52 protein-coding genes, 2 tRNA genes, 1 pseudogene and 1 CRISPR repeat array are annotated in these 57,671 nt (G+C 41.8%); of the genes and pseudogenes, 22 read left to right on the top strand and 33 right to left on the bottom strand.

The features are described from left to right. Positions 1-101: 101 nt before the first annotated feature. Positions 102-272, bottom strand: a complete 171-nt coding sequence (locus CV014_RS06340; RefSeq protein WP_236141282.1) for a hypothetical protein — start codon at positions 270-272, stop codon at positions 102-104. Positions 273-324: 52 nt separating this feature from the next. Here CV014_RS06340 and CV014_RS06335 point away from each other — a divergent pair, with 52 nt between their 5' ends. Both CV014_RS06335 and CV014_RS06330 read left to right on the top strand, forming a co-directional pair. Further along, positions 325-3,240, top strand: a complete 2,916-nt coding sequence (locus CV014_RS06335; protein WP_236141254.1) for a helicase-related protein — start codon at positions 325-327, stop codon at positions 3,238-3,240. Next, positions 3,230-3,523 (top strand): restriction endonuclease subunit S, encoded by a 294-nt coding sequence (locus tag CV014_RS06330; protein ID WP_236141253.1) that lies wholly within the window; start codon positions 3,230-3,232, stop codon positions 3,521-3,523. The genes CV014_RS06335 and CV014_RS06330 overlap by 11 nt, the downstream gene beginning before the upstream one ends. Here CV014_RS06330 and CV014_RS06325 read toward each other — a convergent pair. After that, positions 3,520-3,732: a hypothetical protein gene (locus CV014_RS06325; RefSeq protein WP_236141252.1), complete on the bottom strand. Its 213-nt coding sequence runs from the start codon at positions 3,730-3,732 to the stop codon at positions 3,520-3,522. The genes CV014_RS06330 and CV014_RS06325 overlap by 4 nt on opposite strands. A gap of 359 nt (positions 3,733-4,091) precedes the next feature. Between CV014_RS06325 and CV014_RS06320 the strand changes: the two genes are divergently transcribed. Together CV014_RS06320 and CV014_RS29875 are read left to right on the top strand one after the other, a co-directional pair. After that, positions 4,092-5,090 carry an SUMF1/EgtB/PvdO family nonheme iron enzyme gene (locus CV014_RS06320; protein ID WP_268964519.1) on the top strand — a complete coding sequence of 333 codons (999 nt, stop codon included), beginning with the start codon at positions 4,092-4,094 and terminating at the stop codon, positions 5,088-5,090. 19 nt (positions 5,091-5,109) lie between these two features. Beyond that, a complete protein-coding gene (locus CV014_RS29875) occupies positions 5,110-5,346 on the top strand; it encodes a formylglycine-generating enzyme family protein (RefSeq protein WP_268964518.1) in 237 nt (78 codons plus the stop codon). Here the strand turns inward: CV014_RS29875 and CV014_RS06315 are convergent. Then, positions 5,343-5,813 (bottom strand): phospholipase D-like domain-containing protein, encoded by a 471-nt coding sequence (locus CV014_RS06315; RefSeq protein WP_329608350.1) that lies wholly within the window; start codon positions 5,811-5,813, stop codon positions 5,343-5,345. The two genes, CV014_RS29875 and CV014_RS06315, sit on opposite strands and share 4 nt — an antisense overlap. Before the next feature lie 471 nt (positions 5,814-6,284). On the opposite strand from CV014_RS06315, the pseudogene CV014_RS06310 reads away from it, so the two are divergent. Then, a pseudogene (locus CV014_RS06310) lies at positions 6,285-6,707 on the top strand (IS630 family transposase); the annotation flags it as partial. A 509-nt stretch (positions 6,708-7,216) separates the two neighbouring features. Here the strand turns inward: CV014_RS06310 and CV014_RS06305 are convergent. The 3 genes from CV014_RS06305 to CV014_RS06295 all read right to left on the bottom strand — a co-directional run bounded on the left by CV014_RS06305 (position 7,217) and on the right by CV014_RS06295 (position 12,168). Further along, a tRNA-Gly gene (locus tag CV014_RS06305) sits at positions 7,217-7,287 on the bottom strand. Positions 7,288-7,338: 51 nt separating this feature from the next. Continuing rightward, the gene (locus CV014_RS06300) at positions 7,339-8,583 is read right to left on the bottom strand and encodes a hypothetical protein (protein WP_236141251.1); all 1,245 of its coding nucleotides are present in this window, start codon (positions 8,581-8,583) and stop codon (positions 7,339-7,341) included. Between the two features lie 63 nt (positions 8,584-8,646). Next, the gene (locus CV014_RS06295; protein WP_236141250.1) at positions 8,647-12,168 is read right to left on the bottom strand and encodes a response regulator; all 3,522 of its coding nucleotides are present in this window, start codon (positions 12,166-12,168) and stop codon (positions 8,647-8,649) included. Between the two features lie 1,135 nt (positions 12,169-13,303). Between CV014_RS06295 and CV014_RS06290 the strand changes: the two genes are divergently transcribed. The 3 genes from CV014_RS06290 to CV014_RS06280 all read left to right on the top strand — a co-directional run bounded on the left by CV014_RS06290 (position 13,304) and on the right by CV014_RS06280 (position 15,461). Further along, positions 13,304-13,948 (top strand): GNAT family N-acetyltransferase, encoded by a 645-nt coding sequence (locus CV014_RS06290; protein WP_236141249.1) that lies wholly within the window; start codon positions 13,304-13,306, stop codon positions 13,946-13,948. An 811-nt stretch (positions 13,949-14,759) separates the two neighbouring features. Then, positions 14,760-15,296 (top strand): hypothetical protein, encoded by a 537-nt coding sequence (locus CV014_RS06285; RefSeq protein ID WP_236141248.1) that lies wholly within the window; start codon positions 14,760-14,762, stop codon positions 15,294-15,296. A 3-nt stretch (positions 15,297-15,299) separates the two neighbouring features. After that, positions 15,300-15,461 (top strand): hypothetical protein, encoded by a 162-nt coding sequence (locus tag CV014_RS06280; protein ID WP_236141247.1) that lies wholly within the window; start codon positions 15,300-15,302, stop codon positions 15,459-15,461. A gap of 80 nt (positions 15,462-15,541) precedes the next feature. Here the strand turns inward: CV014_RS06280 and CV014_RS06275 are convergent, their stop codons facing one another. From CV014_RS06275 to CV014_RS06260, 4 genes are all read right to left on the bottom strand, one after another. Then, positions 15,542-16,681 carry a histidinol-phosphate transaminase gene (locus tag CV014_RS06275; RefSeq protein ID WP_236141246.1) on the bottom strand — a complete coding sequence of 380 codons (1,140 nt, stop codon included), beginning with the start codon at positions 16,679-16,681 and terminating at the stop codon, positions 15,542-15,544. 149 nt (positions 16,682-16,830) lie between these two features. Continuing rightward, positions 16,831-17,472 (bottom strand): YqiA/YcfP family alpha/beta fold hydrolase, encoded by a 642-nt coding sequence (locus CV014_RS06270; RefSeq protein WP_236141245.1) that lies wholly within the window; start codon positions 17,470-17,472, stop codon positions 16,831-16,833. Next, positions 17,472-17,651 carry a hypothetical protein gene (locus tag CV014_RS06265; RefSeq protein ID WP_236141244.1) on the bottom strand — a complete coding sequence of 60 codons (180 nt, stop codon included), beginning with the start codon at positions 17,649-17,651 and terminating at the stop codon, positions 17,472-17,474. The genes CV014_RS06270 and CV014_RS06265 overlap by 1 nt, the downstream gene beginning before the upstream one ends. After that, positions 17,645-19,960 carry a hybrid sensor histidine kinase/response regulator gene (locus CV014_RS06260; RefSeq protein ID WP_236141243.1) on the bottom strand — a complete coding sequence of 772 codons (2,316 nt, stop codon included), beginning with the start codon at positions 19,958-19,960 and terminating at the stop codon, positions 17,645-17,647. The genes CV014_RS06265 and CV014_RS06260 overlap by 7 nt, the downstream gene beginning before the upstream one ends. A 560-nt stretch (positions 19,961-20,520) precedes the next feature. On the opposite strand from CV014_RS06260, the gene CV014_RS06255 reads away from it, so the two are divergent. Both CV014_RS06255 and CV014_RS06250 read left to right on the top strand, forming a co-directional pair. Then, positions 20,521-22,074, top strand: coding sequence for a DEAD/DEAH box helicase family protein (locus tag CV014_RS06255; protein ID WP_236141242.1), 1,554 nt, complete (start codon positions 20,521-20,523; stop codon positions 22,072-22,074). Further along, entirely contained in the window at positions 22,004-23,218 is a 1,215-nt protein-coding gene (locus CV014_RS06250) for a DUF790 family protein (protein WP_236141241.1), read from the top strand. Before CV014_RS06255 ends, CV014_RS06250 begins: the two co-directional genes overlap by 71 nt. 165 nt (positions 23,219-23,383) lie before the next feature. On the opposite strand, the gene CV014_RS06245 is transcribed toward CV014_RS06250, so the two are convergent. The 11 genes from CV014_RS06245 to cas3 all read right to left on the bottom strand — a co-directional run bounded on the left by CV014_RS06245 (position 23,384) and on the right by cas3 (position 36,247). Further along, entirely contained in the window at positions 23,384-23,908 is a 525-nt protein-coding gene (locus CV014_RS06245) for a GNAT family N-acetyltransferase (RefSeq protein ID WP_236141240.1), read from the bottom strand. Between the two features lie 5 nt (positions 23,909-23,913). Further along, positions 23,914-24,225 (bottom strand): TMEM165/GDT1 family protein, encoded by a 312-nt coding sequence (locus CV014_RS06240; RefSeq protein WP_236141239.1) that lies wholly within the window; start codon positions 24,223-24,225, stop codon positions 23,914-23,916. A gap of 42 nt (positions 24,226-24,267) precedes the next feature. Further along, positions 24,268-24,687, bottom strand: coding sequence for a TMEM165/GDT1 family protein (locus tag CV014_RS06235; RefSeq protein ID WP_236141238.1), 420 nt, complete (start codon positions 24,685-24,687; stop codon positions 24,268-24,270). A 123-nt stretch (positions 24,688-24,810) separates the two neighbouring features. Beyond that, positions 24,811-26,113: a CRISPR direct-repeat array (repeat unit 37 nt; unit sequence GTTTCAGTCCCCTTGCGGGGAAAAGGTTGATGGAAAC). A gap of 220 nt (positions 26,114-26,333) precedes the next feature. Continuing rightward, positions 26,334-26,627: a CRISPR-associated endonuclease Cas2 gene (gene cas2 / locus CV014_RS06230; RefSeq protein WP_236141237.1), complete on the bottom strand. Its 294-nt coding sequence runs from the start codon at positions 26,625-26,627 to the stop codon at positions 26,334-26,336. Between the two features lie 160 nt (positions 26,628-26,787). Further along, positions 26,788-27,765: a type I-D CRISPR-associated endonuclease Cas1d gene (cas1d, locus tag CV014_RS06225; protein ID WP_236141236.1), complete on the bottom strand. Its 978-nt coding sequence runs from the start codon at positions 27,763-27,765 to the stop codon at positions 26,788-26,790. Positions 27,766-27,796: 31 nt separating this feature from the next. Beyond that, positions 27,797-28,399 carry a CRISPR-associated protein Cas4 gene (gene cas4 / locus CV014_RS06220; protein ID WP_236141235.1) on the bottom strand — a complete coding sequence of 201 codons (603 nt, stop codon included), beginning with the start codon at positions 28,397-28,399 and terminating at the stop codon, positions 27,797-27,799. Positions 28,400-28,429: 30 nt separating this feature from the next. Then, on the bottom strand, positions 28,430-29,257 hold the full coding sequence (gene cas6 / locus CV014_RS06215; RefSeq protein WP_236141234.1) for a CRISPR system precrRNA processing endoribonuclease RAMP protein Cas6: 828 nt from the start codon (positions 29,255-29,257) through the stop codon (positions 28,430-28,432). Then, a complete protein-coding gene (gene cas5d, locus CV014_RS06210) occupies positions 29,226-30,023 on the bottom strand; it encodes a type I-D CRISPR-associated protein Cas5/Csc1 (protein ID WP_236141233.1) in 798 nt (265 codons plus the stop codon). The genes cas6 and cas5d overlap by 32 nt, the downstream gene beginning before the upstream one ends. A 107-nt stretch (positions 30,024-30,130) precedes the next feature. Then, positions 30,131-31,150: a type I-D CRISPR-associated protein Cas7/Csc2 gene (gene cas7d / locus CV014_RS06205; RefSeq protein WP_236141232.1), complete on the bottom strand. Its 1,020-nt coding sequence runs from the start codon at positions 31,148-31,150 to the stop codon at positions 30,131-30,133. Then, complete coding sequence (gene cas10d / locus CV014_RS06200; protein ID WP_236141231.1) at positions 31,151-34,108, bottom strand: type I-D CRISPR-associated protein Cas10d/Csc3; 2,958 nt, start codon at positions 34,106-34,108, stop codon at positions 31,151-31,153. It abuts the gene before it with no gap. A gap of 21 nt (positions 34,109-34,129) precedes the next feature. Further along, complete coding sequence (gene cas3 / locus CV014_RS06195; protein WP_236141230.1) at positions 34,130-36,247, bottom strand: type I-D CRISPR-associated helicase Cas3'; 2,118 nt, start codon at positions 36,245-36,247, stop codon at positions 34,130-34,132. Positions 36,248-36,298: 51 nt separating this feature from the next. On the opposite strand from cas3, the gene CV014_RS06190 reads away from it, so the two are divergent. After that, entirely contained in the window at positions 36,299-37,258 is a 960-nt protein-coding gene (locus tag CV014_RS06190) for a helix-turn-helix transcriptional regulator (RefSeq protein WP_236141229.1), read from the top strand. 51 nt (positions 37,259-37,309) lie between these two features. Here CV014_RS06190 and CV014_RS06185 read toward each other — a convergent pair whose 3' ends face one another. The 6 genes from CV014_RS06185 to CV014_RS06160 form a co-directional block, all read right to left on the bottom strand. Beyond that, positions 37,310-37,888: a Uma2 family endonuclease gene (locus CV014_RS06185; RefSeq protein ID WP_236141228.1), complete on the bottom strand. Its 579-nt coding sequence runs from the start codon at positions 37,886-37,888 to the stop codon at positions 37,310-37,312. Between the two features lie 173 nt (positions 37,889-38,061). Further along, a tRNA-Lys gene (locus CV014_RS06180) sits at positions 38,062-38,133 on the bottom strand. A gap of 61 nt (positions 38,134-38,194) precedes the next feature. Beyond that, complete coding sequence (locus CV014_RS06175; RefSeq protein ID WP_236141227.1) at positions 38,195-40,438, bottom strand: sensor histidine kinase; 2,244 nt, start codon at positions 40,436-40,438, stop codon at positions 38,195-38,197. Between the two features lie 437 nt (positions 40,439-40,875). Continuing rightward, entirely contained in the window at positions 40,876-43,368 is a 2,493-nt protein-coding gene (locus tag CV014_RS06170; RefSeq protein ID WP_236141226.1) for a two-partner secretion domain-containing protein, read from the bottom strand. 72 nt (positions 43,369-43,440) lie between these two features. Then, on the bottom strand, positions 43,441-43,764 hold the full coding sequence (locus CV014_RS06165; RefSeq protein ID WP_236141225.1) for a hypothetical protein: 324 nt from the start codon (positions 43,762-43,764) through the stop codon (positions 43,441-43,443). A gap of 244 nt (positions 43,765-44,008) precedes the next feature. Beyond that, positions 44,009-44,836 (bottom strand): carbohydrate ABC transporter permease, encoded by an 828-nt coding sequence (locus tag CV014_RS06160; protein ID WP_236141224.1) that lies wholly within the window; start codon positions 44,834-44,836, stop codon positions 44,009-44,011. A gap of 312 nt (positions 44,837-45,148) precedes the next feature. Between CV014_RS06160 and CV014_RS06155 the strand changes: the two genes are divergently transcribed. Continuing rightward, entirely contained in the window at positions 45,149-45,844 is a 696-nt protein-coding gene (locus CV014_RS06155) for an aldehyde oxygenase (deformylating) (protein ID WP_236141223.1), read from the top strand. Here the strand turns inward: CV014_RS06155 and CV014_RS29870 are convergent. After that, the gene (locus CV014_RS29870) at positions 45,830-45,952 is read right to left on the bottom strand and encodes a hypothetical protein (protein ID WP_268964517.1); all 123 of its coding nucleotides are present in this window, start codon (positions 45,950-45,952) and stop codon (positions 45,830-45,832) included. The two genes, CV014_RS06155 and CV014_RS29870, sit on opposite strands and share 15 nt — an antisense overlap. A 268-nt stretch (positions 45,953-46,220) precedes the next feature. Between CV014_RS29870 and CV014_RS06150 the strand changes: the two genes are divergently transcribed. The 4 genes from CV014_RS06150 to folE all read left to right on the top strand — a co-directional run bounded on the left by CV014_RS06150 (position 46,221) and on the right by folE (position 50,314). Further along, positions 46,221-47,240 carry a long-chain acyl-[acyl-carrier-protein] reductase gene (locus tag CV014_RS06150; RefSeq protein ID WP_103136882.1) on the top strand — a complete coding sequence of 340 codons (1,020 nt, stop codon included), beginning with the start codon at positions 46,221-46,223 and terminating at the stop codon, positions 47,238-47,240. Between the two features lie 200 nt (positions 47,241-47,440). Continuing rightward, positions 47,441-48,421 carry an acetyl-CoA carboxylase carboxyltransferase subunit alpha gene (locus CV014_RS06145; protein ID WP_103136883.1) on the top strand — a complete coding sequence of 327 codons (981 nt, stop codon included), beginning with the start codon at positions 47,441-47,443 and terminating at the stop codon, positions 48,419-48,421. Positions 48,422-48,779: 358 nt separating this feature from the next. After that, positions 48,780-49,505, top strand: coding sequence for an SDR family oxidoreductase (locus CV014_RS06140; RefSeq protein WP_236141222.1), 726 nt, complete (start codon positions 48,780-48,782; stop codon positions 49,503-49,505). 101 nt (positions 49,506-49,606) lie between these two features. Beyond that, the gene (gene folE / locus CV014_RS06135) at positions 49,607-50,314 is read left to right on the top strand and encodes a GTP cyclohydrolase I FolE (protein WP_236141221.1); all 708 of its coding nucleotides are present in this window, start codon (positions 49,607-49,609) and stop codon (positions 50,312-50,314) included. Positions 50,315-50,405: 91 nt separating this feature from the next. Here the strand turns inward: folE and CV014_RS06130 are convergent, their stop codons facing one another. Beyond that, positions 50,406-51,059: a phosphoribosylanthranilate isomerase gene (locus tag CV014_RS06130; RefSeq protein WP_236141220.1), complete on the bottom strand. Its 654-nt coding sequence runs from the start codon at positions 51,057-51,059 to the stop codon at positions 50,406-50,408. A 112-nt stretch (positions 51,060-51,171) separates the two neighbouring features. On the opposite strand from CV014_RS06130, the gene psaK (CV014_RS06125) reads away from it, so the two are divergent. Further along, on the top strand, positions 51,172-51,426 hold the full coding sequence (gene psaK / locus CV014_RS06125; protein ID WP_236141219.1) for a photosystem I reaction center subunit PsaK: 255 nt from the start codon (positions 51,172-51,174) through the stop codon (positions 51,424-51,426). 251 nt (positions 51,427-51,677) lie between these two features. Further along, complete coding sequence (gene psaK, locus CV014_RS06120) at positions 51,678-51,956, top strand: photosystem I reaction center subunit PsaK (protein ID WP_236141218.1); 279 nt, start codon at positions 51,678-51,680, stop codon at positions 51,954-51,956. A gap of 121 nt (positions 51,957-52,077) precedes the next feature. Here psaK (CV014_RS06120) and CV014_RS06115 read toward each other — a convergent pair whose 3' ends face one another. Next, on the bottom strand, positions 52,078-52,227 hold the full coding sequence (locus tag CV014_RS06115) for a hypothetical protein (RefSeq protein ID WP_236141217.1): 150 nt from the start codon (positions 52,225-52,227) through the stop codon (positions 52,078-52,080). Positions 52,228-52,318: 91 nt separating this feature from the next. Between CV014_RS06115 and CV014_RS06110 the strand changes: the two genes are divergently transcribed. Both CV014_RS06110 and CV014_RS06105 read left to right on the top strand, forming a co-directional pair. After that, a complete protein-coding gene (locus tag CV014_RS06110) occupies positions 52,319-53,512 on the top strand; it encodes a site-2 protease family protein (protein WP_236141216.1) in 1,194 nt (397 codons plus the stop codon). A gap of 271 nt (positions 53,513-53,783) precedes the next feature. Continuing rightward, positions 53,784-54,383, top strand: coding sequence for an HD domain-containing protein (locus CV014_RS06105; protein ID WP_236141215.1), 600 nt, complete (start codon positions 53,784-53,786; stop codon positions 54,381-54,383). A 73-nt stretch (positions 54,384-54,456) separates the two neighbouring features. Here CV014_RS06105 and CV014_RS06100 read toward each other — a convergent pair whose 3' ends face one another. From CV014_RS06100 to CV014_RS29865, 3 genes are all read right to left on the bottom strand, one after another. Further along, positions 54,457-55,191, bottom strand: a complete 735-nt coding sequence (locus tag CV014_RS06100; protein WP_236141214.1) for a lipoate--protein ligase family protein — start codon at positions 55,189-55,191, stop codon at positions 54,457-54,459. Between the two features lie 17 nt (positions 55,192-55,208). Beyond that, positions 55,209-55,685, bottom strand: a complete 477-nt coding sequence (locus CV014_RS06095) for a YbjN domain-containing protein (protein ID WP_236141213.1) — start codon at positions 55,683-55,685, stop codon at positions 55,209-55,211. 67 nt (positions 55,686-55,752) lie between these two features. Next, entirely contained in the window at positions 55,753-55,887 is a 135-nt protein-coding gene (locus tag CV014_RS29865; protein ID WP_268964516.1) for a hypothetical protein, read from the bottom strand. A gap of 184 nt (positions 55,888-56,071) precedes the next feature. Here CV014_RS29865 and CV014_RS06090 point away from each other — a divergent pair, with 184 nt between their 5' ends. Both CV014_RS06090 and CV014_RS06085 read left to right on the top strand, forming a co-directional pair. After that, positions 56,072-57,133 (top strand): aromatic ring-hydroxylating dioxygenase subunit alpha, encoded by a 1,062-nt coding sequence (locus tag CV014_RS06090; protein ID WP_236141212.1) that lies wholly within the window; start codon positions 56,072-56,074, stop codon positions 57,131-57,133. Positions 57,134-57,176: 43 nt separating this feature from the next. After that, a complete protein-coding gene (locus CV014_RS06085; protein ID WP_236141211.1) occupies positions 57,177-57,488 on the top strand; it encodes a helix-turn-helix domain-containing protein in 312 nt (103 codons plus the stop codon). Positions 57,489-57,671: the final 183 nt, after the last annotated feature.

Below are 57,671 nucleotides of genomic sequence, written 5' to 3'. Positions count from 1 at the left end.
ACTTTTCAAACACCCTCTAACAACACGAGGATTGCTTCCACCTTCTCTGCGAGATGCTAATCGAACAGGCGCTGGGATCAGCTCATCCAAAATTTCGCGCTTCAGCCAGGTGAAAAAAAGGGAAATTCTTCAATTTGGAGCCGTTGGAATTTAGGCAAAGCACGACGAACAATATTCAGCGTGCCAGTAAAACTTAAATTTGGTTGAGGTTGTCCAAGTAAAGGGTCATTATCAAGTAATTGGCACAGAGCGATCGCTAAATTATAGTACATAAGTACCAATAAGACAGATAATAGGTATTACTGAAATTAGTAACACCCCCTTATGCCTCGTAAGCCTAAGCCGAAGTTAGCATTAGTTTTACAGTATAGTCTTGATGGTCAGCCTATTGCAGGTGTCGGACCTGGTGTTGGATTAGAGTTTATCAAAGCCTATTTTCCCAAAGCTGAAAATACAATTCGTATTGCTAGTGCTTACTTTACCCTAGTTGGATACAAGTTGGGTCGTAAGTATGTGGCATCAGACGTACAATTTCAAATCTTAGTTGGTCGGGAAGAAGGAAAGCATGTCCGAGCCACTGTCATTGATGAGATTATGGCAGATTTGGGGCAGTGTGATACAGATTTGTGGAAAACAGTTTTTGAATTAGTTGAACGCATGAAATCCGGACGCTTCATTATTCGAGATGCCCGCGAAATGCAAGTGCATTTTCACTGTAAATTTTACATCTGTGATTCAAAGCTAATCTGGCATGGTTCATCAAACTACAGTGGTAGGGGACTTTGCCAATCAGCAGAGCAAGTGAGCGTTAGCCACGATTCTGAGCGGATCTGTTTGTTTACAAATTGGTATGATGATGTTGCTCAAAATGCCCAAGATTTACTGGCTGAACTGATCAAAAAATTAGAGGATTGGCTTAATCTCGCCACCCCATTCGAGGTATATCTTAAAACACTTTTTCTGCTCAATAACTTAGCTGAATATCCTTTGTGTTCAGGTGCGTATTCTCCTGTGTATTATCAGAAGGGTGTAATTGCACGCGCTCTTCGTCAAGCTAATGAGTATGGTGGCGCACTTATCATAGCTGCGACTGGTCTGGGTAAGACTGTTATAGGTGCTGAAATTGCTTTGCGTTTGCAACCGATAGGCAGAACCAGTCTAGTTATTTTAATTGCTCCTGGTGGAGTACGCGAAAATTGGGAACAGCAGCTTGAAAATCGCAATATTTACTTTAAGTTTTTTAACATTGATCTGCTGTTTCGCAAAGCTTCTGAGGAATCTCGCCATCTAACAACCCAGCTAGAGAAGCTGCTTCAACGAGCTAATGATAATACTGTGATTATTATTGATGAGGCTCACTTCTACCGAAATGAACTTCTACGGAAAAAGTCCAAGCGTGGTAAAAGTTTGGTTTATGAACGTATAGTACCAGCAGTTAAAGCAGGTGCAAAAATCTTTCTGCTCACGGCTACAGCATACGGCACAGATTACTTAAATCTTAATAGTTTGCTATATCTTCTACCTCATCGGTTTTATAAACCTAATCTATTGGAAGAGCAAATTCCTTGGGAAATTAGTGATGCCGAAGAGTTTTCCCGCTTACCAATCGTGACCATTTTAGGATTACCTCACGTTTTACAAATGGCTCGAAACAGAGGTGATATTGATACAAACGGACGAACTTTTATTCAGTTTGGTGATGAACGACGTTATCTACCAAAAAGCCTCAAACTATATTCATTACGCTACCAGTTGTTCTTACAGCCTGAACTACAAGCTGCTTTTGATCGCCGTTGTTTTGATCAAGCTTTTAAGTCTCCACATGAATGGTTTGATGATGAGAAAATGGCTCTATGCGAGAGTGCGATCGATACAGTGTATAATTCCTCACTTACAAACTGGCTTAGTTCACCTGTTGCAATGGCAGACAGTATTGAACGCAATCTTGCGACATTAAGCTCTTGTGAGCAAACAGAAGACTCATCTCAACTCACTCTAAACCTATGGGAAGAGTCTGCTACTGATATTCATAATCAAGAACATCGTTCTTTTAACGTGGTTGATACACAAAACCGGCCTCATAAAACACCGATGTATCTAAGCTTGGAAGAGCGTATAGATACTCTGATACCACCGTTGGCACGGCTTAGGCAGAGTAACTACACAGATGACAAGTTTCGGAAATTGCAGAACATTATTGAGGAGCATTGCCTAGATACGAGGGGTAAAGTCATCATATTTGTCAAGAGATATCTGACTGCCCAGTATTTACTAAGTATGTTGGAGAGAACATTTAATGAGGCACTTAGGATTGGTTGTACGGTTGAAACAGATGAAGGTAATCCACGATTGAAGGCTGGACTACAGCGTTCTGAAGTCCTAAAACAGTTTTCACCACGTTCTCATAATTACAATGCAAGCCGAGAGTATGATGTACTAATTTGTACTGATGCAGATGGTGTAGGTGTTAATTTACAAGATGCCGATACTGTGGTAAACTACGACCCACCCGAAGGAGCGGATGAGCTATTTCAAAGGGCAGGTAGAGTGTTGAGGATGACCGCAAATTCTGAACGAGTGGTTCAGTTCTATACACTTGTACCGTCAATCATAGATCAAACACACAGCCTCTCCCGCGTACACAACGATATCTGTAAGAGATTTACTCGCATTGTTCATCGCCACGATAAATCGAAACGCATTTTGGGATCTGGTGTCATATCAGAAGGAGAACACTCTGAAATAACGCTTGATAGTGATTTGGATGTGGAACAACTGACACGAGACAGTAAGTTTTTGAAAGACATTGGTGGACTTGGTGCTGAGTCCATAATGTCTCATGTAGCAGTGCTTGAACAATACCGGAGGCGTGCTGAAGAACTGCCAGAATATTTACTGAGTGCAAGGAACTATTCCAAGCCTCAACCCCGTATCTTTGTACTGCTTAAATATGAAAGTAAGTATTGTCCCATACTTTTCAACTTGTCAAGCAAAAAGCTTGAAAAGCAAGATGAACTTGCTATTCTTGACTTAATTACTTGTATAGAATCAGAACCTTGTGCCGCAATTCAAGCTGCTGAGATTGAAAAGATAGCTAACCAAGCTGCCCGTGCTTGGTGTGATTTTGAGAATATTTCAGTAGATAGAGTCAGCAAAATTTGTGGTCTTTATCTCGTACCTTTTGACAAGACAGTAGAAATAAATTGGTTGCTAGATGACACTTCTAACTATGAAAAATAAAACGTGGAAATACAGGTTTACACTCCTTTTTCTCAATTCTCCTAGTGGTATGGCAGAAATGAGGAATTTAGCTATAACTACAAGTGGTTTGTTTAGCTTAAGTGTTGGCAAGATTCGAGAAATTTTAGTTCCCCTTCCCCCACTTGCAGAACAAAAACGGATTGTAGAGAAGTGCGATCGCCTGATGTCTCTCTGCGATACCCTAGAAGCCAAATTGAAACAAGGGCGAGACAGCAGCGACAAACCGATGGAAATCGCAGCAAAACAAGTGTTAACAGCCTAATAGCCATTTTCCTTAGGGGCAGATTGACAAGTATGCTCCCCAGTTATCTGCCCAATGTTACTGTTGAATTTGCCATTTTGGGATACTAACTGTATCACACCTTCAACTATTTTGAGCGATCGCCGCAATTGCTCAATATCCGCCTCATTAGTATTTTTACCTTCAACAATGCGGTCAAAGATAGCCAGTAGTTGATCGGGGGAGGGCATAACTTAAAATTACCAGATAGCCATTCTGTATTTACCGTAGCATCATTATCTATCCCGATATGTGGTAATTCTGCACAAATATAGTGAATCTTTTTCATACACTTTTTAATAAATTCATACACCTTAAAATCATCAATCCATAAAAAAGTGTAATTCAATACAGATTTTATTGCTCAGTTATGGTTTTAAGAAGTGGCGATCGCATTTTAATTTTCTTGTTTAAAGCAATGTTTCAATCAACATAGATATACATCTGCAAAATCTAACTTAATCTTTTTGTTAAAAATAAATATCCTGCTTTTAAATTGATAAAAATATCTTACTTACTATATACGTTCAACAAATCTATGGAGTTCAAATTGTCTAATTTCAGTGAATTAATTACAATCTTTGAACGTATTGCTAAAGGTGAAGCCGCACAAACTGACATATCAACTGTCATTAGTACACTAACGAATCTTGGAGTAGAAGCAGATGACATACAAAAATTCACATCAATATTAAATGCAGATAGGCAGCAAGTATATCAAATTGTCTTCCAATTAGGAAAATATAATTACAACATGGGACAAGCCAAAGGTAATCAATTTGGCGATATCTACAACGGCATAAACCCAGAAATAATCAAGGAAGCTTTAAGAGAAGTATTACAAGAAGTTTTTAGTAACACCAGGATTGACACATTAGCTAAATATTTGCCACCAGTTGATTATGAGATAAGTAAAAAACTAGAACTCACAAATTCAGAAATATTTCAATATTTACCTAGAGCAGAACTGCCAGCTATTTCAACCTTTGATTTTGAAACGGTAACAGTAGGTAAGCAGGGAAACATTACTAGACGTTCTATTAAACAAGCAGAATACTTTGTAGAAGACTTGAACAAGGGTGTTGAACTAAAAATGGTTTCTATACCTGGGGGTTCATTTACAATGGGAGCATCTAAAGACGAATCTGGAACAGTGGAGGATGAACGACCTCAACATTTAGTTACTCTTAAACCATTCTTTCTGGGTAAATATCCTATTACTCAAGCACAGTGGCGAGAGGTTGCAAATTTTCCAAAAATCAAATACGAACTTGAATCTGAGCCATCATATGTTAGAGGAGATAAATTACCTGTAGAGTGTATTTCTTGGTATGAAGCACAAGAATTTTGTGCTAGACTCTCACAGAAAACAGGACGAGTCTATCGTTTACCTAGTGAAGCAGAATGGGAATATGCTTGTCGTGCTAACACAACCTCTTCATTTTATTGTGGTGCAATAATTACGAGAGATTTAGCGGATTATTGTGAGGAACGACAAACACATTTTCGTGTGAGTCAAACCAGCGAAGTCGGAATTTTTCCTTGCTAATAGCTTTGGATTATATGATATGTACGGAAATGTTTGGGAATGGTGCGCTGACTATCAACATGAAGACTATCAAGATGCACCATCAGATGGTAGTGTATGGATAATAGATGGAAATCCAGAATATAGAATGCTTCGGGGTGGTTCTTGGGATTATGATTTTAGTTATTGTCGTTCTGCATCTCGCTATTATGAAAATCCCAGTACACGCAATGAGTCATTCGGGTTTCGAGTAGTGTGTTGTCTTGAAAATTCCTAAACCTTTAAATATTGTTTTACTTGGTTTTTGATTTCGGAGATTAAAGTTGATTCTAAAATTTTTATGCTAGTTTCTTGACGAATCTGAGCTTTTGTATTGCCACGATTCTTAATGCAGTAATCTCTGTAGAGGTGAGAAAGCCAATTCCAACTACCAACGACAGCAAATTTAGAGTCACAAATTAAAATTCTCTGATTTGTACCTTTACTTCGTTTATATTGTTCTTTTCCTAAAGAATGTAGTGTTAAACCTGGATATTGAGGAACTAATTTTCTCAAATGGTTTTCCGCTTTAATGTCATTATCATCAATGCCATCAGCACCCATATAACCATAAATTACTTCTATCTTTACCCCTCTTTGTAAAGCTGATAATATCTCTCTAGCAAACCGCTCTGGTTCTGAGTTTTTATGTAAACCACGAATCCAAGGTGTAACAATCGTGATTTCTTCTTCAGCTTCATCAATAGCTGTTTTTAAAATATCTAAATGATCACAATCAAGAACAAGGGTAGCTTCTGGCCTCTGTTCAGGAAAGTCATCTTTGGATTTGTACTCAAAAATTTCACCATGTTCTCGAATATGTTCTACAAGTTTACGGGTATAACCTTGAGCTTTTTCTAATCTATAAAGATTACCAACTAAAATAAACAGTTCTTCTGCTCTAGATACGGCAACATTAAGTAAATTAGGTTTAGAGTTTAGCCAATCACAGCTACTGTCTGATGCTGTGGTATCATTCCCGCTTCATCTACAATAATTCTATCAACGCAGTTCGTAACGCACGGCAGCATATTTTTTACTGAAATAGGCGATCGCATTTACCAAGGCGCAGATGCAGAATTAATTCGAGAAATAATTCGGTCTCTCCTTGAGGAACTAAAAGCCACTGGTCAATTTGTCCCATTTAAAGAGCAGAACCAGCAGTCTGTTGATGAACTGGTGCAACAAGTGCATTGTGAGATTGGGCAGCGTTTTCATAGTCTTAAATCCGGAAGGCGTACTCAACGAGTCAGTTGGATTGCCGCCCTCAAAGAAGGCAAAGTTTTTGCGCCCATGACTTTTGAGGGTTCTTGTAACCGCGATTTATTTGAGATGTGGTTAGAGCAGTGTCTACTGCCACAGTTGCAACCAGGTGATGTAATTGTCATTGACAATGCAACTTTTCATCGTTCTCAACTCATCAATGAAATTGTGGCAGAAGCTCAATGTGAAATCTGGTATCTGCCCACCTATTCCCCCGATTTTAACAAAATTGAACGTTGGTGGTTTGTACTCAAAAACTGGATGAGGCAACGGTGGGATGAATTTGAAGCATTTCGTGATTGTGTAGATGCTGCATTTAAGCAATGTCCTAACGTATGTTCGTATTGCTATAACCCGCTTTTGTCACTTTCCGGGAGGGCAATCGCTAGAAACCTTATGAGGGCATCAATACAAGCTATACTATTAGAAAAAAGTTGGTCTTGTATTTATTGTCAGAAAATAATCGCGCAAACGCCTGTTATACAAAAGCTATAGAATTCAGAAATGGCAAAAGTTTTCGGAGAGTGACAGAACAGGGATAACCCGCTTTTGTCATTTTCCGGGAGGGAAATCGCTAGAAGCCCTATGAGGGCATCAATACAAGCTATACTATTAGAAAAAAGTTGGTCTTGTATTTATTATCAGAAAACAATCGCGCAAACGCCTGTTATATAAAAGCTATAGAATTCAGAAATGGCAAAAGTTTTCGGAGAGTGACAGAACAGGGATAACCTAAACCACCCCAAATTTTTATCAATTTTTGGTGCGTATGTACTATTAAGATAACTATTCTATAAATACAAAAAAACCTTGTGATGTAAGACTCACAAGGTTTTTGAGGTTTAAGCGGGCGGCGGGAATCGAACCCGCATTAATAGCTTGGAAGGCTATAGTTTTACCACTAAACTACGCCCGCAAAATTTGCAACTATATTAGTTTAACACGACTGTATTAATAATTCAAGTATTTAATTAGCGGTTTGAGGCTTGATATCAACCCATATATAACAATTGCTTAGGTCTAGTGGTGTACCGTCTTGATTTTTAGCTGGGATACAACTGTCGTTTTTGAATATGTCGTTGACGATTTGCTCGTATACACCCTTTTCACTTTGCAATTCACCAGGAAGTTCTAAAACTTGCGCTTGTTGGAAGCTACCATTTTGATCAATGATTAAACTTACTAATAATTTTGCCGGTTGTAGTGTAGAGTTGCTTGGGAGATAGCTGGAGCTATTTTCTAGAGATTTTGTTGTGTTTCCTTGGTATACAGCAAAAACACTGGGAATATCTCGGTTTCTAATCAGGCCTTGCTGTATAAGTTGGCGCGCTTCATTATCATCTATGGAAAGTACGCCTGCGATCAATCCACCACTGTTAGCAGGGGGTGAATTTTCCGTAGTGGGGTTATTAGTGGTTTCTGGGTTAGAAGATGAGTTATTTTCACTAGAATTACTAGCGGTTTCTCCATTGGGAGTAGGTGGAGTATCTACGTTATTAGAATCACTGGTAGATTCTCCATTAGCAGGGAAATTTTGCTCACCAACATTACCGTTCGTTGCTTCATTGGGAGAGGATGGAGATTCCTGAGAGGAGTTGTTGACTGGTTCTTCCTCTTGAGTGCGTGGTGTTGTACCTTCTACTGCTTCTGATTTAGCAATCTGTTCTGGCGTAACAGGAGGAGTATCTGATGGTAATGGTGTGCCTTTACCTAATTCTATGTCTTCGCGACGTTCCCAAGGGCGATCGCCTGATGGAACTATAGGGGGAGTTGGTAGTGGGGTTGGCTGTGTCGCTTCTGGTGTTGGGGTTGGAGTTGGAGTTGGGGTTGGGGTTGGTGTCGATTCTATTGGAGGAGACTTTTCTTGAGCCAATATTTGTGTCTCAGATGGAGACTCATTTTGAGTGTTATTTTGCTGAACACTGCTATCTAAATTGACAGTCTGCTCATCTTTAGTTGTAGTTTTTGGTGCTACTGTTGTTTGGCTTGTTGATGGCTGAGGTGCAACTTCTATCAACTCCACAGGAACAATGTCTTGGCTTTGTTGAGGAAACCAAGGACGAAATCCATTCGGCGATCGCATTAGCCAAAAAACCAGCAAATGCAAAGACAATGAACCTATAGCTACAGCTATCCACAAACCAGGCGGATCTTCATGTCGCCGCCCAAATTTGGCTGCTATGGGGGTTTTATCTGCAACTTTTCCAGTCATGTTGCATCGGGAACTAAATGAAATTCCATGCTTTGGCTCACAGTCAAGTCAAATTCTTATATTTTAACGATTGACAGTTACTTCTGGTGTCACAACAAAGGTCAAAACTGTTTCATCAACTCCTTTGAGCTTCAATGGACTACCTTTAGTAATTTCTTCGTCCTGTAAATAATCAGCAACCGCCGCCGAAACCAAAATCGTACCTGGAACCGCAGCAGCTTGCAATCTAGCCGCAATATTGACACTCGGCCCAATTGCGGTGTAGTCTGCCCTTTCCGCACTCCCAAACATTCCTACAACGGCTGTACCCTGGTGAATTCCACAGCGAAACTGTACGCCACTGCCATGTTCAGCATCAAATATGCCTTGACTTTGCCATTTTTGGTTTAATTTTATCAATGACTTTTGCATAGCTCTAGCTGTATTCACGGCTCGACGCACCTGTTCATTAGGAGTGAGTTCTTCTGGCGCACCATACAAAGCTAAAATTGCATCTCCCATAAATTTATCTACTGTGCCACCGTTATCAAATACCCCTTTGGTCATGGCTTCTAAATATTCATTCAGCAATTCAGCCACGCGTCGGGATCTGAGGGTGTTGGCTAACTGGGTAAACCCAACAATGTCACTAAATAACACTGTAATTAACCGTGGTTCTGGACGTAAATCTAAGCTTAAAGCACCCGCCGCTGCTTTGGAAACCAAAGTAGGCGGTAAAAATCGTTTGAGTACAGATTCTGTCAAATAAGTGTTTAACTCCAAAACCCGTCTCTCGTTTTCTTTCAAGGCTAGAAGATTGCGAACCTCCGCTAGAAGTTCCCGATCATTGAATGGTTTTGCTAAATAAGCATCAGCTCCATATTCTGTCCCTTCGATGCGGGTTTCTTCGTCAACTTTGGCTGTCAGTAAGATAATAGGTGTGCCTTTCAGTTTTTCCTCACTGCGAATCATCCGAATCATTTCTAATCCCGTCACCATTGGCATCATTAAGTCGGTGACAATTAAGTTAGGATGAATTGCTTGAGCTTTACCAAAGCCTTCATAACCGTTGCGCGCTGTTTGAACTTGATAGCCACTACGCCGCAGGATATCAGACACGTAGGTTCGCAGATCCGCGTTGTCGTCTACTACAAGAATAGAGTATTGGGAGCGATCGCTTGCTGTTCCTGGTGTGTGTTCTCTTGGAGTAGGTTGCGCTTCTACAGGTATAGATAAATCTAAGTCTAACGTTGTATCTGTGTTGAGTTCTACCAGTTCTAAATCGGCTAACTCTACACTAGCTCGACTGGTATTCACTTCTACACGGGTTTCTGATACTTGCTGTTGGGGTAAATGAGCGTTACCAGCTACCAACAAGAGGCTAAAGGTGGTACCTTGACCATACACTGACTCAACTGTAACTGCACCACCGTGTAATTCTACTAATTCTTTAACTAAGGCTAAACCCAGTCCACTACCTTCATAAGAGCGATTTTCTGAACCTTCAGCTTGACGGAATCGCTCAAATAAGTGGGGAATCTGCTCTTGCGCGATGCCAATGCCTGTATCCTGTACCTGTAATAAGCAACGATTGCCAACATTTTTGAGGGTAACTTTGATTGTCCCGCCTTCAGGAGTAAATTTCATGGCATTTGACAGTAGGTTGTAAACTACCTTGTCAAATTTTTCCATGTCTAAATAAACGGTGGGACATTCACTAAAGTCAGTCGCTAGCTGTAGGGATTTTTTCTCACAGTAGGGACGAAATGACTCCACAATTTGACTGACAAACTCCACTAAGTCGCTAGGACGAAAACTCGGCTGCATCCTCCCAGCGTCTAAGCGTTGTAAGTCTAGTAACTGGTTAACTAATCTGAGTAACCGTCGAGAGTTTCGTAAAGCGATCGCACTTTGGTCATAGGATAACCCCTCCCCGGTGCTGACTGCTGACTCTAACGGCCCTTGAATTAAGGTAATGGGTGTACGGAATTCGTGGGAAATATTCTGGAAAAACTCGGTTTTTTGTTTATCTAGCTGTAATAGACGTTCTGCTTGCTCACGGGTTTTTTGATAGAGGCGTGACTGCTGTACTGCGATCGCCGCTTGATCAGCTACAGTTTTGGCTAACTCAATATCCGATGATAACCAGCGTCTCGCTTTGCTCCCTTCTCTTAAGGTAATACTACCGATACATTTATCATCAGCTACTAAAGGTACTACCATCAGCGATCGGGCTGGCTGTTTTCCTGGTAAATCAAAGCCTTGAATTTTTGAGCCATAATTATTCAAGTCATCAATTACCACAGGCTCATGTGTCTTGATGATTTCTTGCAAAATCGGATTGTCCCGAATTGGTACTTGCGATTCCGCCAAGCCAGGTATATTTAATTGATAATTGCCACTATATTCTTTATCAGAGACAGCCAGGGAATGATTCTCTAGAGGACGGGAGCTATCATACAACCCCACATACTGCACATACTCATCTTCTTCTGCCCACAAAGATAAAACACAGCCGTCTACTTGCAAAGCCTGTCCTAATTGCTGCGTAATCGCAGCAAAAATATCTTGGGGGTTGAGACTAGAGCGAATCGCTGTAGTAACTGTATTAATTAAAGCTTCTCGTTTGGCTAAGGCGCGTACTTGCTCATAAGCATAAGCTTGTGATAAAGCTAAAGCAGCTTGATCCGCCACCATCAACACCAATTGCACCTCATCTGCTTCCCAAATTCGCCCTTGGTGACACTGGTGTAATGCTAACACCGCCATCAATTGCTGTTGCCACAAAAGGGGTACAACTAAGCTAGAGGAGATATGTGCCTCCTCAAAGGCTTCTGCTCTATTTTGTAGTTCAGATGTACCCCCGTAAACTCTCTCATCTCCCTCGACATCATTAATTACTTGTACTTCGCGGGTTTCCCAAACCGTCTGGGCTAGTACGGAAGCGGGGGTGGGATGATTGATGGGTGCTGTGCTGTCTTCTTGATTAACCTCTGCTGAAGCCGCTTTTTGATAAATAAATCCTTCATCGACTAATTGTTCATCTTGGAAGGGACGCAATAGACAAACATCCACCTCCAACATCTGCCCAACTGTATCAACAATCGCTTGTAAAATTTGCCGATAGTCTAAAGCACTGCGAATTGTATTTGTAATAGTATTCAGCAGCGATTCTTGGCGTAGGGTGCGGGTTAGTTCACGAGTCCGCGCCTTGAGAACATTGTGAGTATCTAAAGCTTGACGAACTACACCCTTGAGTTCTTCTGCTTCCCAGGGTTTTGTAACATATTTAAATACTTTACCAGCATTAATCGCTTCCACTAAGTCTTCGACATCAGTGTAGCCAGTTAGAATAATCCGAATAATATCTGGATATTGCGTTGCCGTGAGGCTTAAAAATTCCGTCCCACTCATAATCGGCATACGCTGATCAGAGATGATGACTGCAACCTCTCCCTCTTGTGCCAGCAGATCCAGTGCCGCAGGGCCAGATGTTGCCCTTAGCACCTTGTACTCGCGATAGAAGGTGCGGTAGAGCAAGTCAAGGTTGTCTGGTTCATCATCAACAACCAAAATTTTAGGCTTACTGTTTACTTGGGATTTCATGCACCGCTTTCCTGCTGTAACGGCAGTGGGATAAAGGACAATCTAATTCAGATAAGAATGTTTATGAGTCAGTCGTAGACAGAACATTGTAACCAAATACGGTGATGTGGCTACAAGACTGCGTAGTATGGAACTATTCATAATTCATCAATCTCAATGGCTGGTAATAACTGCCATCGACATTGGAGCAGTGCAGTTAGTTTCATTATTAGTGATTTTTTTACAGATTCTATATTGACTGGTCAAATATTGCCTCACCTCCAGTATTTACCATCTAAATCCTCTATGCAGTAATCTCGCTCAGGTTAAGAAACTCGATTAAACTACACTCTCAGTTTTCCCGTTGTGACAGTTGCACTAACACTTTCAAGTAAATTTTATTTATACCAATTATTTGGCAATCAGTAAAATTACTAGCTTAGTTGAAACAAAAAGTATATCGTTAGACTAATATATCGCGTCTATATGGCTTTGAGGAAATTTAGTCTGAAAGTGGTCTTAGTGGCAACATATACGGGGAAAGTGACTTATTCATCAAGAACCCCAGTCTCTAGTTCATTGGTATGGTGTTGATCATGTTGGCAACCATAATTAATGTGCTAAATTATTATATTCTTACTGAGTTAATTTTTTATCTTTGCAATTTTTCATAGTTTGCCAAGTCTGTAAGGGCTATAAATCAAACTATGTTCATGAATGTTGAAATTGTGTTCTGGTAAGGGTTATTCATCTGATTTTTTGGCGTAGCGGCTACGCTTAGGGTTATAGACTACTATATTCTGGCGTTAGCCCACTCTACAAGTCCCATTGACTATCCTGGGGTGTAAGGGTGTAAGGGTGTAAGAGATGATGAGCCTCCGAAAAAAAGGATACAAGCCTCTATTTTTCAACATAGAGTACGCTGAAAGATGTATTTCAACATACGGTGTCCTTTTACCCAGCCTCTCAATTTTATTGATGGGGTTTCCCTTATACCCCTATACCCCTATACCCCTATACCCCCACACCCCTTGATTGACTCTCACGGATAAGTCAGCTTCTACTGCTGGCTTGTTTGTCAAGCGTACACCAAATAACCTGAAATAATTTCAGCTGACTTGCTGACGGTGTTTTAGGATATTTGAAAAGATTGCCATTGAAAAACATTAGCAGTGAACTTACCTTGACATACTGGTTTTTTGATCCATATCACCAACAACAAGTCACTTCACCAACACCAAGCAGTTCTCAGCACTTGCAAATTCGTGCGGCTAACTCTGCTGATTTAAAGGCTGTGGCTCAAATTATTGCAGAAAGCTTTCACTCCCAAAATGGTTTTTGGGGATTGGTATTTCCTTTGCTGCGTTTAGGTATTTATGAGGATCTTAAGCATCGTCTACTTTTATCTTCTCCACATCATATCTGTTTAGTTGCTGTCAATACCAGTGTTGATGGAATTCAACAATTAGTGGGTACTGTAGAGATGGGTGTGCGTGTCAGTGATATTTGGACAAGGGATAATAGGAGGTTCCTTTATGTATCTAACTTAGCTGTTCACCCAGAATACCGCAGGCACGGTGTCGCCTCCAAGTTGCTCATTAGCTGTGAACAAGTGTCACAGGAATGGGGGTTTGAGGATTTATATCTCCACGTTTTAGAAAATAACTATCAAGCCAGGCAGCTTTATTTCAAGCTGGGATATAAGGTACACAAAGTAGAATCCGATATGAATATATTCTTATTTCGACAGTCACGGCACATTTTACTACATAAACATTTGCCCTTAGACGCTTCAACCTAATATTTTGTAATGGTATGTAAATTATTTAGGGAAAATTCTTGCTTTAGTCAGTTTGTGAGAACTACTTAGTTAAAGGTTAGGTTATGTTTATTCAAAATTCGCAACATCTGGCAAAAAATAATTTATATTCTCACTAGTTTAGTTTAAATACGCAATTTTTCCATATGAGTGAGCAGTCTTACCTTATGGTTTTGGATAAAAAACATGGGTGAAAAATAACCAGATATCAACTACTGTAGTTCTTGATATCGATAGTATATTGCCGTTTGTTAGCCCCGAATCTCAAGCCATATAGACTGAGACTGTAATTACCAATTAGGACTAGAGGTGGGCTAATTTTGCTGTGTATTTTCGATGATGTACGACTTCGGCAAGACTTTTGATAAGCAGATTATGATCTAGCTTTAAGAAAGGTTTATATAAAAAATATGTCGATTTGATCTTGATATGTTAAAGGGAAGTTAGCTCAACTTCAGCTTTAAATACATCAGAAGATAACATTTAAACTATAATTGTGATGTCAGTAAAATTACGTTTAAATTCGCTTATTTTCCTTACAATAACTTAGCAATAAAGATATTAACTTCATGGAAACTTTAAATATTTTGAGTTTAATTGGCAGACAAATGTAGTTAGATCACATAAAATGTGATTACTTAATCATGTCAGCCCCTCTATTTCTTGAAATCTTAGTTAAAAGTAAACTCAAAATTCTTTTACTAAAGAAATATCAATAGCAAAAGAGTGAATATCAACAAAAAATCCCATAGCAAATTTCCAAATTTACACCATACAAAAGTTTGAGCAAGCAATGGATAGCGAAAAAAACCGCCGCTATCAGGTTACTATGGTATCAACTTACTACTCTGACAAAAATTGCCTTGACAGTTTTGTCATGCCAGATGGAACCGAGCCAACATACAGTTCGGATGTTTTGACGTTACTACAAAGTGGCCAAGTTTTAATCGTCAACAGTCGTAGGCGGAATGGTTTAATTCTGATTAAACGCTATCATGCTGAATTTGCCGGGCCAGGCGCAGCAGTTGGAGGTGAATATGATGCTGATTGCCAAATGGTCATTCCTATAGGAAATTTGTCTTTACTCACATCAGAATCCTATGAAGAACGGCAGAAAGCCTATCTCATTCGACGGCAGTGGATTAGACTGATCAAGCAGATTACTGAACATACACTACCTCAGCAGCGCGTGCAGAAAATCTTAGATCAGTTTGAGCAATATTTTCCCCAGGACGCAGTTGCTAATTTGCCAGATGAGGTTTTCGCTTTGTTGGTAGGAGTTTTACCTCAAACAGTGGGAATGGTGAGGCGTTGGGGGAATAGGGAATAGGGATTGGGGATTGGGGATTGGGGATTGGGGATTGGGGATTGGGGATTGGGGATTGGGCATTGGGCATTGGGCATTGGGCATTGGGGATTGGGCATTGGGGATTGGGCATTGGGCATTGGGCATTGGGCATTGGGCATTGGTCATTGGGAGACAAGGTTGAAGTAATGAGTAATGAGTAATGAGTAATGAGTAATGAGTAATGACTATTGACTATTGACTATTGACTATTGACTATTGACTATTGACTATTGACTAAAATACTCTCCAATACGATTTAGTGTGCGGGCGTTCTCTTCAGGGGTACCGATGGTAATTCTTAGTCCACCGCTAATTTCTCGGATGAGAGTACCTTGGTTTCTTAAGTTTTGATGAAGATGTTTTAAAGATATATTTTGTGATTGGGTAATTTCTGGTTGTAGACGCACGAAAATGAAGTTGGCAGCACTGTCTATTACTTGCAATGCTGGGTTTTGAGATAAAGCTGTAATTAGTTTGCTACGCTCATTGAGGGTTTGGGGAATTGACTCTAGCAAGATTTGCCGATTTTGTAAGCCTACGAGAGCCGCAGCTAGGGTAAAACTGGGTAGATTGTAGGGTAGGCGGACTTTTTCTAGAATGGCGATCGCTTCTGGATGAGCTATACAATAGCCTACACGCATAGCTGCGAGGCGAAAGGCTTTAGAAAAGGTGCGTAAAACTATCCAGTTGGGACGTTGTGCGAGTTCATTAACTAAAGTCGTTTGGCTAAATTCAAAATACGCTTCATCAATTACGACTAAAATGTTTTCACTCAAACCTTTTAACCAAGTTAATTCATTGGTGGTTAAGGGGTTAGCCGTGGGTGAATTGGGATGAACAACGAAAACTACGCGAATGGGAGGGTTTTGAGTTTGTTCTATTGCAGCTTGGGCTGCGGTTAAATCAATTTCAAAGTTCGCAGGATTTCTAGTAACTTCTACTACATTTATCCCTAAAGTTTTAGCTATAATCCCATACATGGAAAAGGTGGGATTAGCCACAAGTATAGAACCTTCTCCTCGCAAGCAAGTAGCAATTAATACAGAACGTATCAGTTCATCTGAACCATTACCTACAGAAATATGGTCAGCAGTAAATAGAGATGGGGTAGCACCAGATGATTCATTAACATATTCAGCGATCGCATTTTTTAGGGCTTGATGTCCCCCATCTGGGTAACGATTGGTTTCAATGACTTCTTGATAAGTCCAAGCTAGTTTTTGTTTTAACTCAGTGGGTAAATCATAGGGGCTTTCGTTTGTATCTAAACGATCTAACTGAGTTGGGACTGCGGCGGCGGTATCGCTACCAGGGTGAGGTTTGTAAGCGTTGAGTTGAGTTAAATCTGAACGAATAAAAGGAAGCATAGTTTTAGTTAATAGTCATTAGTCATTAGTCATTAGTCAACAGTCAATAGTCAATAGTCATTAGTTTTTCTTCCCCTGCTTCCCCTGCCTCCCCTGCCTCCCCTGCCTCCCCTGCCTCCCCTGCCTCCCCTAATCCCAGTCCCCAATCCCTAAAATAATTGACAAAATTCCTGAATGGCTTGCCAAATTTCTTCTGTAACATTACCAAGGGCGTGATCGCTGTCTAGTTCTATCAGCTTCGCCCAGGGACGGGATTGTATAAAATCTTGGCTGGCGGTGATGGGAATGACTTCATCTTGCTTGCCGTGGAGTATTAATGTGGGAATGGGGCGTTGCAATTGAGTTTCGGAGTATTGGGTGGCATCTGTTACAAAATTGTAGCTTAAAGGGAGCGATCGCTTTTCACCATAGTGATAAACCATGAGAAACTTTTCTTGTTGCCAACGCTGTATGGTTTCTTCGCCTAATTTGGTTAACCAATGCGATAAAAAGCCGAAAGCTGGTGCTAGCAGCACTAGGCGTTCTACTTGCAAATACTGCTGTGCTATGTGGGCAGCAGTCAAGCCTCCTAAACTAGAACCAATGAGGGTAACGGGTACAGAGTCACTGGTAAAAGTGGTAACAACCTGTTTAATTTGGCGTGAGATGGTTAACTCTGAGAAGTCCCCAGCATTGAGATCAGGAATAGTCAGGGGAATTTGTATTTGAGTAAAGCGATCGCTGATATCTTGTGCTTTCACTGATTTGGGACTGGAAGCAAAACCGTGTAGGTAGATGTATTGGGTAGTCATTAGAGGACAGGGAACAGGGAATAGGGAATAGGGAATAGGGAATAGGGAATAGGGAATAGGGAATAGTTTTTCTCATCTCCTACCTTATCTACCTTGTCTACCTTGTCTCCCCAATCCCCAATCCCCAATACTTCGACAAGCTCAGTACAAGTCCCCAGTCCCCAATCCCCAGTTAACAATCAAAAGTTCTGCCTGCTAAATTAGCAACCACAGATGCCAACTCATCGGGATTGACTGGTTTGGGGAGGTGTAGTTGGAAACCTGCTGACAGTGCTTTGGTACGGTCTTCTGGTCTAGCATATGCTGTTAGTGCGATCGCTGGAATTGTGCTGCTTTGTGATTGTGGGAGCGATCGCAGTTGACGAATGAGTGTATAACCGTCTGTTTGAGGCATTCCAATATCGCTAATGAGAATTTCTGGATAAAATTGCGGTAAGGCTTGTAGGGCTTCGGGGGCAGAAGAGACTGTCATTACTTGCGCGCCATAGTCTTCTAAAATTGTGCTGATTAATTTTTGTGCGTCTGGTTCATCATCAACAACTAGGACGCGTAAACCTTTGAGTATGGGTAAGTGATTAAAATTCTCCGTTTCGGTGGGATTTAATTCTGGTTGGTTGTGGTTTATTGGTTCAACAATGGCTTTCATGGGTAGGTTTACCACAAAAGTAGCTCCTTGCTCAAGTCCTGGGCTGGTGGCGTAGACTTTACCGCCATGCAATTCTACAAGGTGACGAACGATCGCTAGTCCTAATCCTAATCCGCCGTGCGATCGCGTTGTAGAGCTATCGGCTTGTCGAAATCGCTCGAATACGTGGGGTAGGAATTCGGGGGCGATACCTGAGCCTGTGTCACTTACCTGAATTTCCACTGAAGAATCTACACGCCTGAGTTTGACTGTGACTTTACCGCCTTTGGGAGTAAATTTGACAGCATTACTGAGCAAATTCCAGATAATCTGCTGTATGCGGTTGATATCACCCATAACTGAGCCAATGTTAGGTTCTGACTCGTGCTGGAGGGAAATTTCTTTGGCATTGACAGCAGGCTGAATAGTTTCTATTTCATTCTTGAGTATATTTGTCAAGTCTAATGGCTGAATTGTCAGGCGCATTTGACCCCGAATAATCTGGGATACATCTAAAATGTCTTGAATTATTTGGGTTAAAACTCTGGTGTTGCGTTCTATGGTTTCTAAGGCGCGCTCGGTTGTAATTTGATCAAATTGACGACTTCTCAGCAGTTGTACCCAGCCTAAGACAGCATTCAGTGGTGTACGCAACTCATGGGATAGGATAGCAAGAAATTCGTCTTTGATGCGGTTGGCGACTTCGGCGGCGGTGCGTGCGGCTTTTTCCCGTTCTAAAAGTTGTTGGCGTTCTTGTTCTGCTTGTTTGCGTTCGCTAATGTCAATCATAAAGCCATGTAGTAATCGTGGTTCTGTGCCAGAACGCACAACATTAACGATGTCATGTAGCCAAACAACTCTGCCATCAGCCGCTAACATCCTATATTCAAATTCATAGTTATCTAAAGACAGTGATGATTCATGGCAATGTTTAATCACCCAATTTTGATCTTCTGGGTGTATGTGTTCATCCCAAAAATTGTCTGAGTACCAGTCTTTTGGAGGGTAGCCTAAAATTTCTTCGCTTTGTGGCCCCACATAGGTAAATTTATTTTGGGCGATATCTACTTCCCAAGGAATTACCCTGACTTTTTCTGTGAGTTTCCTGAGTCTGGCTTCACTGGCTTGGAGGGCTTGTTTTGCTAAAATCCGTTCGCTGATATCTAGTACAAATCCGACTACTTGATTGTGTGAGCGTTCTAATAAGGCAAAGCCTACTATTACGTATACTCGACTACCATCTTTACGGATGTATTCAGTTTCTAGATTGTGACATACACCTGTAGTTTTGAGTGTAGCGATCGCGCGATCGCTTTGTGCCAAATATTCCGGCGGTGTAATTTGTAGCCAATTAACTCTGCTTTTGTGTAAATCCTCTTGTGTATAGCCTACTATCCTTAAGAAAGCATCATTAGCCTCTAGAACTAGCCCATTCAGATCAGCAACAATCACCCCGATAATATTAGAGTCTACTAACCTTCTAAATTTTGCTTCACTTTCTTGTAGCTGCTGATTAGTAAATTCTAATCTCCGCTTAGAAGTACCTAGCTCGGAGTTCAACCAACCAATTAGCGTTGAAACTAATACAAATAAAGATAAACGTAACTTGCTATCTAAATTGTTGACATATAGGGAAAATTTGGGGTCGAGGAAAAAGAAATCGATGCTAAAGGCAGATAATAAAGTTGTTAGTAGTCCTGACTGAAGTCCACCGTACCAAGAACTAATAGCTACGGCGGCAAAAAATAGTAAAAAAATAGTTGGTGTTAAAAGTTGTTTGAAGATGAACGTCAGCAATAAAGCAACACTGACAGTCAAAAATGCCACTGTGTAGGATAAAAACCTGGGGCGTATTCCTTTCAAGGTGGCCTCTCCTTTGTGCCTCTAGCTAGAGCATTATTCCCAAAATAGGTGAGAAAATGCGATCGCTCCACACTAATTTTGCATAGATTAAATGCCAATTTGACGTTCTTCTTTGTAAATCTGTCTAAAGGCTGAATCAGGAGTGGTGAGTGCTGAGTGCTGAGTAATGAGTGCTGAGTGGTGAGTGCTGAGTGGTGAGTAGTGAGTAGTGAGTGGTGAGTGGTGAGTGTTGAGTGTTGAGTGGTGAGTGGTGAGTGGTGAGTGGTGAGTGGTGAGTGTTGAGTGCTGAGTAGTGAGTGGTGAGTGGTGAGTGCTGAGTGCTGAGTGCTGAGTAGTGAGTGCTGAGTGGTGAGTGCTGAGTAGTGAGTAGTGAGTGCTGAGTGCTGAGTGCTGAGTGTTGAGTGGTGAGTGGTGAGTGGTGAGTGCTGAGTGGTGAGTGCTGAGTGCTGAGTGTTGACTAATGACTAATGACTAATGACTAATGACTAGAGAGATATAAGGTTTTGCGTGGTGGCGATGTAAAATGCTTGCAGTCCTCAGTGTATGATTACCAATGTCTAATGGCTCGTATTCCCACCTTAACGTTTGATCGCGGCACATTAATTTTACATCCACCACCACGGGGTAAAGCTTGGATGGATTATGCTACTTGGGATGATAGAGTCGAAAAATTCCGCATTCCAGGAATGAAATATCGTGCTGTGGTGGAAGCACTGCAAGCGGAAGATGTTGACTTTATCGATGAAGCTAAAGAATTTTATCCTGTGGACTTGGTAGCGAGTCTAGAAATGCAACCTTATCCCCATCAAAGTGAAGCTTTAGCAGCTTGGAAACTGGCGGGAAGACAGGGGGTAGTTGTTTTACCTACGGCGGCGGGGAAGACTTATTTGGCGCAAATGGCGATGCAGTCTACACCCCGCACGACTCTAATTGTTGTGCCGACTCTAGATTTAATGCACCAGTGGTATGCTCATTTGGTATCGGCGTTTCCTGATGCGGAGGTGGGTTTATTGGGGGGTGGTTCGCGGGATAAAACGCCGATTTTAGTCGCCACCTATGACAGTGCAGCCATTCACGCCGAAGCTTTGGGGAATAAATATGCTTTGATTGTTTTTGATGAGTGCCATCACTTACCTACAGATTTTAACCGCGTCATTGCCGAATATGCGATCGCACCCTATCGTTTAGGACTCTCAGCCACGCCAGAACGCACCGATGGGAAACACGCAGATTTAAATATTTTAATTGGGCAAGAAGTTTATCGCAAACGTGCCGAAGATTTAGCTGGGAAGGCGTTAGCAGAACACGAAATAGTGCAGATTAAGGTGAAATTATCACAGCATGAACGGGAAAGATACAATGAATTAGTTCAAATTCGCAATGATTTTTTGCGTCAAGCAAAGATTTCTTTGGGAAGTATTCAAGGTTGGCAAATGTTTGTGCAGATGAGCGCGCGATCGCAATCTGGACGTAGAGCCATGTTAGCACACCGCGAAGCCAAAGAAATTGCTCTCGGCACTGATGGTAAGTTACGCATTTTAGCTAATTTACTCGCCAAACATTATCCCGAAAGAATTTTAATTTTTACGGCTGATAATGCCACAGTTTACAAAATTTCCCAAGACTTATTAATTCCCGCCATTACCCATCAAACCGCAGTTAAAGAACGCCATGAAATTTTAACTAAATTTCGGGAAGGTGAATATAATACCTTGGTGGCTTCCCATGTTTTAAATGAAGGTGTTGACGTTCCCGCCGCTTCCGTGGCGATTATTTTATCGGGGACTGGTTCAACTAGAGAATATATTCAACGCTTGGGGAGAGTTTTACGGAAGGGAAATATTGCAGATAAACAAGCAATTCTGTACGAAGTTATAGCCGAAGATACCAGCGAAGAAAATACATCAGCAAGGCGACGGGGTGAAGATAAAAAAGCGAATTTAAAAGTAGTTTACGGCAGTGGTAAGGGAGAAGTCGCTAAAGCTGCCGAACAATTAGAAATTAATTATGTAGTCGATAAATCACCAGAGAATAACCAGGGAAATGCTACCTACAGAACTACTCAGCCACCGTCTAAACGGCGAAGAAATCATTCCCAAGAGACTGAAAATTGACACGAAAAATTTAGAGTTAGCTAACGAGTTAATCAATTGTTTTCAGTCAGCTTTGGGTAAAACTCAAGGTGAACTTGAGCGTCAACTTTTAGACTTAGAAGGTGATGCTACAGATTATCGAGTCAAGCGGGGTTTAGCTTACATTATTAAAAGCAATTTTTGTACTTTTGAAGTAGTAAGTCCCCTAGAACCACCAATGTTAAGAGAAAGGGTGTTCGCCTTAGCAGCGAAATCTCCACCGAGTCGAGAATCAACTCAAATGACATTGGTGAAAATTGCCGATGAATTAACCCAAGAATTAGAACGGGAAATCTTACCGCAACAAGTCCATGATGGACTCTATGCTGACTTAGTTGAAAATAGAATCCTCACCAACTTTGACACACCTACAGGTGTAGATTTAATTAATCGATATAATTTATCGCAAGTGCAGGGGATATTTTATAAAGCGAGTAAATTAATATTAAATGCCCATCGCAATGTTCCAGGAGAATATAAGCTGCTATTTCGCTATTTGAAATTGTTTCAATTAATGGCTTATATCGAAGGTGATGCTGACCACGGCTTTACAATTACGGTAGACGGGCCGACGAGTTTATTTACTCCGAGTACACGCTACGGATTAGCGATCGCTAAATTAATTCCCGCCTTACTTCATGTTACCAAATGGAGTCTCGCCGCCACCTTACAAACCCGTGATGTTTATACAGATACTTGGCGGACTGGCAGATTTACCCTGAATTCTGAATGTGGTTTAGTTTCCCATTACTCCAAAGGTAAGCCCTACGACAGTATGTTAGAAGCATCCTTCGCTGATAAATGGGATGCGATGAAAACCGACTGGGTATTAGAGAGAGAAGTTGATTTAATCCCTATTCCTGGGAGTGTGATGATTCCCGATTTTCGCTTAGTGCATCCCGATGGACGGGAATTTTTATTAGAAATAGTTGGATATTGGCGACCAGAATATTTACAGAAAAAGTTTTCTCAAGTGCGGCGTTCTGGTTGTGATAACTTAATTTTGGCTATTTCCGAAAGATTGAATTTAGAAAAAGCCGGTATTAAATTAGATAATGTGCCAGCCAGAATTATTTGGTTTAAAGATAAATTACTACCCAAGTCTGTGTTAGCAGTCATTGATTAAGTAGAACGGTGTAGATAATTCAAGGTTTGTAGTGAGGACTTTAGTCCTCTAATAAGGACTGAAGTCCTTACTACAAACTAGATACCAATCTTTTTACATTACTTCACATAGTTTGGTTTTTTCAAGTCGTTCTACTTAAGAAAGAACATCTGGGGGCTTAAATACCTATATTTTGTGAAAATCTTCCTTGTTAATGCTGTAAAGTAAAGCTTCTCCACCCAGAAGAGTAATCGAACTCTGCAACTTTTCGCCTATTTTTTCCGCTACCCGTCTAGAGGCTTGATTTTCAGGACGAATTAAGCTGATTAACTGGGTTATTCCCCAATTTTCAAAGCCGTAAGCCATCGCCGCCTTTGCACCTTCGGTAGCATAGCCCAAACCCCAAAATTGTCGCCGCAAAGACCAGCCAATTTCTAGTCCCGGCCAGTCTTCCGGTTGCCAATAGCCGATTCTACCAATCATTTCGCCACTGGATTTTTCCTCAACCGCCCACATTCCATAACCCCGCAATTGCCAATGTCCCAGCATCATTGCTAGATTGCGCCATGATTCCTCACGGGATAAAGGTTTACCATAGCCGATATAACGCATCACTTCGGAATCTCCGCACATATCGGCGTAAGCGTCGAAGTCTTGCTGTTTAAATGCCCGTAAAATTAAGCGGGGTGTCGCAAGTTGGGGAATTAGCATTACAGCTACAGATTTTCAGGAGTCTGCTCAGTATCTGACGATTCTTCATTATTAAAGAATAATAGCCGCACAGCCAGAACCGCAAAACCTACAGCCGCGATCGCTTTTAATAAACGGGTGGGGAGTACCTCTGCAACTGCACCCCCAGCTAATGCACCCAAGAAACTAGCCAAGAGTAACGCCGCCGCACTCCCAAAGAAAACCGCACGCACAGATTGACCACGCCCAGAAAGTGCGATCGCCGCTAGTTGGCTTTTGTCGCCTAACTCGGAAATAAATACTGTAATAAAACTCAGTCCTAAAAGATGCCAATCCATAATATTGGGGAAGGGGGGATAGGGAATGGGGAATGGGAAAGATTAACCTTGTAATACATCCCAGAACAGCATGACGGAGACGAAAAGCAGCATGATTCCGGCTGATTTGTCTAGAATTTTGGGACTGAATTTTTTAGAAATCCAACTACCTAACAATACGCCTAATAAGCTGGTGGTAATCAGTGCAGATGCAGAACCGAGAAATACTACCCAAGGTGCATGGGATTCTGCACTCATTAATAAAGTTGAGAGTTGGGTTTTATCGCCAATTTCCGCGAGAAAAATCGTAATAAAAGTAGTAGCGAAAACAATAAGTGGTGAATCTTGTTTTTTCTGGCTCTCAGCACTAACTACAGGCTGAATCGTTTCCATTGTGCTAGATTCGGTAGTCATTGTTAATGCTGGCTGGTTCTTAGACGCAGATACGCCAGTTAGGATTACAGGTGCAGAGTCAAGTTTCACAGGCAGTAGTTTTGTTACTAGATATTTTTCATATTCTTCTCATTTTTGCAGATGGGTGTCATAAATTGCAACTCTACCGCAAAAATGCAATTTTTCTCGGAGATAACATCTAGTCAAGGATTGGTTTTATTCCCCTTGCGGGGAAAAGGTTGATGGAAACGGATCGCTTTCGCTGTAGCCAGCAGTCCTCAAATAGTGTTTCAGTCCCCTTGCGGGGAAAAGGTTGATGGAAACACATTTTGCCAAATAAAGTAGCTAACGTTAATTCCTGTTTCAGTCCCCTTGCGGGGAAAAGGTTGATGGAAACTGGACGGAAGGCAAAGAGTTGGAAGGAGGAAAAGAGGTTTCAGTCCCCTTGCGGGGAAAAGGTTGATGGAAACTGTGTCCTTTGCGTCTGACGACAATATCGTAGGGAGGTTTCAGTCCCCTTGCGGGGAAAAGGTTGATGGAAACAATACATATCTATCAGACTTTCCGTATTCAAAGGGATGTTTCAGTCCCCTTGCGGGGAAAAGGTTGATGGAAACCTTGGGATCTCTGCATGGTGGCGGAGTCCAGTGAGAGTTTCAGTCCCCTTGCGGGGAAAAGGTTGATGGAAACGCGATTTATCTGAAACTGCTTTAGATGACTCTAAAGAAACGTTTCAGTCCCCTTGCGGGGAAAAGGTTGATGGAAACTATTGGGCAAGGTAGATTGCCGGGTTGCATAGGGGTTTCAGTCCCCTTGCGGGGAAAAGGTTGATGGAAACGAGTATGCTTCGTAGTTAATGGAAGCGTTTGTACGTGTTTCAGTCCCCTTGCGGGGAAAAGGTTGATGGAAACAGTGCATCTGCTACTATCCAGTTGGCTTCAGGTAGGTTTCAGTCCCCTTGCGGGGAAAAGGTTGATGGAAACAGTCCAAAGCTATAACGAACAAAACCAGAGATCAAGAAGTTTCAGTCCCCTTGCGGGGAAAAGGTTGATGGAAACACGCGCCTTGGATTTGGTGGCTAAACAAAGATTTCTTGAGTGATGTTTCAGTCCCCTTGCGGGGAAAAGGTTGATGGAAACTTCTGAGGTTAGTTGTAATTCTCCAGTTACAAAGTCTACTCGTTTCAGTCCCCTTGCGGGGAAAAGGTTGATGGAAACTTACCTTACAGCATTCTAGAAACTGAAACAGATGCAACGTTTCAGTCCCCTTGCGGGGAAAAGGTTGATGGAAACTTTTTCCTCATAAACAGCATCAATCGCCTGGGTAAAGTTTCAGTCCCCTTGCGGGGAAAAGGTTGATGGAAACTAAAACGGCTCAAGTCTAGAGTTCAAGAATTCAAAGGTTTCAGTCCCCTTGCGGGGAAAAGGTTGATGGAAACTTCCAAATAAAACTTTTCACTTAATAGCATGAACTATTCAGGTTTCAGTCCCCTTGCGGGGAAAAGGTTGATGGAAACTGCTCGGTACTGAAACTTATATAGAGCAAGCTTCCTGGGAAGCATTTTGACGAGTCGCAAAATTAGGTCGATTTCAGCCCACCTTATTGCGAGTAATTCGCAACTTCCCGAACTATCGAAACGCTGTAATTATTATGTTGTCAAGGTTCTGGCGATTTTGACGAATCACTGGGGTTTTTGACCCCGCTTCGACTGGTCAAACATCAAGTTAATAAACCCATCATAAGACTATAACTTGTTCTTGTCGAGGTATTTCTGAACCATATGTAATAGTTCTTTTCACTGCGCCCGCATCGAGTACGTATATTCGTACAGAATCCTCTTCAGGTTTGATGAGTTTTTCGACTTTTGTTTGTAGTGTAGCAAATTGGACTGCTGTTAAAAAACACTCAAATACACTGTATTGCGTCCATTTGCCGTAACCAGAAAGCATTTTATGCAACCGCGTGCGGCGTTTATTTGCTGCTTTATTGTCTGGCAGGTCGTAAATGATCAGATAAAATAGTTTGGTCATAATTAAGTAGAACAAGGTAAACAATGAAAGGTTTGTAGTGAGAACTTTAGTTCTCTCCGAGAGGCTGCGCGAATAGAAAAGGACTAAAGTCCTTACTACAAACTGAATCTTAGGATTTTTGCATTGCTGAATATAGTTTGGTTTTTTCTAGTCGCTCTACTTAACGTAAAGCCAAGGCTTTATAGGGAATTCCTTCTTGCAAATGACGACTGAGTAACCTGGCTTGTAATTCTATGGCGCGGCGATAAGTGCATCGATATTCAAAAACAGGATGCTTAAACTCATCCTTCATTTTGCGTTCAAAGGCTTGCAAAAATGATTTTTTAGCAGCTTCTTTCAGCCGATAAGCACCTAAACTTTCATCAAAATCTTGCGGTTGAATTTCGCGTTTATGTAATACAGTCAGCACAATATTATCGGCAATTAAAGCTCGGAACTCTTCCATTAAATCGAGTACCATTGCAGGCTGACCGTGATGTACTTCGTGGAGGTATCCTATATATGGATCTAAACCGGTGACATGAACAGCCGCAGTTACTTGCACTCGCAACAAACCATAGGCGAAACTGAGGAGTGAATTGACGGGATCTGTGGGTGGACGGCGATTTCTGCCGTTAAAAGTCCACTGTTTTCCTACCATATCCGGCCAGCAAGCAAAATATTCTTTGGCGGCTAACCCTTCAATACCTCTCACTTGGTCTATGGTTTTCTGGTTTTTAACTTGATTTTTACGTTCTTTTAGGGGGTTATCCCGTTGATTTTGGCGGTACAAAACTTGATATTGATTGTGAATTTTAGCCGCTACTATTGTTTGCACCAGTTCCAACCGCCGCACAGGATCATGATATACCTGATACTGAGCTAATCGGAGTTGACCATTACGGGAAGAACCAGGAAGTGCAGACCCAAGATATTTACCAAAGTGAGATAGGTAATGCACTGGCATTCCCAATTCTAAAGCATACATCAGAGCATCCCCTGTAACTTGGGGATTTCCCATTAACACTACTTGTTCTACAGTTTGTGCTGGGACACTTTGTTTTTTCCAAGAACCATCTTCTTGTTTGAGAGCAATATTAAAGGCTTCATAATTCTTGCTCAAAACAGCATCAGCTTGAGTGACGTAGAGGATAGGCATATATTAGATGTGAAATAGTTGGTGAATGAGGTTAAAAATCGTCGCTTGTGGAGAGATGGGATTTTTGTAATTGCCTAACTTCAACAGGTAGACAAATATTTTGTAAACTACATGATTTACATTTCTTGGTGTGGTCAATTGGTGCAGGCATAGCTTTATAGGCAGCAAGTTGAGCTAGTAAAATTGCCTGTTCTGTCATTTGCCGGAGTTCTGGGGTGAATGCTACTGTCTGTCTTTTGCGGTTAGCGTGATAGAATATTTCACCATAGGTAATAGTGTGTCCAGTGCGTTCCTCTAAACACAAAGCGGCTGCACACAGTTGAAAATGATCGTTAAGATGCTGTGCCATCTTGCCTTTTTTGTATTCCACTGGGATAAGTTGACCGTCGCATTCTTCCACAGCATCAATAATACCAGCAACTTTTAGGCGATCGCTCCACACCCATTGTTGTTGATGAATTAGGGTTTCTCCCTCTTGAAATGTGGTTTCTTCATTCACATTGCGGTGAATATGGCGACCTAAAATAATATGTTCATTGTCTTCCATTTCACCCAACACATATTCCAAATAAAATCGGCGTGGACAATATTCCCAAGCGTTAAGATACGCTAGGGGCAAGTAGTCTTCTGTCATAAGCGCATAGTCAATATAAATCTAAATTTCTTAATTTTGAATTTTGAATTTTGAATTTTGAATTGATACCTGTCCCATCCCCATCGCGGTTTTACGTCCGACACCGGCGAAGCTGGCGAAATTAGCTAATACTGTCGCAATTCTCGCTGCTTCTGGCTCTAAAAACTGATATTTCACCCAACCTTCAGCCCCAATTTCTGCGCTAGCTTCTAACTTTAAAGCATAGGTTTTCAGTTCAAAAGCTGCAATTTGAGCATTCCATTCTACAGCCGGAAACTTTAATTCTGGGGGTGCAAAAGTATTCCAACGTCGCCACAAATTATCAAATACTAACTCTGGTAAGGGAAAAGGTTGTACTTTTTTAGCTTGCTTAAAACTAGTCGGAGACAGAAATTTTAGTGTGATTTCTTCAGAGATGTTGTCTATATTTGCTAGTGTGTTGTAATCAGAAATATCTGCTAAAGGATGAGTACCAGGTAAAGTATAAAAACCGCGTAAGACAAACTGACATTCACCCAAATTGAGTCGTTCACTGTGCCAAAGTTCTATACCTTTTAATAATGGCTCAATCAAATCTCCATCTAGCAAACCGATGCGAAAAATAAAATCATCGCCTGGTTTGGTTCGGGGTTGACGACGGTATCCCATCAAGCCGGAAACACTAAAGGGTGAAACTTGTGCGCGGTGGATAATATCTGCGGTTTGCGGATCTGCTAATCTCAGCCAGTCCATAACCTGAGCATGAATTGCTCTCCCCAGACTAGCAGGGATAATTTTTCCCGAAGTCGCACCCAGTTGAATTACCACAGCATATAGACTAGTGGATTTAGGCGGTGATGATATCAGTTCCAGCACCATAGGAGACTCCAGCAGGTAAACAGGTTTTATCAGGTAATTCCCAATAGTCGCCAGTCAGTTGCGCTTGACTAACTAAACTTACAGGAGGCATGACAATGCGGTTGTAAAGTAGTAGTCTGGATGATGGGGGTAAGTCTAAGGGATTTAAGGGATGCTTACTGATATATTGTCCAGAGCGTTCCTTCCATTCTGTAATTTTTGTGGTTTCAACTTGTACCTTCGCCGACCATTTACCCAATCTTACCCAATGGGGAATTATCACATCTGCACTAGCGATAATATAGGTTTTATACCGACTACCTACGGCTAATTCCTTAGCACGACCGTAATTAATGGGATAATTACGTTTCGCACCATCGCCACCGAACTGCACAGATTTACCATAGTAGGCGACTTGTGCGGCTTTGAAGGTATTGACTTGATAAGACCAAACCACAGGTAAAGCGGGAAAAACATAAATTCCTGCTTGGTTGAGATGTAACAGATTTTGCTCTTGACTTGCGTCTAAATAACTAGGTTTTTGAGCGATCGCCCCTTTAAGTCGATAAGGTTTTGGGATATACTCTGCTTCAAAGAAAGCAAAACTCAACGCCCAATTGTGCAGATATTTTTCGGTTTCATAGAGAATCCCCATTTCACGAGTCGCAAAAAATACATTGTCGTGGAGGGTTAGTTTGCATTCGTAAATTATCATTGTTAGCTCTCTTGGTTGCGAATTGGGCATTGGGCATGGGGCATTGGGCATAGGGCATTGGGCATAGGGCATTGTATTTTTCTCCCCCTGCTCCCCCTGCTCCCCCTGCTCCCCCTGCTCCCCCTGCCCCCCCTGCTCCCCCTGCCCCCCCTGCCCCCCCTGCTCCCTGCCCCCCTGCCTTATTTCCCTTTCCCTTTCTTACCTGCGATCGCGCCGTAGGTTTCTGCGTAAACTTTGGTTTGTTGATACAAAGTATTCAGTGTATCCCGTAATTGAGTTTCATCTTGATAAATGGTTGCGACTTCACTCAATAAATCATGTAATTGAGAACCGGTAATGACTTGAGTTTTCCGAATGGGTTCTTGGTTGAGTAAGTTGGTTGTCACTTCTGTGGCTTTGTTGAGAATGTCGGCAATTGGGGCGTTAATATCTGGTTTTAAGGCATCATACAAGGCTTGGGTAAAGTGGAGGTTACTGAATATTTCGCCATCACATAAGGCAATGCCAATGATATGATTTGCCATTGTCCCTGTTCTTGATTCTTGTGCGCCGTAGCGACGAGTCCGCATCAGGTTTCCTAACACATATAAAAAGCCTTCATAGGTGGGGTCGCGGAGGGTTTCTACTGTGGGAAAGGTAATTTCTGGTAATATATGATCCAGTTCATTGATTGATGAACGTACTTTATTACTTTCGCTCCTTTTAGGGTCATCATAATCTAACATCATTGTTCCTGATTCACTTAAAGAATTAAAAGTAAAACTCTTGTGAGATTCTTGATATACACTGAGAGAAAACGCAGAATCAGAGTAAACTTTTGAGCGTTCTGAACCACTATCACCAACAGCAAAACCATAGATTACACAGTCTGGACATTTCCCGCAAAACTGTTCTGCACCGTATCTACAAAAGTTTTCAACTTTCTTGTCTTCTGAGTCTATGAGATTCAACGAGCGTAAAAGCTCCCTACCAACTAATCGCTCAGGACTTACTTGCTTACGCTTGAACATGACTAAGCGACTGATGGCTTCTTGGGTAGTAATTCCTGCTTGGGTGCGGGCTGTATTCAAAACGCCATCGGTTTGAAATACGGGGAAGGATTGACTGTGACGCACCATTAAAAAGTGAACGTATTTGCCAGATGCTAAACGGGGGAAAGCTGTTTGAAATTCTGGTTTTATGGTGTTAAGAATAGTCATTTATTTTTCTCCTTTAGTTTGTGTTTTTTCGGTTTGTTTTTCTTGTGCAGCTAACAAGCGATAAGCAAATTCAGCACCGGATTTAATGCGGTTGCGGTTTTCTTGGAGTAAAGCGCGATCGCCTTTATAAAGTCCCAAGAATAATTCATCTACGCAGGTTGTCATAAAGGTATGAATTGCTGCTAATTCCTGGGCTTTACGTGTGGAAATATCGACGGATTTATCCATTAAAAACGGGCGTTTATAAACTTCTTGTCGTTCTAGTGCATCATTGAGTTGTCCCGCCGCTTGCAAAATTACGTCTTCTCTCGCTATCTGTTCGGGAACTGTCAAAATTACTTCCAAAGCTTTCGCCAGTGGGAGTAAAACTGCATGACTAGATTCCCCAACATTCACTTGATAAAATTGGCGATACTCTTTTACCAAGCGTTCAATTAATTGCAATTTTTCGGTCATCTTTTGATCTCCTGTTATCCAGAGTTGGGCATATTTCCAAATACGTTTAACATCTTCTGGGCTTGGTTCTCGTTTGTTTTCGCGGATTCCTTCATTAGCGATCGCAAATACATTTAATACATCGGTGGCTAAATCTCTGGCTGTCCCATTCAAGGCTTGCCAACGTGCATCCGGTGGGGAACTGCGAAACTCTAAATGAATGCTGTAAGCTATCAATAGCCGTTCTAAGGCTGGTGCTAAATCCTGCAATCGTAGGTTTTGATTTATACCTAATATTTGCCAAAATCCCGCCGCCCCGTCTAGTTTGGCTGACTCTACAAATTCTTGGTCGCTGGCGTAAAGTGGGTCAGGACTACTTGTAGCAACTACTTTCACACCTAAAAGTGTAGGTAATGCTAAGGCTAAAAAACTCGGTTCTACCCAAGCATCTGTAGTAGTTTTACCCCTGGTAGTGGTATAAGTCATTGCCATAAATGGCAAGTCTGCACGGGAGTAACTATCACCATATCTACCGATTTCCGCCTCATCCCGCCAAGACAAAGTTTGCAGTCCGCTATATTGCATCCCCCCATCTAACCAATGTTTGCGGACTTCCCACAGGTTGACGCGTTTGAGTTCCTTCACCAGTCGCCGCACTGCGACAGCAACTTGGGGTGAGTAGACGTAAGCCGGGAAGATATATAAAAATACAGGCTGTTGTTCTTCTAATTTTCCCGACGCACCAGTCCAAAAGGCTTGACGCATCAGCATTTCTAATGACCAGATTTTAGAAATACCCCGTTTAATGCGTCCTCCTCCCAAGGCGTTTTTGTTGCTGTATTGTTGGGGTTTGAATAGGACGACAGTATCTAGTTGATCCTCAGCATCAGGATCGCCTGCACTTAAAGAACAAATGGCTTGATTATTGACTTTTGCTAAAGAATATGTATTTAGTTCATTAGCAAACTCAACTGCTGGCTGATTAGAGGGATAAACCTCCAAATATTGAGCTAAGTAGTGAATAAAAGCCTCATAAGTAGGACTACTATTGGCTTTGAGTAAATTATTTTGCTCTGCCCAAGTAGCGAGGCGATCGCTTAATTTTCCTAAAAAGTCTTTTACCTGTCCCTCGTCTAAGGTGGCGTGAGTTGCTATGTAATGGGCTGCGGCTTGATACCAGCCATAATTTACACCCCCTGATTGTACCTGTGTTTGTTCTGGTGATATTGTGCCTTGCAATTCCAAAGCTGACAGCATCCAAGGTATGTAGTCTTGACTACCTTCAAAAAATTCTCGTTGTGCCAAGATAATCAACTCGGCTAATCTATCAGCCCGAATATCTGCACCTTGTAATAAAAAGGTTTTTTCTGCATCCGTGAGAGTTAATTTTTCTAACCGCTTGGGTGTAGCTGGAGATTTGACATTGGCGACTTTGATTTGTACGACGCTAGGAAGTAGACGAATCAAGTCAGCAGGGGTAAACAACTCTAAAGTCTGGGGAGCAATTTTCATTCCCTTCCCATCACGAACAAAACCCACATCACCGCGTTGGAAGTATGCGGCTAATCCTAGTTGATTGTTGTCTTCATCGCCTCGAATCAGACTTTCCCACACAGCCGTTTGAATATCTGCTAAGTCGGGTGTGATTACATCCGTGGGAGTGAGATATACTGCACCCTGAGCAAAATAAAGAATCGGATTCCATCCCAACTGACGGGCAAAATTGACGACGGCGTTATGAATTTGGTTGGTAATTAAACCCCGACAATCCCGCAGGCGATGGTAAACCAATTTTTGGGGAATGTTGAGCCAGTCGAGATGATCTTGGAGGCGATCGCCTTTTGTGGTGGTGACAACCTCTGCGGGGTCGCCCATGTGAACTGCCACATCACCAAAGGCTAATAGGTGACGTAAGACATCATTCAAACGACGGTCATCTAGAGTAAATTGGCGTTCATCGTTCTCCCAGTTAGAAAGAATCGAGTTACTATCAACGCTAAATTGAGTATTTTGGGCGAGATAGGCAATTTCTAGTAAATAATCTTGCCATTGATCCCAAAACAGTTGAAAGTCTAGTTTTTCGCCTAATTCACGGCATAAGTTAATGATTGCATCAATTTCGTGGGCTTTTGGTGGTGGTTGTTCTTCGCCTTGACCCCGTACATATTTGTTGTAGTCGTGTAGGGTTAAACCTAAGCATAGTAAGCGTTTTTCGGCTTCTTTGAGTTGTCGGTGTTGGGGTAAATAAAGGCTGAGATTCCAGGCTGTTAATAGTCCATTGAGGACGTGAACTAAGAGGCTTTGGTCGGGTTTTGTAGCCCAGCGTTTAGCGTTTTCATTTGCATAGCGATCGCCCTGTTTGATGAGGGTTTGATAGTGGGCTGTTTCTGACCCTCCCATTGCGGGAATTAATCCAAATTCTCTTTCCATTGCGGGGAGAATGGTTTGGATGAAGGTTTGTAAAATTGGGTCGGTGTCGGATGGGAGGGTTTCTATGAGTAGGGTTTGTAGTAGTGTGAGCATGAATCAATTCAAAATTCAAAATTAAAAGATGTAGGGTTTTGTGCGATCGCATTTGGGAATCCTCCATTTGAGGGCTTCTAGAAGGAGTGCATCTTGGTTGAAGGCGCAGGCGTGGCTTTGTTCGTCAGCGTCTGTTAGTCGATATAGTCCGAAGGTGGGGTTGAGGTGTAGGGCGCGGCTAATGTCCCAATGGCTGGTATCTGGGGTGCGATTGACTTGGACTAGGAAGGTGAGGAGTTTTTGTTTACGGAGACAGCGACCGACTTCTGCTTGGGGGTGTCCGGCGATGCTAAGTCTATCGATGAGGGAAAGGGTACATTGTTTGAGTTCATCTGTACCGCGATCGCATTCTAATCTGATGGGGAATCTTTGATCAGACCAACGTTGGACTTTTAGATAAGTTTGAATATATTTCTCTGGAAATTCTGTGGCGGGATGGTTGGCTTGTTGTGCAGCTTGGATAAATTCTTCTCTATTAATGATTTCCACTTCTGCATAGGGTAACAATCTCAGCAAATCGTAAGTATAAAAGCGTCCTTCATCCCAAACAGCAGCTTGTAAATCTGAACCTCCCCGAAATCTCAATAGTTCTTCTTGGATAGCTTTCCCCGTGGAATCATTCCCCAAGTTAAACCAATGTCCGCGTTTTTTATCTAATTGTTCTCCATAAACCCGCCGCAAATCTTCCGCCATGCTGGTTTGTAGGGGTTGCATGACTCCTGTTGTTTTGGGACTCATACTAATTAACAAACCTTGGGCTTGGAGTGCGCCCCAATATTCGCGGTATCGTTCAAACTCTTTGGGAGGATCGAAGGCTTCGGTAATAATTTCGCGGAACTCCAGACGACTGGATTCTTCTTTATCTGCTAACTTCTCTTTCAGTCTCGCCATAATCCAAGGAGTACGGTTAGGTAATAATACAAAAGCTTGGTAAGCTGAAAAACCAGCATGACGACCGAGACGACCGAGGCGTTGAATAAAAGTAGCAGAATCACTCGCCTCAAAAATCAGCAAATGAATCTTAAAATCTACACCCACATCAACCGCAGAAGTTCCCACCACTAAAACTGATTGGGTTGCATTTTCTAAATCACCTTGGGTTATCGCCCTTTCTTGTCGGTCAATTCGTCCGCTAACTTCCCTCACAATCACATCAGGAAGTAAAGCCTGGAGTTGACGCACAGCCCGACTTACCAAGGCGACGGAGTTGAGAATAATTAGCCCCCGTCCCCTTCCTTCGGCTTCTAAAAGGGTGCGAATATTTTCAGCTTCTTTTGTTAACCAGCTTAAAGAATCAGTATCTTGGTCTAACTGGACAAACTCCAAATTAACAGCTTGGCATATTTGCCGAAATCCAGGTGTAGACTCACTTTGATAATTTCCTGACACCTCCGTCACCTTAAAACCAGCAGTTTTGAGAATTTTCATAAACTCTGGCTTAGGAGTCGCAGAAGTAAACAAGAAACGCATCGGACGCTTTTTCGGGCGATTATGACGAATTAATAGCATACTGTTGAGAATTGCGGCTTCTTGATGCACACCAAAAATATGAAACTCATCAGCAATGTATAAATCGAGATTTCTAGCCAAAGTAATCGGTAACTCTGCCCGATTATAAGCAGGGTTGAGATAGCGAAAATGCGCTACTAAATGAAAAATATCGGGATTAGTCAAGATAACGTGTTTTTGCTTAAATGTCAGCAGTAATTCCTTAAATTTGTTACCTTTTTGTCCTTGCTCTACCCTGCGGGCTAACTCAGCACCATAAAGAATGTCAATCAATGACTGTCCTTGTGGGTTAAACTGTTCATAATAGCCGAAAACTTGCTTTTGTTGGTCTGTGACTAATTCAATAGTCGGGTACAGTCCAATGACTCGCAAATCAAGGTTAAGTAAACCCGCCAAATAAGCTGCTAGAGATTTACCATCACCTGTGGCTGAAGTGTTAAAGATAACTTCCGATTCTCCTTTGAGAACGGCGGCATAAGTTTCGGCTTGGTGGGAAGATAAAGGACAAGCAGAACCCTGTCCAAAATTAGGAGCTTGCTTTTTGACTTGGCAAGTCTCCGTACAACCAAGAGGACAAGCCCCAACTCCTGGGTTAAGTTGGGAATAGAGGGGCAGTAATTTAATTTTCACGTTAAGCTTGTGGTGTATGTTGTCACAAGTCTAATACACAAAAAAATAGAGATGGTATCAAAAAATGATATTAACTCTAACCAATTGGGGTTTGCTTTAGAGATATTGAAACTACTGGCGCAAAAACCACACAAGAAAGCAGAATTAATTATTGCATTAGGCGATCGCGGTTTTGCAGCCGGAGATTTATCCCAAAAAATTGCTCGCACCATTACTAAACTCAGAGACTCTGGATTTGACATCAAAAGCGCGCCCAATCGTCCCTATGAGTTGATAGAATCGAAATTTCCAGTGATTTTGTCAACAGAACAGCAACAAGCCTTAGCAATGGCAGCAGAATTGCTTTCAGACATGGGTTTTACGGCTCAAGCTGGTCACATCTGGCGCATTGGGAACTTCAACAAAACCAACATCCCCAATTTAGCAGCAGATTTTCATCCTCCAGCTAACTATAGCGAAGAAAATTTAGATGCCGTTTTACAAGAATTACAACAACGCCTACAACAAAAACGCCGCTTTGTCATTTGGTATTGCAACAGCAAGGGTGAAGAAAGACACTGGGACGTAGACAAATCAGAATTGAGATTGCATGATGGTTCACTATATTTATTTGCCTTAGTTCCAGACTGGTTTAGTCGCCATATTCCCACTAGACCCAATGTGGAACAAAACTCAGCCTTTAGAGTAGATCGGATCATCCGCGTTGGTGCAGCTTCCCAAACACCTTGGATTTACAGTAAATTCCCCACCATAGATATTACCTACCGACTCACAGGTGCTTTAGCCACCTATAAACCCCGCCGACCCCATGAAAAAATCATCTCTTCCCCAGAAAACACAGAATACGTTGATATTCTGGCTCAGGAAGACTTTATCTTTTGGTTTAATCAAAGAATGTTACACTACGGCGCAAGTGCCACTGTTTTAAATCCGCCTTGGATAGCACAACAAATCCAAGATGCTCATCAAAAAGCCCTTGACAACTACTTTGGTCAATTAAATTTGGGTTGAAAACCCAACATGATTAAAAGTTTGTTCGGTAACATCCAGATAATCAGTCATCTAAGCAAAAATCTGTTGTAAATTTAAAACAAAACCAGGGAGAACATCTTCACCTGATAAACTTGTGGGAGATTGTAAAAATTCTGGTGCTTGATTGGGGCGATAAATTATTACTTGTTTATCTTTAGGATTAATTAACCAACCGAGTTGTAAACCATTGGCTAAATATTCTTGCATCTTCGCTTTAGTATCTTCTACATCATCGGTTTCCGAAACTAATTCCACTGCAAAGTCAGGACACAAAGGGAGAAATTTCTTTCTTTGTTCTGGTGTCAAAGCTTCCCATCTTTCTATTCTTATCCAAGCCGCATCAGGCGAACGAGTTGCCCCATTTGGTAGTTTAAACCCAGTAGAAGAATCAAACGCTTTTCCTAGCTGATGTTGACTGTTCCAAAACCATATTTGACCTAATAAATCAAAATTTCGGTTTCCAGTTTCTCCCCCAGTAGGTGACATAATAATTAATTCCCCTTCAGCAGTTAACTCTAGCCGCAATTCTTTATTCACAGCAACAATTTGAGCAAATTCCTCATCAGTAAATTGCAGATTAGGAGGTAATTGTAAAGTTAAAGCTGTCATACTTAAACACCATCAACACTAAATATTTACCTCTCTCCTCTAAGAAGAAAAGCTGACGTTGCATAAATGTGGGATGAATTAAGCTTTTTGAGTAAAGTGAACTATCAATTTTTTGCGGCTTTGCGTCTCTCGGCGAAACAATATCCTAACTGCCAAGAAATCTTAAAAGCAAGTGGGTGACGAGGGATTTGAACCCGCAACCAATAGATTAAGAGTCTACTGCTCTACCGTTGAGCTAGTCACCCACACAAACAATCATAATAACAATATTATAGTTAATTCGTCAATATTTAGTCAATTGAAAATTTAAATTGTAGTCGATTGGGGAAATTTGATCATAAAGGTTGTTTGTCCTGCGCCACTTTCTACATGAATTGAGCCACCTAAATGTCTGACCATTTTTTTCACTAAGGCCATTTCTAAGCCTGTACCTCTATATTTCCAGGGGTCATTTTTGGAAATATGGTAAAACGGCTCAAAAATGCGGGTTTGATCCTGGGTGGAAATTTCTAACCCCGAATTACTGACGCTAATTTGCAATGCTGCGGCTGTGGTTTGGGTAGAGACTGTTATTGATTCTCCTGGGGGGGTGTATTTGCACACATAGTTTAAAAGTTCGGTGAGAATGCGTTCTAGTTCGGTGATGTCGGTGACTAGGGGGGTGAGATTAGTTGCAATATCGAGTTTTAATTGCTGTCCCTGACAACTAGTGACATCTAAAAAAGCGGCGACGAGGGGAGGAAGCCACGTTTGTAAGTCGATGTTAATTAAGGTTGGCGGTTCTGGTTCTACCTCCAAATGAATTAGGGTGAGTAAATCGTTTATGAGTCGGCTTTCTCTACCACATTCTTTATGCAGAATTTGTAAGAGTTGGGGAGCGATTTCTGTATCTAGCGTACCGTTGGGTAAAAAGAGACTTTCTAGGGTTTGAGCCGCTAGACTAATGCTGGTTATGGGTGTTTGCAGTTCATGGGAGAGGTTTTTGAGAAATTCCTGGTTGAGACGTTCTTTGGTTTCTAGTTTTTTGATTCTGGCTTGTTTGCTAGCATTGAGTCTAGTTTGACGAATGGCGATCGCACATTCATGGGCTAAAGTTTGTACTAAGTCAATCTCTACCTCTTCAAATCTCTGTTGTGTTGGTTTAATCACCCAAAGATTGCCTAACATCCCATCCTTGTCATAAATAGGACAAGCTAACTGTGTAATAACCAGTAATTTAGGATGCCATCCAGGGACAATTTCTACAGACTGGAAAGGTTGTTTTTGCAAGAGTGGCTGATAAATTTCACATAACTCTTGCGGTTGTCTAATGAGTCCTTGATAGGTAATTTGGGTAGCTGCATACTCATGCACTACACTCACCACAGCACAGTCAGGACTATAGAGTTCGATATAGCAAGATTCTAGTTGCAATAATTTGGTCAACTCTTGGGTAACGTAGGCAAAAACTAGCTTTTCTTCTGGATGATCCCGAATTTTCTCTGTCACCCTCAGCACTAAGCTTTGAAAGTTTTTTGTCTGCTGTAGGTGTGTGTGGTGTTCTCGTTTGTGTAAATCTAGCTGATTTTTCAGCTGTTTGATTTGCTGTTGTAGTTCTTGCTGGTGGGTAGCTATTCCCAGTTGGAAGGCTATTTGCTGGAGTAAATCAATTTCAGTTTGCTCCCATTGATGGGGTTCATGGCAATATTGAGCGATTAATAATCCCCACAAATTCTGCTGTAATAAAATAGGAACGACTAGATGAGCTCTCACCTGCAAGGAGTTTAAAAAATCTCTTTGGCAATTATTGATGCCATCAGTATAAATGTCTGTGACAATTTGATGACAACATCGCCCCCGATGTTCTTGATGTTGGTAACGTAAGCAAGGATCAGGGAAATGTTTACCCAATAGGGAAATATCAGGTGTCACCGTAGCTTCAGCAATGACTACGCCATTGTGATCATGAGACATTTGATAAATGAGGATGCGATCGCAATTTAAACAATGTCGTAAATCTTCGACAGTTTGCTGAAGAATCTCATCGAAATCTATAGCATCATGAATTCTTTGGGTGGCTTTCGCTAATAATTGCTCTTTGCCTGGAGTTACTTGTTTTATCGGGGTAATATTACTACTAGTCCCCAGGATGCGATAAATTCGGGAGTTAGCATCCCGCAATGGCGTTAATGTTGTACTCCACCAAGTCGAAACTCCCTGAAACTGTAAACATTGCTCATAGGAAATCGTCTTACCCAAGCGCACGCAATCAGTGTAACGCTGACGCACCTTAATTGCATCCACAGGAGTCAGAATATCCTCTGGTTTTTTACCCCGCAAATCCTGCGAACTGATACCTATCCACCGTTCATGGGTGGGATTAAGTCCCACATAACAAAAATCACCATTCTCTAACACATCCACCACAAAGATAGATGTCTGCACAGAGTCATACATACTAAGTAGTAACTGTTCCGCACTACTTTTTTCATCAATTGCTGTGCCGAAAATAAGACGAGTGTGAGATTCTTCCGACAACTCGACTGTAGATTCTACGGAATTTATATTCATGCGAGAGTCCCTGTCTGATGTTAATGACCCTTGGAGGCAATGATTTGTGAATTTCGCTGGTATAAAATGTTTTTAGTGCCTCAAGCGAATGATTATGAGTCTTTGCTGACGATATTTGAGCCTTTCTTTAATTCTTATCAGAAATTTAGTCCAGTGAATAGCAATCAGCTTAACAAATCCTATATTGTGAAGGTTAAAACGCATTTGCAAGCTAGTCTAATTTTATTGATTTTTTTTATGAAGATTAAACTGAGATTGTTGCATATATCTAATTATATACAAACATTGTATCAATGAATATTATATTTCTTAATAAATAGGGGTGGAAGGGAGTAGGGGTTTAGGGGAGTAAGGGTTTAGGGGTGTAAGGGGAATATATACCAATGCCCCATGCCCCATGCCCAATTCCCAATTCCCAATTCCCAATTCCCAATTCCCTAATGTACGCTACAACCCGCCGCTTTCAATGCTGGACTGTGGGGTGTAGCTGTGGGTGCTTGCGCGACGAGAACTATATTGCCATTGGGTGCGACTATCCAACCTTGGGCTTCGATAATTTCAGGGGAGCGATCGCCTGATTGTTGATTCGTGGTATTTTCCGATGTGTGCGGTGCTATCTTACCAGTGTGGCTTTCTCTTTCTGCTGGGATATTAATCCAATCTGTCAAGACTGTATCCCCTGTTAAGGTATCCATTGGACTTACCGAAATTCCGCCTCTGCCTGTAGAAATAAATGAACTTCGTTCCGTGCTTTTTCTCGGACTACAAGCAGAAGTAATTTGTTGGGAGGTATCAACTAGATTTGTTGGTAGTTCTACTATCCCTTGACTACTATCAACATCAGGCGTATTAATTTGTATGTCGCCATTTAAAGCAGGATTCTGCTGCGAAAAGGCTGTAATATCGTTAGTCGGCAGTTCACTCGTTTTCAATTCTTCTGGCTTGTCTGTGCCTAATAATCTCGCTACATCTGCACCAGTACGGGGTACAAAGCCAAAAACGCGCTCAGTGTTGATATTGATTTTGCCCCCAGTACCTGCAAAAGCATTGGCAGTGATATCATTATTTTCTGAAGATGCACCCACAATAAAGCCATTAGGTATATTGATGTTAATGTTACCACCATCCCCCCGTCCTAGAGTCTTACCTGCACTAGTAGAGATTTGACTTTGACGACGCATTAATAGTAAATCCTGCACCTTGAGTGTGATATTTCCACCCATACCCGCTTCACTCTCGGCAATCAATTGTCCGCCATTTTCTAACCGGATGGAACGAGCATTGATATTGATTTCGCCTGCTGCGCCTAACTTAGTGGGATCTCCTACGTAAATTACAGTTTTGGGTACTGCACTACTAACAGAAATTGCGCCGCGATCGCGAATAATTAATTTATCAGTAGTTAAATTTAAGTTTCCGGCTTTACCAGTTCCTCTGGTGGTGGTAGAAATACCAGCGACAAAATCATTGATAGAAATACCAGCTACTTCTATGGATTCCGAGGCATTCACTGTCACATTGCCCCCTTGACCTATTGCTGGTATGTACTTCCCTCCTGATAATATCCTACCGGCAGACTCGGTGCTGAGTATGGCTCCATCGTCAATACGTAAAACTTTGGTATTAATGAATATATCACCGGCATCTCCTATATCAGCAGTTGCAGTGAATAATCCCCCAGGGACAGTTTGATTCCCGAAGGTTCTACTACCAGTTAACACCACAGATTCAGAGGCATTGATAATTAATTTACCACCCGAACCTAAGCGTAATTCTGGATTGGCAGCCGCAGCATTGTTGAGAAATTGCGCCCCCACTCTCACTTGTGCGACATCTCTGACAATGAGATTACCAGTTGTAATTTCTAAGTTGCCTGCATTACCAGCACCGAAGGTAACAGTTGTTAAAATTGCGGAATTTAAACCCACCAGTTCTACTGATTCTGAAGCATTAATGGTTAAATTACCGCCTTGTTTCTTACCTAAAGTATTAGCCAGAATTTGTGAACGACTATTGACTAATATTTGCTTACCTTGGAGATGAACGCTACCGCTACCTTCACCACTCACATCAACTTGAGAAGGCCTGGCTGAATTGTTAACAATTCCTTGTGTTAGTTGAATGTTGTGAAAATCGCGGACATTTTCATATCCTAGTTTCCATCCTTGAGGAGTGGGTTGGATATTCACAATACTATTAGCACCGACGCTTCCTAATTCGATTCTGCCTTCCTTGGCGGTTAAATTGCCTCCCTGCAATATCAAATCGCCGCCTACTAATGCTAAAGTTCTTTGTGGCTTTACCTGTAAACCAGCAGGACTGTTGAGACGATTGGTTGCACCACCTAAACTGGCTTGGGATTGGTTTTTGATTGCACCTACTTTTGTGCCGAATTGTAAGCCTGTGGGAACGTTGACAGCTAACAATGGTGCGGTTTGTGGATTGGAAGCACTAAATTGCAGATTATTCGCAAAATTGATCCTATCAGCTGTGGTAGCTAAAAAAGAACCTTGGATATCTAAAGCAGCACGAGAACCTAAAACAATGCCATTGGGGTTAATAAAAAATAGGTTAGCTGTACCGTTAGTTTTGAGAATGCCATCAATATTGGAAATGGAATTACCTGTGACGCGACTGAAAATATTTTGAATGTTTATAGCGTTATTAAAGTAAGCCGTATTGCCGTTATGCAAAGAAAAATTTTCAAAGCTATGGAATAGATTGTTGCCACGAATAGAACCACCATCTATTTGATAAATCGTTTGACCATTGACAACTTGAGGTGTGACAACTGAATTCTCTAAACCCAATGTCTGATCCTGGTTGATTTGTGCCAAGACGCAATCTCCAGAAAAGACAGATAGGCTAGCAATTGCTAAAGCATTTACTAGCCTCAAATCAGAATAGCGATCGCTTCGATTTTGATTCATCGAAAATTTTGTCTCTTACGCCGTCCTTCTAGGACGACTTTACATGGAATGTGATCAAAAGTGAAGTATGCTTTAGCAATAAACCCAACAGCCATCGGGGTTGCCATCAAATGGGCAAGGCTGAATCAATCCTAAGTTTGCACCTATGGGTGGTTTGGGTATGCTAAAAGATTCAATGGCTACCTGACCATTACTCACATCAGCTGATGGCAGTTGATTGACATCTAGTGTGTATTGAATTTTCAGCACTTGTGTATCGGAAATACCGTATTTCTCCAGCACCTTACCCAACTGGGATTTATTCAGAACTTCCATTAACTCCTGGCTAATTTCATTTTGCAATTGCTCTAGAGTTTGAGCATCTAAAGAGACTTCCTGTAACATTTCAGTATTCATGACTGCTGGGGACTCGTACAAAATATTGATTTATTTCCAATGAGAGTGGGTTTAACCCCAATTCTCCACAATTAAGCAAAAGATGCAAAGCTTGAAACCCAGATGGTCTATGACTTTCTGAATTGCGTTAGCGTAGCGGGACGTTAGTCCATTGCGAATTGCGAATTGCGAATTGCGAATTGGTTGAACCTCTCCCAATTACTAATATCAGTCTGTTTGAGCAAACTTATGCAGTCATGAATAATTAATTTTTAATCCCTGTGGTAGCAATACCTCTAATGAACTGACGCTGACCAATGAGAAACAGCACCATCACAGGTACAGTAGCAATTGTCACCGCCGCCATCATCAAAGGCCAATTATTGGTAAACTGCTCTTGAAACTCAGCCAACGCTAACTGCACCGTTCTTAATTCTGGTCTAGTGGTAAATACTAGGGGCTTAAATAAATCGTTCCACTCCGCGATAAATGTAAATAAAAATAGTGTTACCAAAGCTGGACGGGCTAAGGGTAACATGACTTGCCACAGAATTTGTAATCTGTTTGCCCCATCGATAGTTGCGGCTTCTTCCAATTCCACAGGAATTGTTTGGAAATATTGACGTAAGAGAAAAATGCCAAAACCGTTGACAGCAGTGGGTAAAATTAAAGCCCCGTATGTATTGATGAGGTGTCCCCACTTCAACACCAAAAAAATAGGAATCACCAACAATTGAAACGGAATCACCAAAGTGGCTAACACAACTAACAATAGTGCTTGTCTACCGCGAAACTTCAGCCTAGCCAAAGCATAACCGGCTAAAGCCGAAGTCACAATTTGAAATGCCGTCACCGCGATCGCCACCAAGGTAGAATTAGCAAATGCTAATAAAAACTTACCTCTGTGCCAAGCGTCCTGATAATTGCCTAAAGACCAATTATTTTTAGGCAAAATTTCTATGTTTGACCCTGGAGGTACAAAAGATGTCAGAAAAACCACAAATAGTGGTGACAGCACAATCACTGCCCCTAGTATTAATCCTGCTAGGCTGAAAAAATCGGCGGATTTTAGATTCTGGTTGGAGTTAGACATGAGTTTGGGGAATGGGGAATCGGGCATGGGGAATCGGGAATGGGGAATCAGGAAACAAGGGAGATGTTATTTAAATGATCTGTTTTACCTATGCCCTATGCCCCATGCCCCATTTCCAGTCCCATTTTCAAATATTTTCCCCCATGACCTATCGAATTAGTTAAATTGGTAGAGCTATCACACACAGCAAAAGCTAATCTATAACATAGTGACTTGTTAAGTAAAATTAAACAACGATGGGCATTACCCTAAAATCATGGGGTAAATTAGGTTTCGGTATCAAATAATTCAGGTTACAGGAGTAAACATATCATGCAGCAGGTTGCAGCCGATTTAGAAATTGATTTCCACAGCGAAGAATACAAAGATGCCTATAGCCGCATTAATGCGATCGTGATTGAGGGTGAACAAGAAGCTCATGAAAACTACATCACACTAGCTGAACTGCTGCCAGAACATAAAGATGACTTGATTCGCCTCTCTAAAATGGAAAGCCGTCACAAGAAGGGATTTGAAGCTTGTGGACGCAATCTGGATGTCACACCAGATTTAGAGTTTGCTAAGGAATTTTTTGCTGGGTTACACGGTAATTTTCAATTAGCGGCTGCCGAAGGTAAAGTGGTTACTTGCCTTTTAATTCAATCTTTAATTATCGAATGTTTTGCGATCGCTGCATATAACATCTACATCCCCGTAGCTGATGATTTTGCCCGAAAAATTACTGAGGGTGTAGTGAAAGATGAATACAGTCACCTTAACTTTGGAGAAGTTTGGCTCAAAGAAAATTTTGCTGAATCCAAAGCAGAATTAGAAGCAGCTAACCGTCAAAATCTGCCTTTAGTTTGGCAAATGCTCAACCAAGTTGCAGCAGATGCAGCAGTTCTAGCAATGGAAAAAGATGCTTTAGTAGAAGATTTCATGATTCAGTATGGAGAAGCTTTGAGCAATATCGGCTTCACCACCAGAGACATCATGCGCTTGTCAGCTTACGGACTAGCAACTGTTTAAGTAGTTGTGAGTGCTGAGTGCTGAGTGCTGAGTGCTGAGTGCTGAGTGCTGAGTGAGGAGTGCTGAGTGAGGAGTATCGAGAAGGTAAAACAAGTTTTGGATAGTCACACGCCTTTTATACTCAATCCACTAAGCACAGATTTAACAAAAGCTCCTAAATACTAATCTTCACTCAGCACTGGCTAAACGCCATGCTACCGCACTCACAACCCAGCACCGGCTAAACGCCGCGCTACCGCTAACACAACTCAGCACTCACAACTCAGCACTCATCACTCACTCTTGACACTTTGTATAGTATTTTTAAGAGTTAGGTATAGTCTCTTACCCACCCATTTCACGCTTTTAGTTAAGCCCACGCCTAATATATCACTCCATGTTTGGTCTAATTGGACATCTGACAAGTTTAGAACACGCTCAAGCGGTAGCCAGGGAATTGGGATACCCAGAATATGCCGACCAAGGGCTAGATTTTTGGTGTAGCGCACCACCGCAAATAGTTGATCACATTAAAGTTACAAGTGTTACTGGCGAGATTATTGAAGGTAAGTATGTAGAGTCTTGCTTCTTACCGGAAATGCTCGCAAATCGTCGCATTAAAGCGGCAACACGCAAAATCCTGAACGCAATGGCTCATGCTCAAAAGCATGGCATTGATATTACGGCTTTGGGCGGGTTTTCCTCAATTATTTTTGAAAACTTTAACTTAGAGCAGTTTCAGCAAGTCCGTAACATCAAGCTAGAGTTTGAACGCTTTACTACAGGTAATACTCACACAGCTTATATTATCTGCCGCCAAGTAGAAGCAGCATCACAGCAAATAGGCATTGACCTTTCCCAAGCCACGGTAGCCATCTGTGGGGCGACTGGTGATATTGGTTCTGCTGTAACTCGTTGGCTAGATGCAAAAACTGATGTCAAAGAACTCTTGCTGATAGCCCGTAACCAAGAGCGTCTCCAGGAATTACAAACCGAACTGGGGCGAGGAAAAATCATGGCATTGGATGAAGCCCTACCCCAAGCTGATATTGTAGTGTGGGTAGCTAGTATGCCTAAAGGTGTGGAAATTGACCCCACAACTTTAAAACAACCTTGTTTATTGATTGATGGGGGCTATCCCAAAAACTTAGCTACAAAAGTTCAGCATCCAGGCGTGTATGTATTGAATGGCGGCATTGTGGAACATTCTTTAGACATTGACTGGAAGATCATGAAAATAGTCAATATGGATGTGCCAGCACGCCAGTTATTCGCCTGTTTTGCGGAATCGATGCTATTGGAATTTGAGAAGTTATACACGAACTTTTCTTGGGGGCGTAATCAGATTACCGTAGACAAAATGGAGCAGATTGGTCGAGCTTCAGTCAAACATGGGTTTAGACCACTGCTGGTTTAAGTTTGGGGACTGGGGACTGGGTGACAAGGTAGACAAGGAAAAGAATTTTAGATTTTAGATTTCGGATTTTAGATTGAAATCCAATCCAAAATTTAAAATCCAAAGTCCACTAATTGAATTGCCCGATGCCCGATGCCCGATGCCCCATTCCCCATTCCCCATTCCCAATACCCAATCCCTAATACCCAATCCCTAAACGTATGGCTACTACTGAGCGTAAACCTTTACTGTTGGATTTTGAAAAGCCTTTAGCAGAATTAGCAAACCGAATTGACCAAATTCGTCAGCTAGCTGAGGAAAATGGTGTGGATGTTTCTGGGGAAATTCGCAAGCTAGAAACACGGGCTATGCAACTGCGAGAGGAGATTTTTAGTACCTTATCCCCAGCGCAGCGTCTGCAAGTTGCCCGTCACCCCCGCCGCCCTAGTACCCTAGATTATATTCAGGCGATTAGTGATGAATGGATGGAATTACATGGCGATCGCTCCGGGAGTGATGATCCAGCTTTAATTGGTGGTGTGGCTCGTTTAGGTGGGCAACCTGTGGTGATGTTGGGTCATCAAAAGGGACGCGATACTAAGGATAATATCGCTCGTAATTTCGGGATGGCTACCCCTGGCGGTTATCGCAAAGCAATGCGCCTGATGGAACACGCCAATAAGTTTGGTATGCCAATTTTGACATTTATCGATACACCAGGAGCTTTGCCCACAGTGATCGCTGAACGCCAAGGCGCAGGGGAAGCGATCGCCTATAATCTGCGGGAAATGTTCTCTCTAGATGTACCCATTATCTGTACAGTCATCGGTGAAGGTGGTTCTGGTGGTGCTTTGGGTATTGGTGTGGGCGATCGCCTGTTAATGTTTGAACACGCTGTTTACACTGTGGCTACCCCCGAAGCCTGCGCGGCCATTCTCTGGAAGGACGCTAGTAAAGCTCCCCAAGCCGCCGTCGCTTTAAAAATCGTCTCCCACGACTTGAAAAACTTGGGCATTATTGACCAAATTCTCCCTGAACCCATTGGAGGCGCGCATACCGAGCCTCTACAAGCCGCTAACACCCTCAAACAAGCTCTACTGGATAATTTAGAAGAGTTAAACCGTTTAACATCCCAAGAAAGAAGACAGCTGCGTTATGAGAAATTCCGCAAAATCGGTGTTTTTTCCGAAGTTGCTCATTAACCAGCCTGAGAAAATCACTCATTAACGCAATTGCAGTGTTATAATTGCCTGTGGCTCTTAACGGTTTTTAATCATCCGAGCAGCCGCAGGTATTTGTTTGTATCACAAACCTACTCTCAGAGAGAGGTTTGCACACCATCCCTTAATTAGTTTGAATTCATATAGCCTGATTCATCAGGAAGTTATTGTTCGTCCCGTGGAGTGAACACTTAATCAGGAAGCTAATAATAACAAACAATAGTAGCACTTTTTGATGAAAATCATCGGATTTTAAGATTGTTTTAATCTAATTCCCCCAAAAGATTTTCATAATGGGATGGACAGGGCGGGCAAAACTGCCAAAAAATTGGGAGACAGCATGATTTTGGAGCAGAAAAGACGCGCTTTAATTACTGGAGCTAGCAGTGGGATTGGCAAAGCGACAGCACTAGCTTTTATGAAAGCAGGTATAGATGTGGCTTTAGTCAGCCGTTCTCTGGATAAATTGGAAGCTGTAGCCGCAGCCAAGCCAGAATCTGGAGTCATAGCCAAAGCCTACGCCCTAGACCTAGCAGAAGTATCGCAAGTACAAGCAAAAATAGAGGCGATCGCCCTCGATTTTGGCGACATAGATATTTTGGTCAACAATGCGGGGATGGGGTACACAGCCAGCTTAAGTGAAACCCCCCTGGCAGATTGGCAAAAAGTGATTGACCTGAATCTAACAAGCGTCTTGCAGTGCATTCAAGGAATTCTGCCAAGAATGCGAGTTCGAGGTACAGGGACAATCATCAATATCGCCTCCATAGCCGCCAAACAAACCTTTCCTAACTGGGGTGCATATTGTGTCAGTAAATTTGGTTTACTGGCTCTATCGCAAACACTAGCACAAGAAGAACGCGCCCACGGGATTCGTGTCACCACCATTTGTCCTGGTTCTGTCAACACCGAAATCTGGGATACAGAAACCGTTAATGCTGATTTCGACCGCTCCCAAATGCTCACCCCAGAAGTTGTGGCTGAGTCAATTCTGCACACTGCCTTGTTACCACCACAAGCAGTCATCGACGAGTTGATTCTCATGCCCAGTGCTGGCGCACTCTAAATTTAGTTGTGTGTTACTGCTCATTTGTTTTTCATCCATAGCAAATGACCAATAACTAATGACTAATGACTCATATTCAACCATAACCAAGTATTGACATCATGACTATTGCTAGTTCCAACGGTTCTAATCGCTCACAATCGCCTCTAATTCCCGACTTGGCAGAAGCCATCAACACCCGACCAGACCGCAACACCCACAACGGCAGACAGCCAGATTTGCATCCACCCTCAGAAGAACACATGGAACAAATGATGGATGCAGTCAGATCCATATTAGTAGGCGTGGGTGAAGATCCAGAACGGGAAGGTTTATTAAAGACACCCAAGCGGGTAGCCGAGGCAATGCGGTTTTTAACCAGTGGCTACAACCAGTCCTTAGAAGAACTCCTCAATGGCGCAGTCTTTGACGAGGGACACAACGAGATGGTACTAGTTCGGGACATTAACTTTTTTAGCCTCTGTGAACATCATATGTTGCCCTTTATGGGTAGAGCGCACGTTGCTTATATCCCTAATCAAAAAGTTGTGGGATTAAGTAAACTAGCCCGAATTGTCGAGATGTATTCCCGTCGTTTGCAAGTGCAAGAAAGACTGACTCGCCAAATTGCCGAAGCGGTTCAAACCATCTTAGAACCCCAAGGAGTAGCAGTAGTCATGGAAGCCAGCCATATGTGCATGGTAATGCGGGGTGTGCAGAAACCCGGCTCTTGGACTGTAACTAGTGCAATGATCGGTGTATTCCAAGAAGACCAAAAAACCCGCGAAGAATTCTTTAACTTGATTCGTCATCAAGCAGCATTCTTTTAGGGCATGGGGAATGGGGCATGGGGCATAGGGTATGGGGCATTGAAGTAAAACCTTCCTTGTCTCCCAATCCCCAGTTCCAATTCCCTATTCCCTATTCCCTATTCCCTATTCCCCAATCCCCAGTCCCCAATTTCTGAAACAGTAAGGCGACTTTATTTAAATCTTTATCCCCTGGTTTAATTTCTACACCGCTAGATAAATCAATGCCATCAGGATTAACCTGACTCAAGGCTTCTTGAATGTTATCTGGTGTCAGTCCTCCGGCTAGCAACCAAGGACGACTAGGGCGAAATTGTTGCAATATCTGCCAATCTATGGTTTTACCTGTGCCGCCTAATTGCTGGGGGTGATAGGCATCTAGTAATAAAGTATCTATGTATGGCGTGTAAATAGTTGCTTGCGCTAAATGCTCAACGTTACGGATTCTCATGGCTTTAATAATTTCCACGTTAGGCAAAGCCTGACGCAACTCAGCACAAAATTCTGGGGGTTCGTCTCCATGTAACTGTACGCCAGTTAAACCAGAACTAGAGACAATCTGATTGATTTCACTCAGACTGGCATTAGCGAAAACGCCGATTTTGTCAACATTTTGGGGTAAATCTGCCACTGCCGCCTGAATTTGGGAGATGGTGACATAGCGGGGCGAAGTAGGTACACAAATAAATCCTAGTGCAGTTGCACCTAAAGAAGCGATCGCTACTGACTGTTGTGGTTGAGTAATACCGCAGATTTTTACACGCATAGAAAATTTAAATACAGCAAACTGTAAAACCGAATTTCGGTGATGTCCTAACTAACTCTATAATTTTCTAGGTCTACATTAAATTTGACCTTTATATTTAGGAGACAAAAGCTTGATTACACCAAATCTATTGGCAGCTGCTACATCTGTACCAGTCACACCTGAATGGAGTCCAACTGTAGCTATTATCATCAGTGCTAGCAGTGTAGTAGCTCTTTTGTTAACTCTCAGAATTGAAAAACCCCAAGTCGGCCTCAAATTACCTGGGCTACCTCTGAGTGTCCCTGCGTTTCTTGGTGCTATGGCTTTTGGTCATGTGATCGGTATTGGTATCGTCTTAGGATTGACTAATATTGGTCGTCTATAGTTGATGATATTAGTTGTACGTTGTATCTGACGTATTACTGATTCCCAAACTTTTCTGACTAATTAATGTTCTTTCTCCAACCATGAGACTTGAGATAAGAGTACAGTCCATTTCGGCGTTACCAACTCAACTGAAGAGAGATAGTTAAACCTTTCTCTTGAGAGAGGATTCTACAACTTCTGTTAGTGGAGTATTAACTGGGTGATTAACTCATAGCCTCAATAAATTGTACTCATGCAGGAGAAAGAACTATGTTTCCATTAATGCTGTTAGCAGTTCAAGTAACTGTTCCTAACACTGGTACAAGCTGGAATTGGGCAGGAACACCGATTATTATTGGTAGTTGTTTATTAGTGCTTTTAATTGCTGGTTGGTCAGTTTGGTATCCCCATGTCGGCCCTAAAATGCCTTTACCTTTCCCTGCTTTATTTAATAATCCTAGTGTGGCGACATTTTTAGCAGCTATGAGTTTTGGTCATATTATTGGCGTAGCTGCTGTTTTGGGCTTAACAAATTTGGGTATTCTTTGAAACTTTTCATGAATTAGGCGAGAGGGGAAAAAGATTTCTTATTTCCCTTTTTCTTGTCTCAGCTTTTTTATACTTTTGGTCTGATTAAATTATTAATACCCAATATAGAACTGAGTAAGAATTATATCAAGAAAAGCGATAGACTACGCCCTGCCTTTGGCGATCGCACCACTACTAACTCGGCATAAAATTTGTATTTTTCTATTTTTTCACTGCTCAAGTCAGCCTGATTGTCTATTCTAGAATTGGGGATAAAGCAAGATTTTGTCATGTCTCCCCGTCAAAATAACAAATTTATATCTAAAACACCTCATACCATCGGTGGTATGTCTGCTGAAAATATCTAGTTTCAGGATAATCTAATGCAAACAAATTGGAAAATTGGGTCTTTATTTGGCATTCCCCTATTTTTAGACCCCTTGTGGTTTGTCATCTTGGGTTTGGCAACGCTGAATTTTGGTGTAGCTTATCAAGAATTAGGAACTGTGACAGCTTGGAGTGCGGGAATTATTATGGCACTGCTGTTATTTGCTTCCGTGTTAATGCACGAATTAGGCCATAGTTTAGCAGCGCGATCGCAAGGCATTAAAGTTAATTCTATTACCCTATTTATGTTTGGGGGCATTGCGGCGATTGAAGAAGAATCGAAAACCCCAGGAAAAGCCTTTCAGGTAGCGATTGCGGGGCCTTTGGTGAGTATTGGGTTGTTTTTTCTTCTCAGATTAGGTGGTCATGTTGTCCCAGATACTAGCCCAATCAGCATGATGGTGGGTGACTTGGCGAGAATTAACTTAGTCGTCGCCCTATTTAACTTAATTCCAGGATTACCCTTAGATGGTGGTCAAGTATTAAAAGCTGCACTGTGGCAAATTACTGGGAATCGCTTTCAAGCCGTACATTGGGCGGCTAAGGCGGGACAGATTTTAGGTTATGGTGCGATCGCCTTGGGTTTTGTGGTAGATTTCTTGACTAGAGAGTTAGTCACTGGTTTATGGATTGCGTTATTAGGTTGGTTTGCCGTGCGTAACGCCAACACCTATGACCGGATGACCACATTACAGGAAACCTTGCTGAAAGTGACAGCCGCCGATGCGATGACTCGTGATTTCCGTGTCATAGACGCTGATCAGACTCTACGTTCCTTTGCTGACGCGTATTTATTGGAAACCAACGCATCCGAAGTTTATTTTGCAGCCTCTGATGGACGTTACCGGGGAATGGTCGCCATTGAGGATTTACGCTTAGTAGAAAGAAGTGAATGGGAAACTCAAACTCTACATAGTATTGTCCATCCTCTAACGGAAATACCCACAGTTACGGAGTCAACTTCCATTGCTGAGGTGATTACTAAGTTAGAAACTGAGAAATTAGCTCGTGTTACTGTCCTCACACCTGCGGGTGCTGTGGGGGGAGTAATTGACAGGGGAGATATTGTCCAGACTTTAGCAGAAAAGTTAGGTTTGCAGATTAGTGAGGGTGAGATTAAGCGCATCAAACAAGATGGTAATTATCCGCCTGGGTTACAGTTAGGAGTAATTGCAAAGTCTACGCTTTAATTTAGATGCGAGAGGATTTTTCACCGCCAACCTACACTGATAAACGTTGATAATTAGTCCACTTTATTAGTGTTTATCAGTGTAAGTTGGTGGTGATGATTTAACTGCTAAATATACAATTATCGCCAGTCAAAATAGATTTAGGACTGATAGTATTATTAGCTAAAAGAAGAAGCTTTTACATAAAAATAATCAAACTCAATTAGGTCACAAGTAGAAATAAAACTAGCAAAACCGTTAAGCTGATTAAAGTGATTCTTGTAAAATCCCCGTGTCTATCAACCGCCTGACTCAACAAATCCAATTCATCATTGAAATTGACCGCCTCAAGTTAATACTGCGCCAAACTTTGCTGACAGACGGTTCGCGTCAAGAAAACAGCGCGGAACATTCTTGGCATTTGGCAATCATGGCATTTACTTTGGCAGAATATGCTCCACAAGGGGTTGATATTCTCTGTGCTATCAAGATGGTATTGATTCACGATTTAGTAGAAATTGATGCAGGGGATACCTTCTGTTACGATGTGCAGGGTAATGAGGGTAAAGCCGAGAAGGAAGCGCAAGCCGCATTACGTTTATTTGGGATGTTACCACCAGAACAGGGAAAAGAATTTCATCAATTGTGGCATGAGTTTGAATTGTGTGAAACTCCCACAGCTAAATTTGCCGCAGCATTAGACCGCATCCAGCCTATACTGCATAATCAACAAACCCAGGGTGGAACTTGGCGTATTCACGGAATTAGACGAGATCAGGTAATGAAGCGAGTAGCACCTGTAGAAACTGGTGCGCCGGAACTCTGGCCTTTTGTCTTGCAATTGATTGATGATTGCGTAGCGTCTGGTTATTTGCAAGAATCTCGTTTGTAGTGAGGACTTTAGTCCTCATTTCTCTAGGGACAATTCCACCAAAATGATGCTATTTACACCAGCAAAAACAGGACTAAAGTCCTGACTGCGAACTTGAAATTTCGTCCCACTCAGAGAGACAAAGGGGTTGAGTTTTAATCTCTATATCAAAAACATCTCTAGCCGCAGCAATTAAAGCTGTCATAATCTGATCTACACTCAAGTTTGGCGGTAAATGTACTGGTTGAAAAGACTCCCCACCAAATACTTGAGTAAATAATTCTGCATCTGGTTGCAAACGCATCGAACCATGCTGCAAAATCGCGCCACTTTTTCTTAATTGCGCGCTACCAATTAATTTCGCACCATCTGCTAAGACTAAATCCGCACCTGTCGCCGTTCCGAAGCAATTGGGATTATGAATGTAACCGCGTCCGGCTGTACCATAATCTAACTGAACGCCGATCGCTCTCCATCCTTGAATTAAAAATTCACAAATCTGTTGATAATTCTCTAGACGATTCCCCGCTAATCCAGAGGTAACAACAGTATAAGTTAAATCTCCTTGGTGTAAAACTGCCCTCCCACCTGTAGGACGACGCACTAAATCTAATGTTTGACCTTTCCAAGTGAGATTTTCCCAATGTTGGGGATAGGTTTTTTGATGATAACCAAGGGAAATAGCGGGTGGCGACCAAGTGTAAAATCGTAGAGTTGCAGGACAATTTCCTAATAGGTGCTGTTGTAATAACCATCGGTCAATAGCCATCTGCACACTACCAGAAGCTTCTAGAAACGGAATCAGTCGCCAAACCTGCTTGTTACTCATTGAAAATTGTGAACTATCTAAGCTGCACCAAATTTAGATTGTAAGGCTTCGTCATTGTTATCTGCGATCGTTGCCACAATTGTAATTAGTCTCGATACTTCCCCTGGTGATAACTCGGCTAATGTGCGTGTAGAAAGGACTACTACTCGATTATCCACAATCCCAAACCGCGCTTCAAAGGTGCTAGAACAGTTCATTTCCAACAGTTGACGCATTAACTTAGGTTCATCTTTAGCCGGTAGTTGAAGAATTGCAGCCCAAACTGTGATTGTGTCTTCATCAGTTGTTCCGGTGAGTTGAACGAATACTTCCACACTCCCGTATTTAAATTTCCACAGATAACCACCTCCTGCGGGGTGACTCACCATCGCAGAATCATCTTGTTCTAAGGTATCAATGACATTTTCAATCACTTCTACATGGTTAATACTGCTTGTTTCTACTAGTTCTTCTAGAGAATCTTTGCTAGTTAGAGTTTCTTGGTAGCTTGTCATACAGATTTTTCTCTCAATATACTCACTACATACTTTATAGCCTGTGAGTCAAATTCGGTTGAGTTCCTCAAGGGAGAGTCTGAGTTGTGAGTGGTGAGTTGTGAGTGCTGAGTTGTGAGTGCTGAGTTGTGAGTTGTGAGTGCTGAGTGCTGAGTGCTGAGTTGTGAGTTGTGAGTTTTGAGTGATTTTTTCTCCTCTGCACCCTTACACCCTCATACCCTTACACCCCTACACCCCTACACCCCTACACCCCTATTTTTTCCAGAAGTAAGAAAGGTTACATTTATTTTTAGAAGAATTGCTTGTAATATATCTCTTGCTGCACCTGTACTCAGTAATCAGTGTAGCTATTTTTAATTTTCATGCCGCTAAGGATGTATAAAGCTATGTCCTCTCTGTCTGAAATTGTGCAAACTCGTGATGTGCGTCAGTTGGGAATTAACCCGAATCATTGGTATGTGGTTGCACGTAGTAATGAGGTGACAAGTAAACCGTTAGGCATTACAATCTGGCATTACGCGATCGCACTTTATCGAGACAGTCAAGGACAAGTTCACGCTCTAGAAGACCGTTGTCCCCATCGTCAAGTTAAACTTAGTCACGGACAAGTCATTAACGATGAATTAGAGTGTGCTTATCACGGTTGGCGTTTCAATCATCAAGGCGAATGTGCAGCAGTTCCCTATCTCGCCGCTAATCAGAAGCTACCTAACTGTACTATCCGCCGCTACTTAGTCAAAGAACAAGACGGTTTTATCTGGTTATATCTCGGTAAGGAAGAACCAAAAGTAGAACCTCTGGGTTTACCAGAATGGGAGCATTTAAATTATATTGCTACAGTTTCCGTTATTAATTGCCAAGCTCATTATTCCTATTTAATTGAAAACCTGATGGATATGTATCACGGACATTTACATCAGGATTTACAAGCTTGGGCGGAAGCTACACTCCAAGATATAGATGAAAATGATCACAGAGTAGACGCGCACTACCAAGCCCAAAGTTATTACAAAATCGATAAAATCTGGTCAATTTCCCAACTATTTTTCCCTGCACTCCGACGTTTACATCCCGAACCCCTAGATGTGAGTTACATTTATCCCCACTGGATGTCTACTCTAGGAAAGGACTTTAAAATCTATTGCTTATTGTGTCCCATCAGTGAAACTCAAACTAAGGCTTATCTCATTCACTTCACTTCATTAAACGCCTTTTGGCGATTACATAAACTACCGGTATGGTTTCGGCGATTTGTCAAAGATAGCCTATTTGGTGCAGCCCAAAAACTACTCGATGGTTTAGTTGTTCAAGACGTAAAAATGATTGAAGAAGAACAACAAGCCTACTTACAAAATCCCGAAAGACGCAACTATGAATTAAATCGCGCCTTAGTCAGTGTTCAAAGACTGATGAAAAATCAAGTGGAAAAGTCAGAAATTAATTACTAGAGTTTCTTCATTGAAGTTCACACCTACGTAGAGGAGCAAGAGAATGGCCAAGACTAGCGATGCGATAAAAATCATTGACCAAATGACTAGCAGCGATCCTGAGCTTGAGGCAATGGTAGCAGAAGCTTCAATCAATGCAGAAGTGGCACAGTTGATTTATGAAGCTAGAACAAAAACAGGGTTAACACAGAAACAACTGGCTGAACTTATTGGCAAAAAACAGCCTGTGATTGCACGGCTAGAAGATGCTGATTATGAGGGACACTCTCTGTCAATGCTCCAAAAAATCGCTCACGCTCTTAATCAGCGAGTAGTGATTTATGTGACTCCATTGGAACATGAACAGAGTGTATAAGTAGAACGACTTGAAAAAACCAAACTATGTAAAGTAATGTAAAAAAAACTGAATTTAGTTTGTAGTAAGGACTTTAGTCCTCTCTTAAGGACTAAAGTCCTTACTACAAACCTTTAATTATTTACACCGTTCTACTTAGTTAAGACGTTATTCGGATGCAAAAGCATGAAATTTATTGTTACA

Source organism: Nostoc sp. CMAA1605 (genome assembly GCF_021596505.1).
Taxonomy (GTDB): domain Bacteria; phylum Cyanobacteriota; class Cyanobacteriia; order Cyanobacteriales; family Nostocaceae; genus Trichormus.
The sequence above is the reverse complement of the archived record's forward strand: the minus strand, read 5'-3'. Positions and strand labels throughout refer to the sequence as shown.

What these genes read in the sequence shown, in the direction of transcription:
- CV014_RS06160 (WP_236141224.1), bottom strand. Translation starts at nt 44,836, where the DNA reads ATGTCTAACTCCAACCAGAATCTAAAATCCGCCGATTTTTTCAGCCTA.
- CV014_RS06285 (WP_236141248.1), top strand. Translation starts at nt 14,760, where the DNA reads ATGGATAGCGAAAAAAACCGCCGCTATCAGGTTACTATGGTATCAACT.
- CV014_RS06110 (WP_236141216.1), top strand. Translation starts at nt 52,319, where the DNA reads ATGCAAACAAATTGGAAAATTGGGTCTTTATTTGGCATTCCCCTATTT.
- CV014_RS06130 (WP_236141220.1), bottom strand. Translation starts at nt 51,059, where the DNA reads ATGCGTGTAAAAATCTGCGGTATTACTCAACCACAACAGTCAGTAGCG.
- CV014_RS06165 (WP_236141225.1), bottom strand. Translation starts at nt 43,764, where the DNA reads ATGAATACTGAAATGTTACAGGAAGTCTCTTTAGATGCTCAAACTCTA.
- CV014_RS06145 (WP_103136883.1), top strand. Translation starts at nt 47,441, where the DNA reads ATGGCTACTACTGAGCGTAAACCTTTACTGTTGGATTTTGAAAAGCCT.
- CV014_RS06255 (WP_236141242.1), top strand. Translation starts at nt 20,521, where the DNA reads ATGGCTCGTATTCCCACCTTAACGTTTGATCGCGGCACATTAATTTTA.
- CV014_RS06335 (WP_236141254.1), top strand. Translation starts at nt 325, where the DNA reads ATGCCTCGTAAGCCTAAGCCGAAGTTAGCATTAGTTTTACAGTATAGT.
- CV014_RS06140 (WP_236141222.1), top strand. Translation starts at nt 48,780, where the DNA reads ATGATTTTGGAGCAGAAAAGACGCGCTTTAATTACTGGAGCTAGCAGT.
- CV014_RS06330 (WP_236141253.1), top strand. Translation starts at nt 3,230, where the DNA reads ATGAAAAATAAAACGTGGAAATACAGGTTTACACTCCTTTTTCTCAAT.
- CV014_RS06325 (WP_236141252.1), bottom strand. Translation starts at nt 3,732, where the DNA reads ATGCCCTCCCCCGATCAACTACTGGCTATCTTTGACCGCATTGTTGAA.
- CV014_RS06185 (WP_236141228.1), bottom strand. Translation starts at nt 37,888, where the DNA reads ATGACAGCTTTAACTTTACAATTACCTCCTAATCTGCAATTTACTGAT.
- CV014_RS06190 (WP_236141229.1), top strand. Translation starts at nt 36,299, where the DNA reads ATGGTATCAAAAAATGATATTAACTCTAACCAATTGGGGTTTGCTTTA.
- CV014_RS06100 (WP_236141214.1), bottom strand. Translation starts at nt 55,191, where the DNA reads ATGAGTAACAAGCAGGTTTGGCGACTGATTCCGTTTCTAGAAGCTTCT.
- cas7d (WP_236141232.1), bottom strand. Translation starts at nt 31,150, where the DNA reads ATGACTATTCTTAACACCATAAAACCAGAATTTCAAACAGCTTTCCCC.
- cas6 (WP_236141234.1), bottom strand. Translation starts at nt 29,257, where the DNA reads ATGGTGCTGGAACTGATATCATCACCGCCTAAATCCACTAGTCTATAT.
- cas5d (WP_236141233.1), bottom strand. Translation starts at nt 30,023, where the DNA reads ATGCCCTATGCCCAATGCCCTATGCCCAATGCCCCATGCCCAATGCCC.
- cas2 (WP_236141237.1), bottom strand. Translation starts at nt 26,627, where the DNA reads ATGACCAAACTATTTTATCTGATCATTTACGACCTGCCAGACAATAAA.
- CV014_RS06245 (WP_236141240.1), bottom strand. Translation starts at nt 23,908, where the DNA reads ATGCTAATTCCCCAACTTGCGACACCCCGCTTAATTTTACGGGCATTT.
- CV014_RS06275 (WP_236141246.1), bottom strand. Translation starts at nt 16,681, where the DNA reads ATGCTTCCTTTTATTCGTTCAGATTTAACTCAACTCAACGCTTACAAA.
- cas1d (WP_236141236.1), bottom strand. Translation starts at nt 27,765, where the DNA reads ATGCCTATCCTCTACGTCACTCAAGCTGATGCTGTTTTGAGCAAGAAT.
- CV014_RS06090 (WP_236141212.1), top strand. Translation starts at nt 56,072, where the DNA reads ATGTCCTCTCTGTCTGAAATTGTGCAAACTCGTGATGTGCGTCAGTTG.
- CV014_RS29875 (WP_268964518.1), top strand. Translation starts at nt 5,110, where the DNA reads ATGTACGGAAATGTTTGGGAATGGTGCGCTGACTATCAACATGAAGAC.
- CV014_RS06095 (WP_236141213.1), bottom strand. Translation starts at nt 55,685, where the DNA reads ATGACAAGCTACCAAGAAACTCTAACTAGCAAAGATTCTCTAGAAGAA.
- CV014_RS06155 (WP_236141223.1), top strand. Translation starts at nt 45,149, where the DNA reads ATGCAGCAGGTTGCAGCCGATTTAGAAATTGATTTCCACAGCGAAGAA.
- CV014_RS06085 (WP_236141211.1), top strand. Translation starts at nt 57,177, where the DNA reads ATGGCCAAGACTAGCGATGCGATAAAAATCATTGACCAAATGACTAGC.
- cas4 (WP_236141235.1), bottom strand. Translation starts at nt 28,399, where the DNA reads ATGACAGAAGACTACTTGCCCCTAGCGTATCTTAACGCTTGGGAATAT.
- CV014_RS06170 (WP_236141226.1), bottom strand. Translation starts at nt 43,368, where the DNA reads ATGAATCAAAATCGAAGCGATCGCTATTCTGATTTGAGGCTAGTAAAT.
- CV014_RS06250 (WP_236141241.1), top strand. Translation starts at nt 22,004, where the DNA reads ATGCTACCTACAGAACTACTCAGCCACCGTCTAAACGGCGAAGAAATC.
- cas10d (WP_236141231.1), bottom strand. Translation starts at nt 34,108, where the DNA reads ATGCTCACACTACTACAAACCCTACTCATAGAAACCCTCCCATCCGAC.
- CV014_RS06300 (WP_236141251.1), bottom strand. Translation starts at nt 8,583, where the DNA reads ATGACTGGAAAAGTTGCAGATAAAACCCCCATAGCAGCCAAATTTGGG.
- CV014_RS06295 (WP_236141250.1), bottom strand. Translation starts at nt 12,168, where the DNA reads ATGAAATCCCAAGTAAACAGTAAGCCTAAAATTTTGGTTGTTGATGAT.
- CV014_RS06340 (WP_236141282.1), bottom strand. Translation starts at nt 272, where the DNA reads ATGTACTATAATTTAGCGATCGCTCTGTGCCAATTACTTGATAATGAC.
- CV014_RS06270 (WP_236141245.1), bottom strand. Translation starts at nt 17,472, where the DNA reads ATGACTACCCAATACATCTACCTACACGGTTTTGCTTCCAGTCCCAAA.
- CV014_RS06115 (WP_236141217.1), bottom strand. Translation starts at nt 52,227, where the DNA reads ATGACAAAATCTTGCTTTATCCCCAATTCTAGAATAGACAATCAGGCT.
- CV014_RS06150 (WP_103136882.1), top strand. Translation starts at nt 46,221, where the DNA reads ATGTTTGGTCTAATTGGACATCTGACAAGTTTAGAACACGCTCAAGCG.
- CV014_RS06240 (WP_236141239.1), bottom strand. Translation starts at nt 24,225, where the DNA reads ATGGATTGGCATCTTTTAGGACTGAGTTTTATTACAGTATTTATTTCC.
- CV014_RS06175 (WP_236141227.1), bottom strand. Translation starts at nt 40,438, where the DNA reads ATGAATATAAATTCCGTAGAATCTACAGTCGAGTTGTCGGAAGAATCT.
- folE (WP_236141221.1), top strand. Translation starts at nt 49,607, where the DNA reads ATGACTATTGCTAGTTCCAACGGTTCTAATCGCTCACAATCGCCTCTA.
- psaK (WP_236141218.1), top strand. Translation starts at nt 51,678, where the DNA reads ATGTTTCCATTAATGCTGTTAGCAGTTCAAGTAACTGTTCCTAACACT.